This window comes from Flavobacterium sp. (genome assembly GCF_004211145.1).
In the GTDB taxonomy this organism is placed as follows: domain Bacteria; phylum Bacteroidota; class Bacteroidia; order Flavobacteriales; family Flavobacteriaceae; genus Flavobacterium.
In genome coordinates this window covers 1-56768 of the sequence record NZ_SEBS01000007.1, presented here as the reverse complement: position 1 = coordinate 56768, position 56768 = coordinate 1, and the positions used below count along the sequence as shown (strand labels likewise).

The 56768-nt window shown below is 46.5% G+C and carries 59 protein-coding genes and 2 pseudogenes (1 of these 61 running past the window's edge); 33 read left to right on the top strand and 28 right to left on the bottom strand.

Annotated features, from left to right (window positions below):
- From EOO50_RS04815 to EOO50_RS04800, 4 genes are all read left to right on the top strand, one after another.
- Window positions 1-1792: the 3' portion of a glycoside hydrolase family 97 protein gene (locus EOO50_RS04815; RefSeq protein WP_290838351.1), read on the top strand. It extends 299 nt beyond the left edge of the window; 1792 of the gene's 2091 nt are visible here — the last part of the coding sequence; its start codon lies off the left edge, out of view; the stop codon is at window positions 1790-1792.
- Window positions 1793-1841: 49 nt separating this feature from the next.
- Window positions 1842-2969: a cysteine desulfurase family protein gene (locus EOO50_RS04810; protein ID WP_290838349.1), complete on the top strand. Its 1128-nt coding sequence runs from the start codon at window positions 1842-1844 to the stop codon at window positions 2967-2969.
- A gap of 3 nt (window positions 2970-2972) precedes the next feature.
- Window positions 2973-3770 carry a hypothetical protein gene (locus tag EOO50_RS04805; RefSeq protein WP_290838348.1) on the top strand — a complete coding sequence of 266 codons (798 nt, stop codon included), beginning with the start codon at window positions 2973-2975 and terminating at the stop codon, window positions 3768-3770.
- A 303-nt stretch (window positions 3771-4073) separates the two neighbouring features.
- Entirely contained in the window at window positions 4074-4385 is a 312-nt protein-coding gene (locus EOO50_RS04800; protein WP_290838347.1) for a hypothetical protein, read from the top strand.
- A gap of 184 nt (window positions 4386-4569) precedes the next feature.
- Here the strand turns inward: EOO50_RS04800 and EOO50_RS04795 are convergent, their stop codons facing one another.
- Window positions 4570-5961 (bottom strand): alpha-amylase family glycosyl hydrolase, encoded by a 1392-nt coding sequence (locus EOO50_RS04795; protein WP_290838345.1) that lies wholly within the window; start codon window positions 5959-5961, stop codon window positions 4570-4572.
- A 123-nt stretch (window positions 5962-6084) separates the two neighbouring features.
- Here EOO50_RS04795 and EOO50_RS04790 point away from each other — a divergent pair, with 123 nt between their 5' ends.
- The 4 genes from EOO50_RS04790 (at window position 6085) to EOO50_RS04775 (ending at window position 8778) form a co-directional block, all read left to right on the top strand.
- Window positions 6085-6495, top strand: a complete 411-nt coding sequence (locus EOO50_RS04790) for a DoxX family protein (protein ID WP_290838344.1) — start codon at window positions 6085-6087, stop codon at window positions 6493-6495.
- A gap of 323 nt (window positions 6496-6818) precedes the next feature.
- Complete coding sequence (locus tag EOO50_RS04785; RefSeq protein WP_290838343.1) at window positions 6819-7814, top strand: aldo/keto reductase; 996 nt, start codon at window positions 6819-6821, stop codon at window positions 7812-7814.
- 21 nt (window positions 7815-7835) lie between these two features.
- A complete protein-coding gene (locus EOO50_RS04780; protein ID WP_290838341.1) occupies window positions 7836-8300 on the top strand; it encodes a GyrI-like domain-containing protein in 465 nt (154 codons plus the stop codon).
- A 58-nt stretch (window positions 8301-8358) separates the two neighbouring features.
- Window positions 8359-8778: a DUF1801 domain-containing protein gene (locus tag EOO50_RS04775; protein ID WP_290838340.1), complete on the top strand. Its 420-nt coding sequence runs from the start codon at window positions 8359-8361 to the stop codon at window positions 8776-8778.
- 142 nt (window positions 8779-8920) lie between these two features.
- Here the strand turns inward: EOO50_RS04775 and lpdA are convergent, their stop codons facing one another.
- Both lpdA and EOO50_RS04765 read right to left on the bottom strand, forming a co-directional pair.
- Entirely contained in the window at window positions 8921-10309 is a 1389-nt protein-coding gene (gene lpdA, locus EOO50_RS04770; RefSeq protein ID WP_290838339.1) for a dihydrolipoyl dehydrogenase, read from the bottom strand.
- 546 nt (window positions 10310-10855) lie between these two features.
- Window positions 10856-11323 (bottom strand): cupin domain-containing protein, encoded by a 468-nt coding sequence (locus EOO50_RS04765; RefSeq protein WP_290838338.1) that lies wholly within the window; start codon window positions 11321-11323, stop codon window positions 10856-10858.
- A 130-nt stretch (window positions 11324-11453) separates the two neighbouring features.
- On the opposite strand from EOO50_RS04765, the gene EOO50_RS04760 reads away from it, so the two are divergent.
- Window positions 11454-12095 (top strand): type II CAAX endopeptidase family protein, encoded by a 642-nt coding sequence (locus EOO50_RS04760; protein ID WP_290838336.1) that lies wholly within the window; start codon window positions 11454-11456, stop codon window positions 12093-12095.
- A gap of 92 nt (window positions 12096-12187) precedes the next feature.
- Here EOO50_RS04760 and EOO50_RS04755 read toward each other — a convergent pair whose 3' ends face one another.
- The 3 genes from EOO50_RS04755 to truA all read right to left on the bottom strand — a co-directional run bounded on the left by EOO50_RS04755 (window position 12188) and on the right by truA (window position 15664).
- Complete coding sequence (locus EOO50_RS04755) at window positions 12188-12838, bottom strand: DUF2238 domain-containing protein (RefSeq protein WP_290838335.1); 651 nt, start codon at window positions 12836-12838, stop codon at window positions 12188-12190.
- Window positions 12839-13064: 226 nt separating this feature from the next.
- Window positions 13065-14822, bottom strand: a complete 1758-nt coding sequence (locus EOO50_RS04750; protein ID WP_290838333.1) for an ABC transporter ATP-binding protein — start codon at window positions 14820-14822, stop codon at window positions 13065-13067.
- 104 nt (window positions 14823-14926) lie between these two features.
- Entirely contained in the window at window positions 14927-15664 is a 738-nt protein-coding gene (truA, locus tag EOO50_RS04745; protein ID WP_290838332.1) for a tRNA pseudouridine(38-40) synthase TruA, read from the bottom strand.
- A 300-nt stretch (window positions 15665-15964) separates the two neighbouring features.
- Between truA and EOO50_RS04740 the strand changes: the two genes are divergently transcribed.
- Complete coding sequence (locus EOO50_RS04740; protein ID WP_290838331.1) at window positions 15965-16462, top strand: metallophosphoesterase family protein; 498 nt, start codon at window positions 15965-15967, stop codon at window positions 16460-16462.
- Here the strand turns inward: EOO50_RS04740 and EOO50_RS04735 are convergent, their stop codons facing one another.
- The 4 genes from EOO50_RS04735 to EOO50_RS04720 all read right to left on the bottom strand — a co-directional run bounded on the left by EOO50_RS04735 (window position 16463) and on the right by EOO50_RS04720 (window position 19758).
- A complete protein-coding gene (locus tag EOO50_RS04735) occupies window positions 16463-18223 on the bottom strand; it encodes a sensor histidine kinase (protein WP_290838329.1) in 1761 nt (586 codons plus the stop codon).
- A complete protein-coding gene (locus EOO50_RS04730; protein ID WP_290838328.1) occupies window positions 18216-18503 on the bottom strand; it encodes a hypothetical protein in 288 nt (95 codons plus the stop codon). Before EOO50_RS04730 ends, EOO50_RS04735 begins: the two co-directional genes overlap by 8 nt.
- Before the next feature lie 10 nt (window positions 18504-18513).
- Window positions 18514-19176 carry a response regulator transcription factor gene (locus EOO50_RS04725; RefSeq protein WP_290838327.1) on the bottom strand — a complete coding sequence of 221 codons (663 nt, stop codon included), beginning with the start codon at window positions 19174-19176 and terminating at the stop codon, window positions 18514-18516.
- 159 nt (window positions 19177-19335) lie between these two features.
- The gene (locus EOO50_RS04720; RefSeq protein ID WP_290838326.1) at window positions 19336-19758 is read right to left on the bottom strand and encodes a DUF4293 domain-containing protein; all 423 of its coding nucleotides are present in this window, start codon (window positions 19756-19758) and stop codon (window positions 19336-19338) included.
- 180 nt (window positions 19759-19938) lie between these two features.
- Here EOO50_RS04720 and rho point away from each other — a divergent pair, with 180 nt between their 5' ends.
- Window positions 19939-21693 (top strand): transcription termination factor Rho, encoded by a 1755-nt coding sequence (rho, locus tag EOO50_RS04715; protein WP_290838325.1) that lies wholly within the window; start codon window positions 19939-19941, stop codon window positions 21691-21693.
- 291 nt (window positions 21694-21984) lie between these two features.
- Here rho and EOO50_RS04710 read toward each other — a convergent pair whose 3' ends face one another.
- A complete protein-coding gene (locus EOO50_RS04710; RefSeq protein ID WP_290838323.1) occupies window positions 21985-23058 on the bottom strand; it encodes an endonuclease in 1074 nt (357 codons plus the stop codon).
- Between the two features lie 9 nt (window positions 23059-23067).
- Window positions 23068-24282 (bottom strand): methyltransferase domain-containing protein, encoded by a 1215-nt coding sequence (locus tag EOO50_RS04705; protein ID WP_290838322.1) that lies wholly within the window; start codon window positions 24280-24282, stop codon window positions 23068-23070.
- A gap of 135 nt (window positions 24283-24417) precedes the next feature.
- Here EOO50_RS04705 and EOO50_RS04700 point away from each other — a divergent pair, with 135 nt between their 5' ends.
- The gene (locus EOO50_RS04700) at window positions 24418-25569 is read left to right on the top strand and encodes a T9SS type A sorting domain-containing protein (protein ID WP_290838321.1); all 1152 of its coding nucleotides are present in this window, start codon (window positions 24418-24420) and stop codon (window positions 25567-25569) included.
- Here EOO50_RS04700 and EOO50_RS04695 read toward each other — a convergent pair whose 3' ends face one another.
- Both EOO50_RS04695 and EOO50_RS04690 read right to left on the bottom strand, forming a co-directional pair.
- Window positions 25570-27543 (bottom strand): KUP/HAK/KT family potassium transporter, encoded by a 1974-nt coding sequence (locus tag EOO50_RS04695; RefSeq protein WP_290838319.1) that lies wholly within the window; start codon window positions 27541-27543, stop codon window positions 25570-25572. It lies immediately after the preceding gene.
- Between the two features lie 150 nt (window positions 27544-27693).
- Window positions 27694-29067, bottom strand: coding sequence for a hypothetical protein (locus EOO50_RS04690; protein ID WP_290838318.1), 1374 nt, complete (start codon window positions 29065-29067; stop codon window positions 27694-27696).
- A gap of 128 nt (window positions 29068-29195) precedes the next feature.
- Here EOO50_RS04690 and EOO50_RS04685 point away from each other — a divergent pair, with 128 nt between their 5' ends.
- Window positions 29196-30245, top strand: a complete 1050-nt coding sequence (locus EOO50_RS04685) for an oxidoreductase (RefSeq protein WP_290838317.1) — start codon at window positions 29196-29198, stop codon at window positions 30243-30245.
- A 28-nt stretch (window positions 30246-30273) separates the two neighbouring features.
- Here the strand turns inward: EOO50_RS04685 and EOO50_RS04680 are convergent, their stop codons facing one another.
- The 5 genes from EOO50_RS04680 to EOO50_RS04660 form a co-directional block, all read right to left on the bottom strand.
- The gene (locus EOO50_RS04680; RefSeq protein ID WP_290838315.1) at window positions 30274-30717 is read right to left on the bottom strand and encodes a sensor of ECF-type sigma factor; all 444 of its coding nucleotides are present in this window, start codon (window positions 30715-30717) and stop codon (window positions 30274-30276) included.
- Between the two features lie 10 nt (window positions 30718-30727).
- Entirely contained in the window at window positions 30728-31135 is a 408-nt protein-coding gene (locus EOO50_RS04675; RefSeq protein ID WP_290838314.1) for a hypothetical protein, read from the bottom strand.
- A gap of 30 nt (window positions 31136-31165) precedes the next feature.
- Window positions 31166-31705 carry an RNA polymerase sigma factor gene (locus tag EOO50_RS04670; protein WP_290838313.1) on the bottom strand — a complete coding sequence of 180 codons (540 nt, stop codon included), beginning with the start codon at window positions 31703-31705 and terminating at the stop codon, window positions 31166-31168.
- Between the two features lie 55 nt (window positions 31706-31760).
- Entirely contained in the window at window positions 31761-32873 is a 1113-nt protein-coding gene (locus tag EOO50_RS04665; protein WP_290838312.1) for an SRPBCC family protein, read from the bottom strand.
- Between the two features lie 69 nt (window positions 32874-32942).
- A complete protein-coding gene (locus EOO50_RS04660) occupies window positions 32943-33131 on the bottom strand; it encodes a hypothetical protein (protein ID WP_290838310.1) in 189 nt (62 codons plus the stop codon).
- 77 nt (window positions 33132-33208) lie between these two features.
- Here EOO50_RS04660 and EOO50_RS04655 point away from each other — a divergent pair, with 77 nt between their 5' ends.
- Both EOO50_RS04655 and EOO50_RS04650 read left to right on the top strand, forming a co-directional pair.
- Window positions 33209-33604, top strand: a complete 396-nt coding sequence (locus EOO50_RS04655) for a nucleoside triphosphate pyrophosphohydrolase family protein (RefSeq protein ID WP_290838309.1) — start codon at window positions 33209-33211, stop codon at window positions 33602-33604.
- Between the two features lie 60 nt (window positions 33605-33664).
- Window positions 33665-35008: a DUF2130 domain-containing protein gene (locus EOO50_RS04650; protein WP_290838307.1), complete on the top strand. Its 1344-nt coding sequence runs from the start codon at window positions 33665-33667 to the stop codon at window positions 35006-35008.
- A 138-nt stretch (window positions 35009-35146) separates the two neighbouring features.
- On the opposite strand, the gene EOO50_RS04645 is transcribed toward EOO50_RS04650, so the two are convergent.
- Complete coding sequence (locus tag EOO50_RS04645; protein ID WP_290838306.1) at window positions 35147-36214, bottom strand: branched-chain amino acid aminotransferase; 1068 nt, start codon at window positions 36212-36214, stop codon at window positions 35147-35149.
- A gap of 272 nt (window positions 36215-36486) precedes the next feature.
- Between EOO50_RS04645 and EOO50_RS04640 the strand changes: the two genes are divergently transcribed.
- From EOO50_RS04640 to EOO50_RS04620, 5 genes and pseudogenes are all read left to right on the top strand, one after another.
- A complete protein-coding gene (locus EOO50_RS04640; RefSeq protein ID WP_290838305.1) occupies window positions 36487-37107 on the top strand; it encodes a DUF4920 domain-containing protein in 621 nt (206 codons plus the stop codon).
- Window positions 37107-37568: a hypothetical protein gene (locus EOO50_RS04635; protein WP_290838303.1), complete on the top strand. Its 462-nt coding sequence runs from the start codon at window positions 37107-37109 to the stop codon at window positions 37566-37568. The genes EOO50_RS04640 and EOO50_RS04635 overlap by 1 nt, the downstream gene beginning before the upstream one ends.
- Window positions 37568-37816 (top strand): annotated as a pseudogene (locus EOO50_RS04630) (SAM-dependent methyltransferase); the annotation flags it as partial. The gene EOO50_RS04635 and the pseudogene EOO50_RS04630, both read left to right, overlap by 1 nt.
- 235 nt (window positions 37817-38051) lie before the next feature.
- Window positions 38052-38249 carry a hypothetical protein gene (locus EOO50_RS04625; protein ID WP_290838302.1) on the top strand — a complete coding sequence of 66 codons (198 nt, stop codon included), beginning with the start codon at window positions 38052-38054 and terminating at the stop codon, window positions 38247-38249.
- 207 nt (window positions 38250-38456) lie between these two features.
- Entirely contained in the window at window positions 38457-38663 is a 207-nt protein-coding gene (locus tag EOO50_RS04620; protein ID WP_290838300.1) for a hypothetical protein, read from the top strand.
- A 10-nt stretch (window positions 38664-38673) separates the two neighbouring features.
- Here the strand turns inward: EOO50_RS04620 and EOO50_RS04615 are convergent, their stop codons facing one another.
- Together EOO50_RS04615 and EOO50_RS04610 are read right to left on the bottom strand one after the other, a co-directional pair.
- Window positions 38674-38808, bottom strand: a complete 135-nt coding sequence (locus EOO50_RS04615; RefSeq protein WP_290838299.1) for a hypothetical protein — start codon at window positions 38806-38808, stop codon at window positions 38674-38676.
- Between the two features lie 3 nt (window positions 38809-38811).
- Window positions 38812-39753 carry a LysR substrate-binding domain-containing protein gene (locus EOO50_RS04610; RefSeq protein ID WP_290838297.1) on the bottom strand — a complete coding sequence of 314 codons (942 nt, stop codon included), beginning with the start codon at window positions 39751-39753 and terminating at the stop codon, window positions 38812-38814.
- 105 nt (window positions 39754-39858) lie between these two features.
- Between EOO50_RS04610 and EOO50_RS04605 the strand changes: the two genes are divergently transcribed.
- From EOO50_RS04605 to EOO50_RS04590, 4 genes are all read left to right on the top strand, one after another.
- Window positions 39859-40338 (top strand): Dps family protein, encoded by a 480-nt coding sequence (locus EOO50_RS04605; RefSeq protein WP_290838295.1) that lies wholly within the window; start codon window positions 39859-39861, stop codon window positions 40336-40338.
- Window positions 40339-40517: 179 nt separating this feature from the next.
- Window positions 40518-40799, top strand: a complete 282-nt coding sequence (locus EOO50_RS04600) for a hypothetical protein (protein WP_290838294.1) — start codon at window positions 40518-40520, stop codon at window positions 40797-40799.
- Window positions 40800-40852: 53 nt separating this feature from the next.
- On the top strand, window positions 40853-42511 hold the full coding sequence (locus EOO50_RS04595) for a SulP family inorganic anion transporter (RefSeq protein WP_290838293.1): 1659 nt from the start codon (window positions 40853-40855) through the stop codon (window positions 42509-42511).
- Window positions 42512-42553: 42 nt separating this feature from the next.
- Complete coding sequence (locus EOO50_RS04590; protein WP_290838292.1) at window positions 42554-43201, top strand: carbonic anhydrase; 648 nt, start codon at window positions 42554-42556, stop codon at window positions 43199-43201.
- 35 nt (window positions 43202-43236) lie between these two features.
- On the opposite strand, the gene EOO50_RS04585 is transcribed toward EOO50_RS04590, so the two are convergent.
- Together EOO50_RS04585 and EOO50_RS04580 are read right to left on the bottom strand one after the other, a co-directional pair.
- Window positions 43237-44433, bottom strand: a complete 1197-nt coding sequence (locus EOO50_RS04585; protein ID WP_290838291.1) for an LETM1-related biofilm-associated protein — start codon at window positions 44431-44433, stop codon at window positions 43237-43239.
- A 109-nt stretch (window positions 44434-44542) separates the two neighbouring features.
- On the bottom strand, window positions 44543-45079 hold the full coding sequence (locus EOO50_RS04580) for a superoxide dismutase family protein (RefSeq protein WP_290838289.1): 537 nt from the start codon (window positions 45077-45079) through the stop codon (window positions 44543-44545).
- Between the two features lie 132 nt (window positions 45080-45211).
- Here EOO50_RS04580 and EOO50_RS04575 point away from each other — a divergent pair, with 132 nt between their 5' ends.
- Both EOO50_RS04575 and EOO50_RS04570 read left to right on the top strand, forming a co-directional pair.
- Window positions 45212-46414: an FAD-binding oxidoreductase gene (locus EOO50_RS04575; protein WP_290838288.1), complete on the top strand. Its 1203-nt coding sequence runs from the start codon at window positions 45212-45214 to the stop codon at window positions 46412-46414.
- Between the two features lie 76 nt (window positions 46415-46490).
- Window positions 46491-47339, top strand: a complete 849-nt coding sequence (locus EOO50_RS04570) for an SDR family oxidoreductase (RefSeq protein ID WP_290838287.1) — start codon at window positions 46491-46493, stop codon at window positions 47337-47339.
- Between the two features lie 193 nt (window positions 47340-47532).
- On the opposite strand, the gene EOO50_RS04565 is transcribed toward EOO50_RS04570, so the two are convergent.
- Window positions 47533-48237: a YetF domain-containing protein gene (locus EOO50_RS04565; protein WP_290838286.1), complete on the bottom strand. Its 705-nt coding sequence runs from the start codon at window positions 48235-48237 to the stop codon at window positions 47533-47535.
- Between the two features lie 105 nt (window positions 48238-48342).
- On the opposite strand from EOO50_RS04565, the gene EOO50_RS04560 reads away from it, so the two are divergent.
- The 6 genes from EOO50_RS04560 to EOO50_RS04535 all read left to right on the top strand — a co-directional run bounded on the left by EOO50_RS04560 (window position 48343) and on the right by EOO50_RS04535 (window position 52577).
- Entirely contained in the window at window positions 48343-48894 is a 552-nt protein-coding gene (locus EOO50_RS04560; protein WP_290838284.1) for an AraC family transcriptional regulator, read from the top strand.
- A 51-nt stretch (window positions 48895-48945) separates the two neighbouring features.
- Window positions 48946-49392: a response regulator gene (locus EOO50_RS04555; protein WP_290838283.1), complete on the top strand. Its 447-nt coding sequence runs from the start codon at window positions 48946-48948 to the stop codon at window positions 49390-49392.
- A gap of 82 nt (window positions 49393-49474) precedes the next feature.
- Window positions 49475-51259, top strand: a complete 1785-nt coding sequence (locus tag EOO50_RS04550) for a CHASE3 domain-containing protein (protein WP_290838281.1) — start codon at window positions 49475-49477, stop codon at window positions 51257-51259.
- A gap of 178 nt (window positions 51260-51437) precedes the next feature.
- The gene (locus EOO50_RS04545; RefSeq protein ID WP_290838279.1) at window positions 51438-52043 is read left to right on the top strand and encodes a DUF4142 domain-containing protein; all 606 of its coding nucleotides are present in this window, start codon (window positions 51438-51440) and stop codon (window positions 52041-52043) included.
- A gap of 57 nt (window positions 52044-52100) precedes the next feature.
- Window positions 52101-52259 carry a lmo0937 family membrane protein gene (locus EOO50_RS04540; protein ID WP_290838278.1) on the top strand — a complete coding sequence of 53 codons (159 nt, stop codon included), beginning with the start codon at window positions 52101-52103 and terminating at the stop codon, window positions 52257-52259.
- A gap of 42 nt (window positions 52260-52301) precedes the next feature.
- On the top strand, window positions 52302-52577 hold the full coding sequence (locus tag EOO50_RS04535; protein WP_290838277.1) for a YtxH domain-containing protein: 276 nt from the start codon (window positions 52302-52304) through the stop codon (window positions 52575-52577).
- 411 nt (window positions 52578-52988) lie between these two features.
- Here the strand turns inward: EOO50_RS04535 and EOO50_RS04530 are convergent, their stop codons facing one another.
- Window positions 52989-53513 (bottom strand): hypothetical protein, encoded by a 525-nt coding sequence (locus tag EOO50_RS04530; protein ID WP_290838276.1) that lies wholly within the window; start codon window positions 53511-53513, stop codon window positions 52989-52991.
- 118 nt (window positions 53514-53631) lie between these two features.
- Here EOO50_RS04530 and EOO50_RS04525 point away from each other — a divergent pair, with 118 nt between their 5' ends.
- A complete protein-coding gene (locus EOO50_RS04525) occupies window positions 53632-54039 on the top strand; it encodes an META domain-containing protein (RefSeq protein ID WP_290838275.1) in 408 nt (135 codons plus the stop codon).
- Window positions 54040-54124: 85 nt separating this feature from the next.
- Here the strand turns inward: EOO50_RS04525 and EOO50_RS04520 are convergent, their stop codons facing one another.
- Both EOO50_RS04520 and EOO50_RS04515 read right to left on the bottom strand, forming a co-directional pair.
- Window positions 54125-55930, bottom strand: coding sequence for an acyl-CoA dehydrogenase family protein (locus tag EOO50_RS04520; protein WP_290838273.1), 1806 nt, complete (start codon window positions 55928-55930; stop codon window positions 54125-54127).
- A 584-nt stretch (window positions 55931-56514) separates the two neighbouring features.
- Window positions 56515-56768, bottom strand: a pseudogene (locus EOO50_RS04515) (acetyl-CoA C-acyltransferase); the annotation flags it as partial.

The window sequence follows — 56768 nt, the reverse complement described above, 5'->3', positions numbered from 1 at the left end:
TAACCAATTGACGATCCAATTGCTGCAGACGACCACCGAGCGCAAGATGAATATCGTGTTCAGGCTGTACGACGAAGGTTTGGCGTTCCGATACGAATTTCCCGACCAATATCGATGGAAATATTTTACCGTAACCGGCGAATTTACCGAGTTCAATCTTACGGGCGACCACAAATCGTTTTGGATTCCGGGCGATTTCGACAGCCAGGAATACATTTACACCGAATCGGCCCTTTCGCAAATAAACGGCGACCAAAGTACGATCAGCAACGGAATCGGATTCAAAGGACCGATGGATGCCAACCGCGTCCAGTCGCCATTGATGATGAAAACCAAAGACAATCTGTACCTTAATATCTTCGAGGCGGCGGTGATCAACTATCCCGTGATGCATCTGACGCTCGATAAGAAAACGTTCACGTTCCGCGCCGACCTCGCTCCGAACGCAGGCGGAACTGACGTCGCTTTCCTGCAAACGCCTTGCAAATTGCCGTGGCGAACGGTTTTCGTGACGAACGACGCGCGCAAAATCCTATCGTCGAAGATGACGCTGAATCTAAACGAACCGTCGAAGATCGATGACACATCGTGGATCAAACCGATGAAATATGTCGGGATCTGGTGGGAAATGCACATCGATAAGAGCTCATGGAACTATGGAAAGGTCGACCAGCAAACAGGCGAACTCAAACCAAACGGAATTCACGGTGCAACGACCAAGAATGCCAAACGATATATTGATTTTGCCGCGAAGAACGGCTTTGACGGGGTTTTGATCGAAGGTTGGAACGTCGGTTGGGAAGATTGGTTCGGAAACTGGAAAGAAGAAGTTTTCGATTTCGTGACGCCTTATCCTGATTTCAATGTTCAGGAAGTCACCGATTACGCGAAGTCGAAAAACGTGCAGATCATCATGCACCACGAAACGTCGGGTTCGGTCGCCAACTACGAAAGACGACTCGATCGCGCCTACGATTTCATGGACAAATACGGTTACAAGGCCGTGAAAACGGGTTACGTCGGGCGCATTATCCCAAGGGGCGAATGGCACGACGGCCAAACCATGGTGAATCATTTCAATTGGGTCGTGCAGCGTGCGGCCGAGCGCAAGATCATGGTGAATTCGCACGAATCATCTCGTCCGACGGGCGTTCATCGCACCTGGCCGAATTACGTATCGGCCGAAGCCGCGAGAGGAAACGAGTTCAACGCCTGGAGTACGGGAAATCCACCCATGCACGAAACTATTTTGCCGTTCACGCGTTTGCTTGGCGGACCGATGGATTATACGCCCGGTATTTTCGAGATACAGCGCAGTTATTATGATCCGGCGCGCAAGGAACAGGTTCATACGACGTTAGCGAAACAGCTCGCGCTTTACGTGACGATGTATTCACCTTTGCAGATGGCCGCCGATTTGCCCGAAAATTACGAACGTTATCCCGACGCCTTCCAATTCATAAAAGACGTAGCGGCCGATTGGGACGACACGAGAATCCTTGAGGCCGAACCCGGAGATTACATCACGATTGCGCGCAAGGCGAAAGGCAAGGAAAGTTGGTTCGTTGGCGCAATCACCGACGAAAACGCCCGTAAATCGTCGATCACACTCGATTTTTTGACGCCCGGAAAAAAATACAGGGCGACCGTTTACGAAGACGCGCCTGACGCGACTTGGGACGGAAATCCAAAGGCCTATAAAATCCGCACGATCGATGTCGATTCGAAATCGAAGATCAACCTCTCGCTCGTGACCGGCGGTGGAACAGCTATCAGCATTTTACCTAGATAATTGCGCGATTGAAAAGATTTAGAGATTTAAAGATTCAAAAATTCAAAAATTGAAAACCGTTTACCTAGATAATGCCGCTACCACGCAATTGCGGCCTGAAGTTGTCGCTGAGATGGCCAAAGTGCTCAGCGAAGATTATGGAAATCCGTCGTCGACGCACAGTGTCGGGCGTCATGCGAAAAGCGTGATAGAGTTGTCGCGAAAGTCCATCGCTGCAAATTTGGGTTGTTCTGCCCAGGAAATCATTTTTACGTCGGGCGCGACCGAAGCGAATAATTGGATCATCAGAAGCGCGATCGTCGATTTCAAGGTCGAACGCATCATTACGACCAAGATAGAACATCACGCCGTTTTGGAAACCGTCGAACACTTGGCGCGCGAATTTTCGATTGACGTGCAGTTTTTGAACGTTGATAGTTCGGGCGAGGTAAACATCACGCAATTGGTCAATCTGCTGTCTGAAAATGTTCCGACGCTAGTTTCGTTGATGCACGTGAACAACGAAATCGGCACGATGCTGAATATTGAAAAAGTCGGAAATATCTGCAGGCAATACAATGCGTATTTTCATTCGGATACGGTACAGTCAATCGGCAAGACCGAATTCAATTTAAAGGAACTTCCCGTCGATTTCGCCGTGGCGAGCGCCCATAAATTCCACGGTCCGAAAGGGATCGGTTTCGCGTATATCCGCAAAGGCCTGATCGTGAATCCGATGTTCTTCGGAGGTGAACAGGAGAAAGGAATCCGTCCCGGAACAGAAAGCGTGCACAACATTTCCGGTATGGCGAAAGCGCTTGAACTTTCTTATAGTAATCTCGAAAGTGAAAGGTTGCAAATAACTGGTTTAAAGAATTATGCGGTCTCGTTATTGGAGAAAACTTTCGGTAAGATAAAGATAAACGGAAGCGTCGAAAACGGGTTTTACAACATCCTAAACGTCTGTCTCCCGATGGACGAACAAAAGACAATCATGATTCTTTTTCACCTCGACATGAAAGGAATTGCCTTGTCGAGAGGAAGCGCCTGCCAGTCGGGAAGTGCGAAACCGTCACACGTTTTGGCCGAGATGTTGACCGACGAGGACATTCGGAAACCATCGCTTAGGATTTCGTTCAGCCATTACAATTCGACCGATGACATAGATGCTTTGGTTGAGGCTTTGAAAACCGTTTAAGTTTTGAAATGGTTCGTCATTTTGCTGCTCGGTTTTTCGTCGGCGATTGCTGTTGCCCAAGAAAAACTATCAGTAGAAAAAGGAACGATTTTTTTTACGACAAACCAATCGTATGCGTTTACGAAACTTCGCTCGGCCGACGATCAGGTGACTTTTCTCAATACAGCGACACAATCCGAATTCACGTATTTCAAAAATTCCATTCGAAATATAAAGGACGCTGACGGAAATCTTATTTTCGGGAGTGAACCACCTAAAGTGAATGCCGTAAAACCCGTCGAATGGCTAAACCGAAATTACACGTCTACCGACTACGTCCGCGCTGAAATCGTAACGCGAAATAAAGATACACTAAGGGTGAAAGTCAAGGTTTCCACCAGCACTTTTATCGGCGAAGTGGTCGATGAACGAAGTTTCCACAACATTATCAAACTGACGGAAGATGGCAAAACCGTTCAAAAAATAGTTGCGCGCGACATCAATGTCATGCGTTTTTACGACTTTATGGGAAGCTTGCGCGAATTCATAAACAACGGCGATTATTTGGCGGAACTTTTATACGACGGAAAAATAAAATGGTTGCGGCATTACAGTACTAATCTCAGCATGAACAAGGAATTCGTCGATTCTATGACCAACGAAAAAGGTGAGCGGATCTCAGTCAATTATTTGTTGAACGTTCGAAAAAGCCTTAAAACAATTACGAACTCAAGACCAGAATTGACGAAAATGATCGACGAGATGAAAATTACCGATGACAATATTGGGAAATTGTTGCGCAAATATGATAAATTGAATTAACTATGTCGGCATTCACCTTAATCGATAAGAACAAGCCATGAAAATTCAGAGATGGAGATTTGTTTCCGCTATTTTGTCGGTCGAGTATGAAGCGCGGATGAAAACGGTAACCATCTGACCGAAACGAATTCCTGATTAAAATATAAGATGAGAAGAATTGATTTGTTTTTGATTTTTGTGCTATTCGCGAGTTGCCAGTACGACCCTTTCGCCCATTCGTATTTGACAAAAGAACCCAATGCCGAGGACGTCGTGGGTAGTTATGTCTTTGAGAAACAGACCATCGATCCAAAGTTAAAACTCGTGAGAAAATCGAAAATCACGCTGCTTGCAAATGGGACATACGTCGCGGAAAATTTTCCTACTTTCACAGCAGACAGCGCAGGGAACTATAAGTTTGCCGGCCAAGTTTCATTCGCTGGTAAATGGCGAATCCAAGCTGGCGGCTTTGTCGATTCGGGTTCCGGAAATACAGCTTTTTTTGGATTATTACTAGAAGGCGCACCTGAATCGTTGGCAAATCCAACGATCAAAGGCGACGAAATCCCGGACGGATTGATTTTCGGTTTCGGCGACCCCGATTCCGGCGAAGCGATTGTTTTCTCGAAACGTTGACGGTAATAAAATCCAGAGCGACTTTCGAGACGGTAAGTTTAGCCCGGATAGCAGCGGTTAGCCTTTACCGGAAAATCTCCATTTTTTGCCCGCTTTGACGGCGACCAACGGAAGCAGGATAAAGCGGTCGCAAAAACGGAGATTTTTTGTAAAGCTAGTAGCGTATAGCCGGAACAGCTCCAACTTATTTGACCAAAACCAAGTAATCCCAAGGTTTCATCTCGAAAACATCGTCGCCTTTCAATTCGATTTCCTTGCCACTGAATAGTTCCTTGTATTTTCCTTTTTGGTATTTTGAGTCGAGTTTCACTGAAACCATTTCCTTGCTGTAATTGACGATCGTAACTACGCGATCATCCTCCATGGTGCGAGAAAATGAAATTACTTTATCCATTTTGTCACTGTAAATTCGGATCATGTGACCACCATTGTCACCATTCCAGAGCGCGTGGTTCTTGTGCTTTAGTGCAAAAAGCGTTTTATACATGTCAGCGTACTGCATTTTTGACCAATCGATCGGGTCTTTGTCGAAGAATTTTATGGAGCGTGCAAGCCCGGCTTCCTGACCTCCATAGATCAATGGCATGCCGTTTACGGTAGAACACAAAACCATCGAAGCTTTGAGTGCCGGCCCGAAGTTCAATTCCTGGTTGCCTTCCCATGAATTTTTGTCGTGGTTTTCAGTAAACAACATGCGATAACCACCGTGCGGAAAAGTGCTTTCGTCGTGCGCCATATATTCGACGAGTTGCCCGATTCCTTTGCCGTCTTTGGTTACGGCCGTCATCGCACTCCAAAGCGACCATGAATACGTGGCGTCGAACGCATATTCGTGCAAGTCGCGTGATTCCCACTCACCGAGCATGAAAACCGGTTTTACGGCATCCATTTCAGCGCGCGCATTGTTCCAGAAATCGGTCGGAATGAAACCTGCCGTGTCGCAACGGTAACCGTCGATATTGAAGTCTTTGACCCAATAGACCAAAGCGCTTGTCATATATTTGCGGAGTTCAGGCTTGTCGTAGTCAAAATCTATCACGTCATCCCAGTCGTACCAAGGCGTGGGTTGGAAATTTCCCTCGGGCGTTTTGGAATACCAATCGGGATGATCTTTCGCGAGTGGATTATCCCAGGCCGAATGATTCGCGACCCAATCGATGATCACATACATTCCCATCTCGTGGATCTTGTCGACCAGATGTTTGAAATCTTCTTTGTTCCCGAATTCAGGATTCACGCCGAAATAGTCTTTGACCGAATATTCGCTGCCCAGCGTTCCTTTGCGTTTCTCGACACCGATCGGATGAATCGGCATGAGCCAAATAATGTCGACACCTAAATCCTTGAGCCTAGGCAAATGTGATTCGAATGCTTTGAATGTGCCTTCGGGCGTGAATTGGCGCACGTTTACTTCATAGATCGTGGCGTTTTTGCTCCAATCGGGATGCTTGACTTTCACATATTCGACAGGCTTGTATTTATCATCACCGGTTTTGATATTGTTTTTTACCGATGTTTCGCAACCCGTAAAACACACGATTGCCAGGACTGCCGAAAATTTCAGGAATGATTTCATAAATATGTATTCTAAAATAAATATAATGATTTGCTGATTTTTAACGACCAAACGAAACTAAACTTTTCATAAACACCAAAATCTTCTCGAACCTATTTGCTAACTTTAAGTAAACTCCGATATATGAGAACACACAACTACACTTTTTTCGCGGCAAGGCTTCCGATTGGTTTGTCTTTTTTCGGGCATGGATTGGTGCGTTTGCCCAAACTCGACCAGTTCAGCGAGTGGATGCTCAAGACCATGGAAAAATCGTTTCTTCCGCCTGAACTTGTTTCACCTTTCTGTTATGCTTTGCCCGTTTTGGAATTCCCGATCGGGCTGTTCATCATCATAGGACTCTTTACTAAACAATCGCTCTTCGCGGGTCTTTTCGTGATGTCGATTCTGATTTTCGGGTCGACGACGATAGAGAATTGGGACGCGATCACGGGACAACTCGTGCACGCGGCCTATTTGGGCGTACTCTTGTTTATGGTCGGGCACAATTCTTTTGCGGTCGACAATATGTTTAAGAAGAGCGAATATTCGTGATTTCTGGACGTGCATGTCTTTTGCTTTTTAAGTCGGCGTGATTTGATGGCGTTTAACATGACAAAGGTGAGGCGGATGGTTTCTGGCAGTCGTTGATTAAACGTTTACTTCCGTTTATATCCGATTGTAATCGTTTGTAAACGCTAGCTAACATTTGCGATCAGCGTTTCCATTGTTTATCGTAAATTTGATAAGCGCCAGTCAAAAACTTCGTGCCTTCGTGCCTTCGTGGCGAAAAGTGCAAAGTGCAAAGTGCAAAGTAACAGCAACAAACAATAAAGCGACTGAAAGCCTTCGCGTCTTCGAGTCAAAAATAATAACTCATGAAATACAGGAAACTCGGGCAAACCGACCTAAACCTATCCGTAATAACGTTCGGCGCCTGGGCTGCCGGCGGCTGGATGTGGGGCGGAAATGAAAACAACGACGCAATCAAAGCCATCGAAGCCGCGTTCGACGAAGGCGTGAACGCCATAGACACCGCTCCGATCTACGGACAAGGTTTCAGCGAGGAAATAGTAGGCGAGGCCGTCATGGGATTGCCGCGCGACCAAGTATTTTTGCTTACCAAATTCGGAATGCGCTGGGATTTGGCCAAAGGCGATTTCGCGATGAAGAGCCAAAACAACCAAGGCAAGGACATCGATGTCTACAAATACGCCGGAGCCGAAAGCGTCATTAAGGAATGCGAAGACAGTTTGCGCCGACTCAGGACCGATTATATCGACCTGTATCAAATACATTGGCCCGATTCGACGACTCCGATCGAGGAAACGTTCAAGGCTGTCGACACGTTGATCAAAGATGGGAAGATCCGATACGCGGGCGTTTGCAACTACAGCGCGTCCCAAATGGCCGAAGCCGAAAAGTATGTCAAGCTCGCGTCGAACCAAGTTCCATATTCGATGCTCAGACGCGAAATCGAAAAAGAAACGGTTCCATATTGCGTCGAACATCACAAAGGAATTCTTGCGTACAGCCCGATGGACCGCGGTCTGCTCACCGGGAAAATGAAACCCGGACAGGAATTCAACGAGGGCGACCATCGCAAGAATCTTTGGCAATTCAAAGACGAAAACATAAGACGCACGAATGAATTCCTACAGAAAATCAAACCAATCGCCGACGAAAAAGGCTTGTCGATCGGGCAGCTCGTTTTGCTTTGGACAATCGAACAACCCGGAATCACGATCGCTTTGGCCGGGGCGCGCAACGCCGAACAAGCCGTTCAAAATGCGCGTGCGACGCGAGTTAATTTGACGCAGGAAGAAATTGACAGTATCTCAACGCAGCTCGATACATTGCAGTTAGTTCGTTGATAACAAAAAACAGATATTTACATGGATGTGACAAAAGGATTTAAAATTATTGGGATCTCGACTCGCACGACAAATAAGGATAATCGGTCATCAGAGGACCTTGGCGGCCTTTGGGAAAAATTTTATGCTCGAAATGTTTTTGACAAGATTCCCAATAAAGTCTCTGACGATATTTTCTGTATATATACGGATTACAAAAGCGATTACACCGAAGATTACACAGCGATTCTCGGCGTTCCTGTTTCAACGATAAGCGAAATTCCGGACGGGTTCATCGGCCGCGAATTCGAACCCGAATATTTTACGAAATTCACAGCGAAAGGCGATTTGCCAAACTCGGTCGTAACAATTTGGAGCGAGATATGGAAGGCTGACGAAAGTCTCCAGCGCAAATACACTTATGATTTTGAAGTTTATGGGGAAAAGTCCCAAAAAGGGAAAAATTCTGAAGTGGAAATTTTTATAGCGACACCGCAACCGCATTGATACGCGTCTGTCTGGTGAACGAAATTCGGATTTTAAATTCGCCAACGTAAATCGTACCATGGACATACAAACACAAATTGCCGACTACATCGACGGTCAACCTGCACAAAAAAGTGCAGACTTACAGACGTTGCACGCCGGCATTGTCGAACTTAACCCCAAGGCGGAACTGTGGTTTCTCGACGGTAAAAACGCCGACGGCAAAATCGTTTCCAACCCAAACATCGGGTACGGGCGCTACACGATAACGTACGCCGACGGCACGACCAAAGATTTCTATCAAATCGGATTGAGCGCGAACACAACGGGAATTTCGGTATATATTCTCGGACTCGACGACAAGACGTATCTGTCCGAAACCTACGCCGGAAAACTCGGTAAGGCCAGCGTAACGGGCTATTGCATCAAGTTCAAAAAATTGAGCGACATTGACGTTGACGTTTTGAAGGACGCGATACGGTTTGGATTAAAGTGCTGAAGTGCTTGGTGCTGAAGTGCTGAATCCAGAACTTTAAAGACAAAAAATCCGTCAATTACGACGGATTTCTTTTATATAAAATCGTTCATCTAACGATTCAAGACATTAGCACTCAAGCACCAAGCATTTCAGCACTTCACCACTATAAGTGAATTACTTCACCATAAGCATCAGCCGCTGCTTCCATAACCGCTTCGCTCATCGTCGGATGCGGGTGAACCGACTTGATGATCTCATGGCCCGTAGTTTCAAGTTTGCGCGCCACGACTGCTTCGGCGATCATGTCGGTAACTCCGGCACCGATCATATGGCAACCAAGCCATTCGCCGTATTTCGCGTCGAAAATCACCTTCACGAAACCGTCGGGCGTTCCCGCGGCTTTCGCTTTTCCGGATGCCGTAAACGGGAATTTCCCGATTTTGAGTTCGTATCCTTTTTCCTTCGCTTGCTTTTCAGTCATACCGACCGAAGCGATCTCAGGCGACGCGTATGTACAACCCGGAATGTTTCCGTAATCAATCTTGTCGACATGCAAACCTTTGATTTTCTCGACACACGTAATTCCTTCGGCCGACGCGACGTGCGCCAAAGCCTGGCCCGGAACGACATCGCCGATCGCATAATAACCCGGAATGTTGGTTTGGTACCAGTCATTCACCAAAATTTTATCTCGGTCAGTCGCGATGCCGACTTCTTCCAATCCGATGTTTTCGATGTTGGTCTTGATTCCGACAGCCGAAAGCAACACATCGGCTTCCAAAACCTCTTCGCCTTTAGCCGTTTTTACGAACGCTTTCACACCGGTTCCGGTCGTGTCGATTCTCTCAACCGACGAATTCGTCATTACTTTAATACCGTTTTTCTTAAGCGAACGCTCGAATTGTTTCGAGATATCTTCGTCCTCGACGGGAACGACGTTCGGCATGAATTCCACGATCGTGACATCGGTTCCCATTGAATTGTAAAAGTGCGCGAACTCAACGCCGATCGCACCTGAACCGACTACGATCATCGATTTCGGCTGCTCGGGCAAGTTCATCGCCTGGCGGTAACCGATCACTTTTTTCCCGTCTTGCGGCAGGTTTGGAAGTTCTCTGGAACGCGCTCCGGTCGCGATAATGATATGGTCGGCTGAATATTCGGTAGAAGTTCCGTCTTCGGCCTTGACGTCGACTTTCTTGCCCGGTTTCAATTTCCCGTAGCCTTTAATCACGTCGATCTTATTTTTCTTCATGAGGAAATCAATCCCTTTGCTCATGCCTTCAGCCACGCCACGTGAGCGTTTTACGACCGCGCCGAAATCTTTGTCGAAAGCCGTGATGGTCAATCCGTAGTCAGAAGCGTGTTTCAAATAATCGAAAACCTGTGCCGATTTAAGCAAAGCTTTCGTCGGGATACAGCCCCAGTTCAAGCAAATTCCGCCAAGGTTTTCCTTTTCGATGATCGCGGTCTTGAAACCGAGTTGAGAAGCGCGAATCGCAGCAACGTAGCCGCCCGGGCCGCTTCCTAGAACTATAATGTCGTATTTCATGGTTGTCTTTAAATTTTCGGTTACGAAATTACGGAATTTAGTCGAAAGTCGAAAGTCAAAAAGTCGTAAAGGCGAGGAGTCGGTTAACGATGATATTCGGTTTTTTTGTGAAAGCGATTCCCATTTCTGTAATAGCTTTCGCGACAATTGCCGGATTTTTGTAATCGAGTTTATTTGCTTTGATCGGAACTGGATATTTCGTCTTACTCAAAGCGTCAGCCTCTAAGACTTTTCGACTTTCCACTTTCGACTTTCGACTATTTTTTATTAAGCTTATCCCGCCTTCCGCTCATAGCTTTCACAAAAAAATCAGGTTTTGTAAACGCCTAAAGGAGCTTCCGTCGGTCGCTCTTTATGCGCAACAAAACCTTTATTTTTTTCAGTGAAAGGCTATCCGCTGCAATCGGGGCTAGTCGTCCGATTTACCGCGAACGTTAGTCCTTCGTCATTCGTCTTACCCAAAACGCCTGTCCTTCGTCATTCGTCTTTCATCGTTCGTCTTACACAAAACACCAGTCCTTCGACTTTCGACATTCGACATTCCGACTAAACAAACCGAATCCCAAACTCGCCACAAATCCGCATCACATTCTCAAAATCCGGTGGCCCGACCGGAAGTTCGCTGAGCGACTTGAACATATCCTCAATTCCCGACGGCACGACCGTCACGACCGCTTTCGTTTTGTGGTTTCCGATGCATTTGAACGCGTGCGGCACCTTCCTCGGCAGGAAAATCATATCGCCTTTTTTAAGGATGCGCGTCTCATTCTCAAGCGTGAATTCCATTTCGCCTTCGATGATGTGGAAAATTTCGTCCTCGTTCTCGTGAACGTGCATCGGAATCCCGATTCCGGGTTCGTTGAAATTTTCGATCACGGTGAATTTTCCGTTGGTTTCCTTACCTGAGATTTTAATGGTTTGGGAATCGCCCAAAACGTTCAATTGGTTTCCGTGCCCTGCGCGCACGATCTTGATTGCGGCCACGCCGGCAGCCGCTTCGTCTTGTGAAGTCATGATTTTTGATTTAATGATTGAGTCGGTAAGACTTTGGTATTCTGATTTTGTTACAACATCAAAAATTTGAAGTTAGTTGTAACAAAGCGTTTTAAAAGAGGTCTTATGTCCAATCAATCAAATCATAATCATGTCATTCCTCTCCACGCGTATTGGCGCTTTGTTGTCGTTGGCGATAGCGTTCGCCTTTGTTTTCAATCCATATACGAAGTTTCCGTTTACGATGATTGTCGTGATCGCGGTGGTTTTTTTGATCACGTATTTACAGTACAACAACTTTCGAGTTTTGGGATTAAAAAAGTTTACGTTTAAAGACTTCGCGATCGTGTTGATTCTTTTTGCGTGTATCGAATTGACGATGGATTTTCTCGTGCAGCCCGAATTATCGATCTTGTTCAACGAACCCGCCGATTATTCCGCTTTTTCTTTCCTCGAAGGCAAATCGGCACAATACTTCAAATACTTGGGATTCATGTGGATTAGTGCCGCGATAGGCGAAGAATTGCTGTTTCGCGCTTTTTCGATCTTGCAACTTGAGAAGATTGTCGGGAAAAATCCGTGGATAAATGTTCCAATTTCGGCGTTGTTGTTCGCGCTTCCGCATTACAGCCAAGGCCCGACGGGAATCGCGGTGACGTTCATTTTCGGATTGGCTTTCGCTGCGATCTACGTGAAATGGCGCAACATCTGGATCAACATTCTGGTACACGGATTGGTTGACACGTTCTTTTTGACGTTGGCTTATTTTGGGATGCTTTCTTATTTTGGATAGGTTGGATGGTGCAAGGTTCAGAGTGCAAGATTCGTGTCTCCGGCAGAGAGCATCGACTCAAATGAACAAATGAACAAAAATCAATTGAGCAACTACTGCGGTTCATGGATCTTCCCGATTTTCTTCACCAAAGACACGATCGTAGTCGCAATGATGGCGCCCGAAAATGCCAACGCAATGTCTTTTTGCGCGTCCCAGACGTCGCCTTGCGTTCCTAAATACGCATCGCCTTGTGCTTTGAAGAATACGTCGGCGACTGCCCATTCGATGAGTTCATAGAATCCGCTGATCGACAACGTGATTTCGATGGGTAACATCCAGGCGACCCAAGATGGGAACTTGAACCATTTGAGGAACATTTCGCGCATCGGGTAGGCGAGCAGGAACCCGAAACTGAAGTGGACGATGCGGTCGTAGTGGTTTCTGGGTAAATCCAATGCATCTTTTAGCCAATACCCGAACGGATTTTCGGCATACGTATACTTCGATCCGTACACGTGAAGGCACAAATAAACGCAAACGAGTAAGTAACTCAGGTCGCTGAATTTGTATCGTCGGTACGAGAAAACGAGAAACAGAACGAAGATAAACGTGAGCGTGTTTTCAATAAACCAGTTCGCGACGTCAGTGTTCCCGATGTACGAATTGATCCAGCAGATCGTGAAAAACGTGATAAAGGCTTGAAGCCAGCGGTTTTGTTTGAAGTTGGTTCGGTGATGGGAAATCGCGATCGTAAACGCCATGGATGTTTGTTTATTTCATCAGTTCGGCCTTTTTGGCCTCGTGTGGTGCTAATATAAGAAATTGGTTAACCGTTTGATCGTTTAGCTGGTTAGTTGTATAAAATGTCTGCCGTTTACGATTGGGTTTCTATCTGTGTTAAGACCAACGAGTCTTAAAATGTAACGGATGCCACCAACCAATTAACCGATTAAAGATTAACCAGTTAAACAATTAACCACTTAAACCTCAATTCTTCTCAACCAAAAACTGCGAAAAGTACAAATTCCTGTAAAAACCTTCGCTGCGGTTCAGCAATTCCTGATGCGTGCCTTCCTCGACGATCAAACCCTTGTCCATCACGACAATCTTGCTTGCGTTTACGACGGTCGCCAATCGGTGTGCGATGACGATCGAAGTCCGGCCGCGCGTGATCGTATCGGTGGCGCGCTGGATGAGTTCTTCAGTATAGGTATCGACCGATGACGTCGCTTCGTCCAAGATCAAAATCGCGGGATTGCTTACGTAGGCGCGCAAGAACGCGATCAATTGTCGTTGTCCTGACGACAGCATCACGCCTCGTTCCTTCACGTTATAATCGTATCCGTGCGGCAAACTCATGATGAAATCGTGTACGCCGATTTGTTTGGCGGCATTGACCACGTCGTCGCGCGAAATGTCAGGATTCTGTAACGTGATGTTGTTCAGGATGGTGTCGGCGAAAAGAAAAACGTCCTGCAGCACGATCGCGATCTGCTTGCGCAGCGAATCGAGTTCGTATTCTTTGATGTCGCGTCCATCGACTGAAATACTGCCACTGTCGATTTCGTAGAAACGGTTGAGCAGGTTGATGATTGTCGATTTTCCGGCACCCGTCGAACCTACGATCGCAACCGTATCGCCGGGTTGCACGTTCAAATCGATGCCTTTTATGACTTCTTCTTTTTCAGTATAGCTGAAACGCACGTTCTTGAATTGGATGTCGCCCTTAAAATGGGGCGCTTTGAGATTTCCGGTTTGCTGGACGTCGGTCGTCGAATCCAAAATCTCGAACACGCGATTCGCTGAGATCATACCCATTTGCATCTCGTTGAATTTGTCGGCGATCTGTCGCAACGGGTTGAACAACATGCCGATAAACATCGTGTACGTGACCAGATCCCCGAAACTCGTTTCGCTGTCTCCGCCCAAAATCAGTCGGCTGCCGTACCAAACGACGACACCCAATGTGAATGACGAAATGATGTCGGCGATGGGGAAGAAGATGGAGTTGTACAGAATCGTCTTGATCCACGCGTGTCGGTGTTTGTCGTTGATGTCGCGGAATTTTTCGGCCTCGATATCTTCGCGATTGAAAAGTTGCACGATTTTCATGCCTGTGACGCGTTCCTGGACGAATGTGTTCATGTTCGCGACTTGCGTCCGTACTTCCTCGAACGCGAGTTGCATTTTACGTTGGAATACGCGCGTCACATACACCAAAATCGGCATGGCCAAAATCGGGATCCACGACAATTTCCAGTTCATCACGAACATGATGCCGAGCGCGGCGACCATTTTCATCAAGTCTGAAATGATCATGAACAATCCCTGGCTGAAGATTCTCGCGATTTGTTCGATGTCCGAAACGGAGCGCGTAACCAATTGTCCGACCGGTGCATTGTCGAAATACCGCATCCGGAAACTTAATAAGTGTTTGAACAATTTGTTTCGGATGTCCTTGATGATATCCTGACCGAGCCAATTCGCCCAATAGACGAAATAAAATTGCGACATGACTTCGAGAATGAGCACGATCGCCATCAATACGATATAGTACAAAAGTCCTCGCGGATCGTGTTTGCCGATGTAGTCGTCGACCGTGAATTTGAGTAGATACGGACGCAATGCCGAGAAAACCGAAAGGGAAACCGCGAACGCAATTACGCCGTAAAACCTGGGCTTGTACGGTTTGGTGTATTCTAAAATGCGCTTGAAGAGGCGCGTATCGAATGCTTTTGCTTTCATTCAGGTTTTATGTTTTTTTGTGGTTTTTGTGTAGTTGCTTTGTTTTGAACTTTTTTATTTTTGAACCCTTAAAGGGTTTCAAACCCTTTAAGGGTTGGCATCGGTCATTTTAAATAATCATATTTCACCTCAATGAGATACAAACCTCTCGCCGGCACCGAAAACCCCGCCCGCGAACGGTTCTTACTTTCAATTATCGCCTCGAAATCAGAAAGCGATGTTTTTCCCAAACCGACCTGTATCAACGTTCCGACGATCGCTCGCACCATATTGCGCAAAAAACGATCGGCCGAAATCGTGAAAATCAATCGGTCGCCAATTTGCGTCCATTCGGCGTGCGAGATTTTGCAAATGAACGTATTCACGTCGGTGTTCGTTTTCGAGAAACATTCAAAATCATCGTGCAACAACAATTGTCGCGCGGCCAGATTCATCATTTCGAGGTCGAGCTCGTTTTGATAATAACAACTCAGGTTTTCGAGAAAAACTTCTTTTTTTGTGTGGATGTGATATTCGTATGTGCGTTGCGTTGCGTCGAATCTGGCGTGGGCGTCGTCGGCTACGGGAATTATATCGTGTACCGCGATATCATTCGGTAAAAATGAATTCAGCCGATGAATCAATTTCGGGGTCTCAAAAAAAACATCGGAATCGAAATGCGCAAACATTTTTTTAGCATGAACTCCCGCGTCGGTTCGGCCCGCCCCAACGATTTCAAGATTTTCGCCCAACAATAACGACAAGGCTTTCTGCAAGGTTTCCTGAACGCTTTTGGCATCGGGTTGGGCTTGCCAGCCGTGGTAGTCGGTTCCGTTGTAGGCGAATTGTATGAAGTAACGCAAGGCTTGTAGTTTAAAAACGCCCCGCTTGGAAAACGCCGCGCTTGGGAAACGCCGCGTTGACACGGAGCGAATCGCTGTTGGTTGAAATCGATTTCAAAGATACGCAATTATGGGAAAGCGGAGATTTGGGTTTTGGCAAGGAAATGTTAATTCGGTTGGGTTGATAATTTAATTTTTGACTTGTCGCAGCGATTATCTTTCCGCTTTCGACTGTCCACTTTCAACTTTCGACTTTCAACTTTCGACTTTCGACTTTCGACTATGCCCAAGACGTCGTACTTTTACACCAACAGTTCAAAAATGAAGAAAATACTTTTATTGTCGGATACGCACGGGCATATCGATGACGTAATATTAAAATATGTTTCCCAGGCCGACGAGGTTTGGCATGCGGGCGACATCGGAAATCTAGCGGTGACTGACACGTTGAAAGAACTGAAACCGTTACGAGCGGTTTACGGCAACATCGACGGAGACAAAGCGCGCATGGAATTCCCGTTGCACAATCGGTTCATGTGTGAAAATGTCGACATCTGGATCACGCATATCGGCGGTTATCCCGACAAATACAATCCTGAACTTCGACAGGAACTTAAAGCGAATCCGCCCAAAGTTTTCATCTGCGGACATTCGCACATCTTGAAAGTGATGTTCGACAAGAAGCTCGGGTTGCTGCACCTGAATCCCGGAGCGGCCGGAAAAAGCGGCTTCCATCAGGTCAGGACGATGTTGCGTTTCGTGATCGACGGCGATAACATCCGCGATATGGAAATCGTCGAATTGGGAAAACGCGCCTGACTATTTGAAAATGATCGGCACGTTAAATTGTGCGGTCGTTCCTTGGTTTGGCTTTGATGTTACGGTGAATTTTCCGCCAAGGCCGTTTATTCGCGCCCTGATTTGTGTAAGCCCGAAACCTTCGTTCTCATTTGATTTTCCGGTTTCGAAACCTTTGCCGTTGTCTTCCACGGCAACCGACAACTCCGAGTTCGCGTTCAATGTTATCGTCGCCTTCGTAGCTTGGCTGTGTTTCATGACGTTGTTGAGCAATTCGCTCACGATAAAATAGATCTTCATCTCGAAATCTTCATCGTATCGCTTTATCGAACCGCTGATTTCACAATCGAACACAATGTTTTTATTCGAATTTTTCTCACACAAATCCTGTATCGCGTAGGCTAGTCCGAACTTCGCGAGCAACGTCGGAACGAGTTCATGTGAAAGGTCGCGGACTTTGTCGTGGGCTTCTTTTAGGATATTGCGTGTTTTGACGATTTCATCCGACTTGCTTTCCTGTCCCGATGCGAATGCCGTAAGCTGCAATCCCGCCGACGAAAGCAAGGCGCTGATGTTGTCGTGAAGCACCGAGGCTATTTTTTTGCGCTCAGCTTCCTGTGCGTCCAATGTCGCGGTAAGCAAGCTTTGCTGCATTTTGCTTTGTACGTTCTGCAGTTTGCTTTTTTGTTTGAGCGCAGTGTTTTGATAGAAGAAATAAAATACGATTATCGTAAGCAAGAAAACCGCGACCAGGATTATTTGGACTAACCGGTTTCGTGAATGGTTGCGGGCGAATTGCTCTCTTTCAAGATTTTGTGTTTTCACGAGGTTGGAAATGCGGTAACTGGCCGCGATATCGGCGACTTTTTTGGTGAGTCGTTCATTGTAGTTATAATCGAAGTTATTCGCCGCTTTGTCGGCGTACATGTACGCGTTTTTGTAATCGCCCAAACGAAATAAGATGTCGGCATATGTATAATACGCATATCCGACTTCGATGTTTAAAGTGTCGTTCTTATTTATGCGGAACATCTCATCGTACGTTTTCTTCGCCGACAAATAGTCATCGAGATCGTAGTAATAGCCGGCTTTATTCGTTAGCGTTGTTCGGATGAAATCAGTCGATTTAAGCAATTTTGCGTAATGTTCGCTTGAATCGATATATTTTTTTTCGAGATCGGTGTTTTTAAGCGTCTGGTAATAGACGAAATAATTGTTGTACGCTTTGTAAAGATTGACGGGTGATTCGGTCGTCTTTGCGAAAAGCATGGTTTTTTTTACAAAGAATTCAATACTGTCGCTTTCCATGTCAAAATGCACTTTGAAAAACGATTGGTTGAATGATTCGGCAAGGCTGTCGTGCTTTATTTCTCGGGCTTTCCTGAGAGCCGAACGGAAATATCGCAGCGCCCGATCATTATGCTGCATGCGGGAATATAAGTTTCCGATCTGCCTTAGAATGGTGATCTCATTGCGACTTTGTGCTTGCTTTTGCAGAATTTTGAGCGCGGTAAAAAGATAGTCCAAAGACTTTCCGTTATCACCCAAGCCATAATAAATTTCGGATATTTGAACAGTTCGTTCAGTGTAAAGCTTATATTTTTTCTCAGCCAGCAACGTTTGAACTTGGGGCTCGGCAAGTTTGAGCCCTTTCGCGAAAAGAAGTTCCTCTATATAATAGGCAACCGAATCCACGCCGCTATTCTTTTTCTGGGAGTAGCCGCTCAAAGAAATAACGAAGGCCGCCAGTAAAAGCGGCCATACGGGTTGTCGGTTATTCATTTACGCTGGCAACCGGTTTTTTCAATCGCCTCCCGCCCGTAGTTGGCTGGTCAAACGACACGGTAAGCGAATTGTTTACACACGCATAATTTTCCTGTTCCATTGCAAATACCGTCGAAGGTTGGGTTTCTCCTGGATTAAGGTTAATGGTAATCCAGTAGACGCCCGCGGAACCGCTGCTCGCATAGTTGCAATTCGACGGAATACTGAACGCCATCGTAAAAGTAATATTGTCGGTCGTAGTTAAACCATACGTTCCGAGATAAGGATAGCTTGACATATGTTTGGTGTTAAAGGTTTACTAGGTTGTGTTTGATCGCGTACTTCACGAGCCCGACGGTGGTCTTCGCATCGAGTTTCTTCATGAGGTTTTTGCGATGGCTCTCAACTGTATGCTGGCTTATGAAAAGTTCCTCGCTGATTTGTTTCCCACTGTATTCAAGCGAAATCAATCTAATGATGTCAAGCTCGCGATCGGTAAGGTTCGTAGAAAACGCCGACGTTTGCGTATTGACTTTTGGATTGTTCTTTGCGAATGTGCTGAAGATTTTTTCACTGACGGTCTTGCAGAAATATTCCTCGCCATCGTGTACGACTTTTATCGCCTCGACAATATTTTCACCGGCGCATTGTTTCGTAAGGTAACCCGAAGCGCCGAGTTTCATGACTTCGCGGACCAATTTCAGGTCGTCGTAACTCGAAAGGATTATTATTTTGAATGGAGGTTCTTTGCCCGACAACTCCCGCAACACTTCAAGACCGTCTTTTTCAGGCATGTTGATATCCATTACGAGAATATCGGCCGACTTTTCTAAAGCGTTTTCTATGAGATTCACGCCGTTCAACGAGAATCCGACGACCTCGAATGACGGATTGGTCTTAAGCACGGCAAGCATGCCATCGATGAGCAACTGGTGGTCATCGGCCAGGTAAATCTTGATCTTGGAGTTCATTTGCTTGGAATTGCCTTTCAAATCTAACGTATTTATTTATGCTTTCATATCCCTAAATATGGGGATATTTGGCTTCTCCCTAAATTCAGGGGTTTCATAAAAAAACCCGAACATGATTCGGGTTTTTCTTCGCACTAAAATAAACTAAGTTTCATCGGGTCATCGCAAACGGTCAACAGATTTTACGAGATCTTCATCCTTCTTTATGGCCTTGTTCGCGAGAACAAGAAAAACGATAGATAAGATAGGAAGAAACATCCCAATACCTTTCTCAGACACGGCTGGCGCGTCTCCAGATACAATTAGCGACCGGTATAGGAACAACCCTAACAAAATTAAATTTAATATCATATTCAGTCTGTTGATTACAAACTGCTGTTGTCTTTTTTTGTACGTAAGGATGGACAAAAGCGCAAGCGTTACCGACAACCCGAAAATAATCGTGTATGTCGGGACCTGCATAAAATAAACCGCTACCTCGGCCGTTTCGCTTTTCTCGGTCCATAAAGGGAAAAAGAAAGGCAAGGCACCGCTCACCACAAGTGCGAGTATCAGGTATACAGTCTGGATTCTTTGAAGCATCCTTGATTTTTTAGTGCCACAAAAATAATTTTTCTTTTTGATAATTACTATTGCAAGAAACATTTTTATTCGTAATATTGCATGACATAACCGTAAGTACTTCACACTACGGCACATCTAAAAAGTAACACCACCCATTTTTTACTGCAATCCATCCCAATTTAATCCCATCTTTCATTCATGTTAGATATTTCCCTATTAAAAGACATGAAGCTGCCCCAGCTTCAGGAACTTGCCAAAGAGCGAAAGCTTAAATTCAACGGGGTTAAGAAAGACGCACTTGTTTATCAGATCCTGGATCACGAGGCCGCAAACCCCAAAGAAGCCGCTTCGGAGCCGCAAGGCGAAAAGCAGAAAAGAGCCCGTATAAAAGGCGACAACAGGCCGGAACCCACCGCTGAGAAGCAAACCGAAATGGCTTTCGTACCCGAACCCGTACAGGAAATCGTGCGCGAAGAACAACCTCGCGACAACCAACAGGAAAAGAGAGGCCGCAAGCCGTTCAAGAAAAATTTCGAAAATAGTCCGGGAAAGGTCGCTGCCGACAACCAGCAAGCGCCTCAAGCCGAATACAAACCTCAGGCCGTTTCTGAAGAAGTCGCCACGGCAGCCGAACCGGTACAGGAAAAGCCGCAGCACAGGCAAAATCAGAATCCGAACCAGAATCCGAACCAAAACAACAGGAACCAGAACCAAAACCAAAATGGGAATGGCAATGGAAACCAAAACGGAAACCAAAACGGGAATCACAACCAAAACCAGAACTCAAATAAATTCAAGGACAAGAAAACCACGAATTTCCGTGACGCCGATTATGAATTTGACGGCATCATCGAAAGCGAAGGCGTTCTGGAAATGATGCCTGACGGTTATGGGTTTTTGCGTTCATCCGACTACAATTACCTTGCGTCGCCTGATGATATTTATCTCTCGACTTCGCAGATCCGACTTTTCGGACTCAAAACCGGAGATACCGTAAAAGGAGTCGTGCGTCCGCCAAAAGAAGGAGAGAAGTTCTTCCCGTTAGTGCGTGTTTTGAAAATCAACGGACACGACCCGCAAATCGTGCGTGACCGTATTTCGTTCGAACACCTGACCCCGGTTTTCCCGACCGAGAAATTCAAACTGGCTGAAAAGCAAAGTACCATATCGACACGAATCATCGACCTGTTTTCCCCGATCGGGAAAGGACAGCGCGGTATGATCGTCGCCCAGCCCAAAACGGGTAAGACGATGTTGTTGAAAGACGTAGCGAACGCGATCGCGGCGAATCACCCTGAAGCTTACTTATTGGTGCTGTTGATCGACGAACGTCCTGAAGAAGTTACCGACATGCAACGCAGCGTACGTGGTGAAGTCATCGCCTCTACGTTCGACCGCGAGCCTCAGGAACACGTGAAAATCGCGAACATCGTGCTTGAAAAAGCGAAACGTTTAGTGGAATGTGGTCACGACGTCGTCATCCTTTTGGATTCGATCACGCGTTTGGCGAGAGCTTACAATACCGTTCAGCCTGCATCGGGAAAGGTCCTTTCAGGTGGTGTCGACGCGAACGCTTTGCAGAAACCGAAGCGTTTCTTCGGGGCTGCGCGTAACGTCGAGAATGGCGGATCGCTTAGTATCATCGCAACTGCGCTTACCGAAACAGGTTCGAAAATGGACGAAGTCATCTTCGAGGAATTCAAAGGAACCGGTAACATGGAATTGCAGCTCGACCGCAAGATCGCAAACAAGCGTATTTTCCCTGCGATCGATTTGATGTCCTCGAGCACCCGACGCGACGATTTGCTTCTCGACGAGGCGACGCTCCAAAGAATGTGGATCATGCGCAAATATCTGAGCGACATGAATCCTGTCGAAGCGATGGATTTCATCAACGACCGTTTTAAAAAGACGCGTAATAATGATGAGTTTTTGATTTCGATGAATAATTGATAATTGACAATTGACAATTGTTGTATAGATTAAAAAAAATCCCGGTTCGATTAGGCCGGGATTTTTTTGTGGGTATTCTCTTTATCATTTTAGTGCTGACAATGTATAAAGATTTCCGCAGCCAACTGTTATTGGTTATTTTACCCAAACTTTTAGGAAAACCGAATTGTCGATTATATAAAAATAAAAATCCCAGCAAAACGCCGGGATTTCTTATATATCGAACAATTATCCATTGTCAATTATCCATTGTCAATTATCAATTATCAATTGTCAATTATCCATTGTCAATTAATTCACAATCACTTTCTTAACAATCGATTGCTCGCCCGTAGAAAGCTTAATCAAATAAAATCCGTTCGGAAGGTTCTCTATCGTGAATTCCTGGTTTGAGAATGTCGGATGGTCGATGTGTCGGACAACCTGACCATTTACCGAAATCACCTCGATATCTTGCAGATCGCGGTCGCTGCTGATATTGATGCGATCGTGAGCCGGATTCGGATACACGGTTACCGTAGAAACCCAAGCAAAATCGGCCGTGCCAAGTGATGGCCAACGATTCTGTGCCACAGGCCCGCCCCAGATCAACGTCGCCAAATATGGGTTGTCGATAAACGGGTTGCGATTTCCCTGTCGGTAGGTGTTCGTCGTACTTCCCAAATAGGTATTTCGGTTGTCCTCATAAGGCGAAACCGGATCATCGGCGTTCCATTGCAGGAACAAATCGATCATGTCCTGGTCGCTTTGCACTGAATTTCCGATACCGATTACAGTCGGCAAACATTGGTCGCCATATCGCAAATACATATACATCATCATACGCGCTACGTCGCCTTTCCATTCATCGCCGGGATACCAGCCGCCATTCGACGCGCCCGATGCGACTCCTGAACCTGCGGCATATTTCAAGTTACCGCGTGTGTTGTTTCTCTGTACGTCCGAGGCACGCAAATGGTGAGCGTCGGCACCCGGTCCCGTTTGTCCAAGGTCAGGATTTCCCAATGCTTGGGCATAGGTGTGCTCGCGATTCCATTCGCCGTTGTTTCCTCCGTTGCTGTTCTTGTTGCGCGAGCGGTCGTTCGTCAAATTCGAGTCGGAACCGTTTTCCCACCCGTAGACGAGCAATACGTTATTCGAATTCGATGGATCGAGATCGGTGTTTTTAAGTGCGTCCCAGACCTGCGAATAAGTCAAGTTATTTGTGTGTTTGTTCGTCACAAGCGTCGCCAACGCGTTCTTTAACGTCATTCCCGATTGGGAAGTAAAGTTGAAACTTCCGTAATAAGGCTGAGCGGGCGCTCCATCCTGTGCGAAGGCAAAAAAGTGCAATGCCAACGCTGCCATAGCGTAAATCTTCTTCATTGGGGTAATTTATTGTTTGCGTTCAAGTAATGCCATGTAGAAACCGTCGAAACCCGATTCGGAGGCGAGTATCTTGGAATCCTGCACAAAGGTAAATTTTTTGCCGGTTTCCGATGTTAAGAATTTCTGTATTTGTTCCTGATTTTCAGATGGTAACACCGAACACGTCGCGTACACGAGCTTTCCGCCAGGTTTTACCATTTTTGAATAATTCTCGAGCACTTCGCCTTGTACCTTGCGGATGTTATCGATGAATTCCGGTTGCAATTTCCACTTCGCATCGGGATTGCGTTTCAATACGCCCAATCCGCTGCAAGGCGCGTCGATCAAGACACGGTCGGCTTTTTCATGCAATTTTTTGATGACCTTCGTCGAGTCGATGATGCGGTATTCGATGTTGAACGCGCTGTTTCGTTTTGCGCGCAACTTCAATTGTTTGAGTTTGCTTTCGTACAAGTCCATCGCGATCAATTGCCCTTTGTTTTCCATGAGCGACGCCATGTGAAGCGTTTTTCCTCCGGCTCCGGCGCACGCATCGACGACGCGCATTCCGGGTTGAACGTCGAGGAAAGGCGCGACGAGCTGAGAACTCGCGTCCTGGACTTCGAAAAATCCGTCCTTGAACGCGTCGGTCAGGAATACATTGGCGCGTTCTTTCAATACCAAGGCATCGGGTTGATCTTTAAGGAATTCGGTCTCGATGTTGAGATCCATCAGGATGGCGCGCAATTTTTCACGCGTCGTCTTCAAGGTGTTGACGCGCAATATAACCTTTGCCGGTTCGTTCTGCGCGTGGATTTCCTTGGCCCATTTCTCTTCTCCAAGTTCTTTGACGCCGAGTTCGTCCATCCAATCGGGAATGGATTCCTTGTATTTCCTGATTTTCGAAAGTTCATCGAAACGGCCTTTGATCTTGCGTTCGGGCGTTCCGTCGAGTTGTCGCCAATCGGGGATCGGATAACCGCGCAACACGGCCCAAACTCCGAACATGCGCCAGATGGAGTCGCGGTCGAACGGTTCTTTCACCTGCGCGATTTCGGCGTAAAGCCTTTTCCAGCGTACGATTTCATAAATTGTTTCGGCTACGAACTTGCGGTCGGAACTTCCCCAACGTTTGTCTTTTTTAAGTGCGCGTGCTACGACTTTGTCAGCGTATTCACCCTCGTTAAAAATGGCGTTAAGCGAGTCGATGGTTGTGTAAACCAGGTTTCTGTGTAATCTCATTTATGGAAATTGAGCGGCAAAGGTAGTACAAAAATAATGATTGCTATTGAGCTTAAACAAATGTTTTGCAGATGTTAACACGTGTCGAACGTAACGTAATTGACTGTAACTTAGATGGTGACAAATACAAACACCATGAAAACAAAATTACTCTTGCTGATATCGTTATTTCTGTCGATTAGCACCTTCGCCCAAAACTATCCGGTCGGGCATCTTTCATCGACTTTTACGGACGCTTCGCGCAATAACCGCAGTATTCCCGTTGAAATTTACTACCCGGCGACAACTGCCGGCAACAACGTTCCCGTGGCAACCGATGCGCAATTCGCGACCATCGCTTTCGGCCATGGATTCGTGATGGGTTGGGACGCGTATGAAAACATTTGGCAGACGTTGGTTCCCAATGGTTTCGTGATGGTTTTCCCGAAGACCGAGGGCGGAATAGCTCCATCTCACGCGGAATTCGGAAAAGATCTCGCGTTCTGCATCGCGCGGATGCAATCGCTGAACCAGGACGCTTCGTCAATTTTCTTCAATCGACTTTCCTCGACAAGCGCGTTGATGGGCCACAGTATGGGCGGAGGCGCGGCTTTTATCGGCATGCAGCAAAATACGTCGATCACCGCGCTCGCTGTTTTGGCTCCGGCCGAAACGAATCCGTCGGCGATTACTGCCGCCGCGACTTTGAATGTTCCGGCACTCGTGATCGCGGGTTCGAACGATTGCGTGACACCGCCGTCGACGAATCAATTGCCGATGTATACTTCGCTTGCGAGCGGTTGCAAGACGTACGTGAATATTACGGGCGCGAGCCATTGCCAAATGTCGGATTTCAATTTGCTGTGCCAGATCGGGGAAGCTACGTGTTCGCCGGGTCCAGATATTTCGCGCGATGAGCAACATCAGGTTATCGCGGATTACATCGTGCCGTGGTTGCGTGCGAATTTGAACAACGATTGTCAATCGGGTAGTGCGTTCAATGATCTCATAGAATCCGACGATGCCGTTTCCTTCCTCAGGACGTGTGAACAATGCGAGGAATTGTCGGTCGCCGCAATCGGGGAAAGGAAAATTAAACTGTCGCCGAATCCGGTTTCGGACATGCTCACGGTTGAAATGCAAGGTTCGGGAAACCTGGAGTTGTTCGATTTATTCGGACGCAAGTTGCTATCGGTGCGCATCGAAACGTCGCAACGCCTAAATCTTGACTTTTTGCCGCAGGGAGTTTATGTGTATCGAGTGACTTCAACCTCGGGAAATCAATCGGGAAAAATCGTCAAGAAATAGTTATTCCTTGTTTTTGTAAACTCGTGTAAGAGCAATTTTTTCGGGCGCATGGAGCACGAGCGGGAATTTCTCGACCTTGACAGAACTTGAATCCAAACCGAACGCTTTCTCTTCAGACAAACTGAATTTCTTGAGCGCGAAGTACGTGTTCATGATGACCTTTTCGTCGAATCTCAAATCAGAATCGTTTGAAAGGAACTTCTCTGAAAGTACGAATTTAAAGTCGCCGATGATGCTGTTCCGATTCAAAGATTCATAACGGCTCGTTACGTCGACCTCGCCTTTTTGCACCATGTCGCGGAGCACTTCGCGGAACATCAGGTTGATTTTGGTCGGTTCGCGGAAGCCAAGATTGAAGTCGATCCGGAACAGGTCGTCCTTGATGATTTCAGTTACGCGATATTCGGCGCGATAGGGTTCATTTACGATGTTTACGTGTACGAGCCAGTACAAGTCGGCGCGTTTCGGACGTTTTTGTAGAATCGAAATCATCACTTTTTCTTCGATTTCGTCGGTGCGGCCCGCGTTTGTCATATACACCAGATGCGTCGCGTACTTAGGTATCGACAGATCGACGCTGAGTTCGGCCAATACTTTTTTGTAATCCTCGATCTTGACGAATTTCGTGTAGTTCTTGCTGATTTTCTTGGCCTTGTTCCATGTTGCCATGACGCCGATGAGCAAACAAGTAATCAACACCGAAACGTAACCTCCGTGCGGAAATTTGTCGAGGTTCGCCCAAAGGAAACTGCCTTCTATCAATAGATAAACGGTGATGATAGGCGAAAAAATATACCAGGGAACGCGTTTCAAAATCATGTAGTAATTGAGCAGGATCGTGGTCATGATCATACACAAAACGATGGCCAGACCGTATGCGGCTTCCATGTTTTTCGATTCCTTGAAATGCAATACGATCCCGATGCAACCCCAAAGTAGCAACCAGTTTATCGATGGAATGTAAAGCTGTCCTTTCAATTCCGTAGGATATTTGATTTTTACTTTCGGCCAGAAGCTTAAACGCATCGCTTCATTTATCAATGTGAACGACCCGCTGATAAGCGCCTGTGACGCGATTACGGCCGCCATTGTGGCGATCATGATACCGAAAGGTTTGAACCAGTCGGCCATTATAAGATAAAACGGGTTACCGAATTCGCCGCCGAGCGCTTGAAGCGTCTGTCCTTCGTGTTGGATCAGATATGCGGCTTGTCCGAAATAGTTCAGTACCAGTGCGGTTTTAACGAATATCCAACTGATCCTGATGTTTTTGCGCCCGCAATGTCCCATGTCCGAATATAAAGCCTCGGCACCTGTCGTACAAAGGAATACGAAACCAAGCACGTAGAATCCTTCGGGATGGATTGTCAGTAAATGATAGGCGTAATATGGGTTCAACGCCTTGAATACTTCTATGTTCGAACCGATTTGCAGAACGCCTAAAATGCCGAGCATGCCAAACCAGATCAACATCATCGGAGCAAAAAATTTCCCTACGAGTTTTGTTCCGAACTGCTGTATGGTAAACAGGACGATCAATATCGCGATTACGATGGGAACGGTATTGATTTCAGGATAGAACGTACTCAGACCTTCAACTGCCGATGAGACCGAGATCGGAGGCGTGATGATACCGTCGGCAAGCAATGCGCTACCTCCGATTATGGCGGGAACGATCAGCCATTTGACTTTGGTCCGCCTTACCAGCGCATACAACGCGAAAATTCCACCTTCTCCGTGGTTGTCGGCGCTTAGCGTGATGATGACGTATTTGATCGTGGTTTGTAGTGTGAGCGTCCAGAAGATGCACGAAATCCCACCGAGAACGACATCCCTGTTGATGGCGTGTTCACCGATTATGGCTTTCATTACATAAAGCGGGGAAGTCCCAATGTCGCCGTAAATTATCCCTAAGGTAATCAACAAGCCCGCGAACGTAAGCTTATTGTGAAGGCCGTGATGCTGTGAACTCATGATATCATCAAAACATAAAGCAGCAAAGTTATGACTATTAACGACATTACGCGTTGTAGATGCTTTTTTTTTAATGGGGCGCAAAAAAAGAAGCATCGCTTTGTGTGCGATGCTTCAAGGGAAATATATATGGGGAAATTTGATTTGTGATTAGCGACGTCCGCCACCATCGCCACCACCGCGTTGTCCGCCTCCTTGCGGCGCACTTTGACGTGGTGCTTGAGGCGCGCTTTGACGCTGCATTTGAGGAGCACTCTGTCTTTGCATCTGAGGCTGGCTTTGACGCTGCATCTGCGGAGCGCTTTGTCTTTGCATTTGAGGCGCGCTTTGGCGTTGAACCTGCGGCGTGCTCTGACGTTGTACTTGCGGAGCCGACTGACGCTCGGCGCGTTGTTGCGTCGCCGGACGTGGTGATTCTACGCGACTCGGTGTGTTTCGTTGCGAATTCATCTCACGGTTCGGCGTGGCTGAACGTTGTGCTCCTGTCGAACGGTTCGCATCGCTGCGTGTCGTCGGGTTGTTACGCGTCGGATAATCGCGTGTTCCGGTTTTAGTCGCATCGCTTCTCGTCGCGTTTGTTCTAGGCGATGTCGCCCGAGTCGATCCATTGCGTGTTCCAGTCGATTTTACGTTGTCTCTCGTGGTGCCTGTTCTTGGATTCGATCTCGTCGGATACTCTTTCGAACGAGTTCCACTTTTTGTGGTTTCACGGCTTCCGGTGTTGGCGCCGCGAGTGGTTCCCGCATTACGCGCTCCTCTCGTACCTTCGTTACGGGCAAGCGTTCCGCGGCTGCGGTCGAGTTCGTATCGGTTGGAAACATTCTTGTTTCGTTGTTCGAATGAACGTCCTTGATAACGTTGTGCGTATCCGTTTTCACGTCGTGAGCTGTAAAGTGCTGCTGCGGTGCGGCTTCGTCTCACGTTTACATAGTTGTATTGGTTGTATACGTTTACGTGGACATGGACGTGATTGCGGTAGCGATACACCGGCATCGGGCGCCAAACGTGCCAGTAGCTCGGATAATATCCCCAGTACCAGTTAGATGCGTACGGATGGTAACCGACGCCCCACCAGATCGAAAAGAAAGCAGGTCGCGTCACATAAACAGGTTCGTAGATATAATTCGGACCGTACATAAACGTATCACCGACGACTTGAACCTGGATGTCGTTTCCGCTGCGTTCCACTTCAATCGTGGCTACGTCTTGGTAAACGTCGCGGTCAAGAACGGCTTGGACGACTACGAGGCGCGTATTGCCTTCGGTCGATTCGATTACCCGGAGATAATCGACTTCGTTGTCGCCATTTAAATCTAAGTTGGAGATTTGAAGATCGGGGTCGTTTAGTCGACGCTCGAAATCTTCAAGGTCACGGGAATCACCGAATATCGATGCTACCGCTTTAAGGTCGAGGTTGTCACTTACGTCGTAGTTTGTTGCCGTAACCGTTGTCCGGTCCTGGGCAAATAAACCTGTGGTAAACAAAATACCACATAAGAGCGAGGATATAATTCTAGGTTTCATAATCGTGGTTTTTTACGTTTTTCTAATTTCTTGGAGCCGGAATCCAATTACTGTGCCACGAATTTCTGAAGCGTTTTTGGGATACCGAATTTATTGACTACTTTTAAGTAAAGTTAACCTCGAAACCCATGAAATACCTTACATCATTACTGGTATTATTATATGCGCTGATCCCGAATCCAAGCTACAAATCCAACAAACAATTCTCAAAGGTCGAAGTCGATACGTTGCTTACGGGCGACTTCAGCTGCCGTGCGATTTGGGTCGAAGGCGATCGAATTTATTACGGAGCCGACAAATCGCGTTACGGCTTTTACGACCTCAGTTCCAAAAAACATACTGAAAAGCAATTTTCTCCCGATTCGCTTGAATTCCGAAGCATCGCATTGACGTCAAAAGGTTTCTTCGCGCTCAACGCAGGAAGTCCCGCTTTCTTACTTCGAACCGACAAGCAACTCGAAAACGCAAAGACCGTCCATACCGACGATCACAAGAAAGCATTTTACGACAGCATGCAGTTTTGGAACGCGTCCGAGGGAATCGCCATCGGTGATCCGATCGACGACTGCTTCTCAGTGCTGATCACCCGAAACGGCGGAACATCCTGGAACAAAGTGCTATGCAAAAACCTGCCGAAAATCGAAATGGGCGAGGCGGCATTCGCGGCCAGCAATACGAATGTAACCGTAAAAGGAAACAACGCCTGGATTGTTTCGGGCGGAAAAAAGGCGCGCGTATTCCATTCACCCGACAAAGGAAAAAGCTGGAAGGTTTACGATACGCCGATCATCAGCGGCAAATCCATGACGGGAATCTTCACGGCCGACTTCTACGATTCCAAGATAGGCTTCGTCGCGGGAGGCGATTACGAACGCCAGAACCGAAACCAGGAAAACAAAGCCATTACGTTCGACGGCGGAAAAACCTGGAAACTCATTGCTGAAAACGAGGCGTTCGGATACACGTCGTGCGTGCAGTTCGTTCCCGGCGGAAAAGGCGAGAAGATCGCAAGCGTCGGAGGTTCGGGATTGTATTATTCGTCGGACACAGGAAAAACATGGAAGCAATTGCTCAATGATTATTCGCTCTACACGATCCGATTCCAAAACGACAGCACGGCTTTCGCGGCCGGAAAGGGGAAAATCGTCAGGATTCGGTTCAAGAAAGACGACAAATAAAAAAAAGGAGCTCAATTGGCTCCTTTTTTTATTCCCGTTTTCGGTCGCGATACTGCTTGAGTAATTTCGATTTGAAATCTTCTTCGGCCTTGTTGAGTTTGATTATCTTGACCGGACCGATCACGCCGCGCAGATCGGCGACTAATTTCTTGCGCAGTTGGTGCAGTTCGTCCTCGGTACTTTCCATTTGTGTGAGCAAGGTCGAGGCTTCCTTATCGGTCAGCGATTCGTTCATGCGTTTGCGGTAGGCATCGAGTTTGTCTTTGCGAAGTTCGAATTGTTTGTCCTCGAACGTGTTGTAGATCGGCCAGAATTTTTGGGCTTCGTCTGACGTAAGTTCGAGCGCCTCGGTGATAAACGCGACCTTTACTGATTTAAGTTGTTCCTTTTTCTCTTTCAAACGTCCGCCTTGAGCGAAAATAGCGCAGGAAGCAAACGTGAGCAAAATCGTGAGGATTTGTTTCGTTTTCATATTAGTGAATTTAATCTATGATTATGTTTTCGATGTCCGATGTGGAAAGATAGTCTTCGATCGCTTCGTCGGCGACCGGAATTTCCGTTTTGAGTTCCTCGATGTCTTGGGGTTCGAGCACAGTAAGCAGATCGAATTGATTGATGCCCGATTGATACGCGAGGTAATTTTCTATCGTTGCATCGTCGAGTTCGGTGGGCTGCGATACGCTGTTGAACAACGGGATCAGGAGCGCAAGCAACAAAACGGCGGCTGCGGCGTAAACGGCGACTCTGTATTTTTTGAAAAGGGGAACGACTTTTACTTCCCGCGTTTCAAGTTTCTCGAACATTCGGTCCTCAAAATCGTCGAAATAATTTTCGGGCGCTTTGAATCCCGGCTCGATGCGCGGATGATTTTCTAAATCGAATGGTTTCATGGCTCTAAGATGTTTTTAATGCGCGAGGGTTTAATCGTGCTTTATTGATTCTTCTATTTTTTTGACGGCATGGTGATACGAAGCCTTTAAAGCCCCGACCGACGTGCCGAGTATTTCGGAAATTTCCTCGTATTTAAGTTCCTGGAAATATTTCATCTTGAACACGAGTTGTTGTTTTTCGGGCAAGATCGCCACGGCCTTTTGCAGCTTCAGTGCGATTTCATCTCCGTCGTAATTGACGTCGGCCTGTAAATTGTCGACCATCTTGCTTTGCAACGCTTCGTTTGAAATGCCGCTTTTGCGCGCGCGCTGTTTCAAAAATGTGATCGCTTCGTTCGTCGCGATCCGATAGATCCAAGTGAATAGTTTGCTTTCTCCTTTGAACTTATCGAGATATTGAAAAACTTTGATGAAGGTGTTTTGGAGTACGTCATTCGCGTCGTCGTGATCGATGACGATGCTTCGGACATGATTGTACAAAGGCCGTTTGTAACGCGACATGAGTTCCCGGAACGCCTCGTTTTGCGTCTTTCTATCGAGCAATCTTGCTATGAACTTCTGTTCTTCCAAATTGACAATTTGCGGCTAAGAATCGACCGAGGCGAAAAGGTTTAACGCGAAACGATCATTGAATCGAAAATTCGTCGACGTTTTGGGTTTGCGGCTTTGGCGTCGGAGCGACAGGTCGTCGGATCGGAGCGGGTTTCGGGACTACCGCAGCAGCCGATCGCAACGGAACGTAAACGTGCGTCACCCATTTTGAAGGCTTCTTGATTTCCTCGATTCCCTTGGTAAACACCTCGATGACTTTAATGTTAGGATCGCGTTCGAGTTTGTTCGCGGTCAAATAATCGGTGGCTTTTTTCCAGGCTTCGGCTCGATGCGAATAATCGCCGTTGAGCGTGATCTTTACCGATTTCTTCGCTTCGAAACTTCCGTAAAGTATGTCGCTTTCAGGTGTTGTCCTGATTTCGTTTTTTATAGGGATGCAAACGGAGAATTTCGTGATCCCATTCGTCGTATCGTATGTTTTATAAATAACGAACGGTTTTCCGGCCGTCGCGATATTGTTTTTCTTTACGAAGTGCACGAGTTTCGACAACATGATGCGCATGTTCGACGGAGCGTTCGGAATCGTGCTGTTGATCGTCTGGCTCAAGTATTTCGCGCCGGTCTTTATGACGATTCCGTTTTCGGCGACGCTATACGTGTTAATTTCGTAGTCAAGCGTCCGGTCGAGATTCACGAGACTTTGTTCGTACAAGCTTCCGATCATCTTCGCGATGCCGCCTTTCGTAACCGACTGGATCTTGTACAAAAAGCTCATGCGACCTTTGCTGCGCCACGTGACTTTCGTGCCGCCGACCGTATCCTTGAATTTCCACGAAACATCGGAAGGCGAGCCGTTGAACTCCATTTTTTGCAGGATGCTGTCGTTTTCCTTTACGTAAACGGTTTTGATGTTTCCTTCCCCGTCGGGCGATTTCCATGAAAAAGCACCGCCTTTGCCTGAGGTGATCGCGGGATATTCGAATTTCGATGAAGCGCTGTCACCCGCCCAGGCGCTGAAGTTTTCCCAATTCCTGTAGTCGTTCACGTAATTGAACACTACGGAACGCGGCGATTTTATGACGCGGCTTCTCTCAACCGAATAATTGCCTTTCTGCGTCGCGACGAACACGACCACGGCAACAAACGCCAGGATGATGAGCAGGAAAATATATTTGAGGATCCTCATGGATGGGGCAATCGTTTTAGTTTACGTAAAGTTATGAAATCAAGGTAAGAATCCGGTGACTATAAACGATTAATGCTTAAGGTATATTTTTATGATGAACAAGGCCGCGACGAACAACAAAAATGCGATCAGCACGCGGTAACTTCCTTTGTAGACTTGCTTGTGCAGGCCCGAATCGCGTCGGTACACGAAAATGGCGGCGATGATGAATGCGACCAAAAAAAGCCCCGCGAAAATCCATTGTCCTTGTGAAAACATTGTGTATAAATTTCGTGCAAAGGTAGGCAAACAAGCTTGTATGTTGGGTATTTTGCAATATCAAAAAATCACAAGTCATGCAAAAACAACTCAACGCGGTCAAGGAATTCCACACCGCTTTCGGAATCGGTTTCAGTGAAAGCCAACGAGGCGATCTCGGTGAGAACAAAAACATGTTGCGCTTCAACCTCATGAAGGAAGAAAACGAGGAATATCTCGAAGCCGTGCAAAACGACGATGTCGTGGAGATTGCCGATGCGTTGGGCGACATGCTTTACATCCTGTGCGGAACGATCATCGAACACGGCTTACAGCACAAGATCGAGGAAGTTTTCGACGAGATCCAGCGCAGCAACATGAGTAAACTCGGCGCCGACGGAAAACCGATCTACCGCGAGGACGGAAAAGTCATGAAAGGCCCGAATTATTTCAAGCCCGATTTTTCGAAAATTCTGGGAGCGGAAATGGTTTGATCGGACTAAAAGGGATGAAAATAAACCGCTGTCTGAAACTTTCTCAAAACCGAACAAATCATGAACGAAATTATTTGCCCGCATTGCAACAAGGCTTTTAAAGTCGACGAGGCGGGATTCGCCGATATCTTAAAACAAGTCCGTGACCACCAATTCGAAGAAGAACTTTCGAATCGATTGCAGTTGGCCGAAAATGAAAAAGAAAGTGCGTTGAAACTGGCCGAAGCGACACTCAAGAACGCGTTTCAGGAAAATCTCGCCCGAAAAGAAAATGAAATCGTCGAATTGAAGGCGAGAAACGAAAGCGAAGTCGCGCGAAAAGTTGCCGACAAGGAAATCGAGATCGCCGAACTAAAAGCGAGAACCGAAAGGGAAAACGCCTCACTGCTCGCGCGCAAAGAGCAGGAAATTTCGGAAATGAAGGCGAAGATCGAACACGCTGAAATCGAAAAGAAATTATCGGTCACTGAAGCGATAAAAAGCATCGAAAAGGAGCGCGATAGCCTCGAAAATACGCTCAAGCTCAAAGAAACACAGGCACAGCTTCTCGAGAAGTCGCTGACCGAAAAATTTACCGCCGAACTCAGGACGAAGGACGACATCATAAAATTCAAGGATGAGGAGATTTCACTTCGCAAGGAAATGAAGATGAAACTCTCGACGAAAATGATCGGGGAGACGCTCGAGCAGCATTGCGAATCCGAATTCAACAAACTGCGGTCGACGGGATTCCAAAACGCTTACTTCGAGAAAGACAACGATGCCAGAATGGGCAGCAAAGGCGATTTCATCTACAAGGAAACTGACGGATCCGGAAACGAAATCATCTCGATCATGTTCGAAATGAAGAACGAAGGAGATGAAACCGCGATGAAAAAACGCAACGAGGATTTTCTAAAGGAACTCGACCGCGACCGCAACGAAAAGAAATGCGAATACGCCGTTCTCGTGTCTTTGCTGGAATCGGAGAGCGAATTGTACAATACCGGAATCATCGACATGTCGCACAAATTCCCAAAAATGTATGTCGTGCGGCCGCAATTTTTTATACCGATCATCACGCTGTTACGCAATGCCGCGATGAATTCGATGCAATACAAGGCCGAACTCAACCTGATGAAAAACCAGAACATCGACATCACGAATTTCGAGGAAAAAATCACGAAGTTCAAGGAAGGATTCGCGAAAAATTACCTGTCGGCATCGAGTCATTTCCAGAAGGCGATCGAGGAAATCGACAAATCGATCGCGCGCATGCAGAAAGTTAAGGAAGAACTTACGACGAGTGAGAACCAATTGCGTCTTGCGAATCAAAAAGCCGAAGACCTGACGATCAAAAAACTCACGCATGGTAATCCGACGATGAAGGAGAAATTTGATGGTTTAGGTAGATTGAAAGATTGAAAGATTGAAAGATTGAAAGATTGAAAGATTGAAAAATTGGCAAAATAAAAGTCCCGATTGAGAACCGGGACTTTTATTTATTTATTCTTACTGTTAACCAATTAACTAATTAACTAATTAACTAATTAACCAATTCAACTAAACGCGAACCATCCAGCCAAACGTATCGTCGGCCAAACCGTATTGGATATCAGTCAATTTTTCCTTCAATAAAGAGGCGTAGGATTTGTCGAGTTTCGGTAATTCGTAATAGACGTCGTCATAACTGAAGCCTACGATCGGGTTTACGACGGCTGCGGTTCCGGCTCCGAAAATTTCCTTGAGGCTGCCGTCTTTGGCCGCGTTTACCAATTCATCGACCAACACCGAACGCACTTCAACGTCCAATCCTTCGCGTTTGGCAATGTCGATGAGGCTTTTGCGCGTTACACCGTCGAGGATCCTTTCGCTCGTCGGGGCTGTAAACAATGTATCGTTGATGCGGAAGAACACGTTCATCGTACCTGCTTCTTCCAGTTTGGTATGGGTTGCGTCGTCGGTCCAGATGATTTGCTGGAAACCTTTTTCGTTCGCGAGTTTCGTCGGATAAAATTGGGCCGAATAGTTACCGGCGGCTTTCGCGGCACCGATTCCACCATTTGCGGCACGGCTGAAATGTTGTGCGATGATCACCTTTACTTCGCCCGAATAATACGATTTTGCAGGTGACAGGATCACCATGAAACGGTACTGTGTCGAAGGCGCGGCGACGACTCCGGAACCGATCGCAATCATGAACGGCCTTATGTATAACGTGTTTCCTTTTCCTTTTTTTACCCAGTCGCGCTCGAGGTCAATGAGTTGCTTCAGCCCGTCGATGAAGATGTTTTCAGGAACTTCAGGCATCGCCAAACGCATGGCCGATTTGTTGAAACGGTCGTAATTCTCATCGGGCCTGAACAACCAAACGCTGTCGTCCTCGTGTTTATAGGATTTCATTCCTTCGAAAATCGCCTGGCCGTAGTGGAATACTTTCGCCGACGGATCGATCATAAACGGCTCATAAGGCTTGATGGTTGGCTTTTCCCAGGCGCCGTTGCGGAAATCGCAAATCAGCATGTGGTCCGAAAAAATGTTCCCGAAAACGAGGTTTTCAAAATCTACCGAACTGATTTTAGAAGCGGAAGCCTTAACTACATCGATTTCGTGAGTGGTATTCAAACTCATTTCGCTTTGTTTTAGGCGGATTTAAAGTTTTAGATGCTTGATAATTAACAAGTTGTAAACTCACGTCCGAAGTTGTGCCGACATTATTGTCACCGTCGCTAAATTACTAAAATTCACAACGTACGAAAGCCGACACAAAAATATTTATCAGCGTTTATAAACAAGCATGGGCCGCGAATCGCGCCCGGGAATTTTAACTACCTAAATTGTAGCGCCTTGTTGAAAAATCTGCTTATTTTTGCCACACAAGAAAAAACAATAACAATCATATCATGAAAAAAGTACTATTTCTTTCAGCGGTTCTGGTAGCGTTCGCGGCCTGCAAACAAGAAAGCAAACCGGCGCCTGACCAGCCAACGGAAACCCAAACCGACACGACGAAAGTCGATACTGTCGCGCTTGTAAGCAATCACAACGACAAATTACTCGCTGACAACTACTCGAACGTGGAATCGCGTTTCGAGGTGTTGAGCACGGAATCTCAGGAGCCGAAATATGCATCTTTCGGGAAAAAAATCACCGCCGACAAAGCGCTTACGAACGTGCAGATGCTTAAAAAATACGAATCGTTAAAAACAGGGGATACGATCCAAGTGAAATTCAAATCGACAGTTACGTCCGTTTGCAAGAAAAAAGGTTGCTGGATGAAAATGACGTTGCCCGAGAAAAAAGAAGCGTTCGTGCGTTTCAAGGATTACGAATTTTTCGTGCCTTTGAATGCCGATAATTCACAGGGAATCGTGAGCGGAAAAGCGTTCATCGACGTGGTCACGGTCGCCGAATTGAAACACTACGCGAAAGACGGAGGGAAATCTCAGGCCGAAATCGACAAGATCAAAGAACCTCAGGTCACGTATGCTTTTACTGCTGACGGCGTTTTATTGCAACAATAATGAAGAATCTTTTTTTTGCGTTTGCATGCGCGATGCTGTTAACTGCCTGTAACAAGGAGAAAACGATAGACGGGAACGCATCGGTAGATTCCACGGCGGTCGACTCGTCGGCGTCGGGCAAAAAGTTCGAGATGTACGAAATGTCAGAGATGGCGATGCTCATGGAGCAGATGTATGTCGACAATAACCGGCTCAAGGAACGCATCAAAAGCGGCGATACGATAGGTAAGTTCCCGAATCATTTCCTTAAAATCCACAGCGCCGTGATGACCGATCCCGAGGAAAACGACGCATTTTTCAAGGAGCAGGCCCAAAACTATATCAAGGCCCAAGAACTGATCTACAGCGACCCGAAAAACGCGCAAAAGCATTTCAACGATGGCGTCGACGCCTGCATTTTGTGCCACGAGGTGAAATGCGCCGGGCCGATCGCACGCATCAAGAAGTTATACATCAAATAGTGAAACGCGAGATCATCCGCACGCTCGACGGTTCGACGACGATCCATTTACCCGAATGGGGCGAATCCTATCACTCGAAGCATGGCGCGATCCAGGAAGCGTACCACGTATTCATAAAGAACGGGCTTTCTCTTTTTGAGGGAAAGCCTGTTTCTATTTTGGAAATCGGCTTCGGAACCGGGCTCAATGCATTCATCACGTTTCTGGAGTCCGAAAAACACGATCAGGAAATCGATTATGTCGGGGTCGGTCGAGAAATTAGCGGGTCCGCCCGGAAAACGCGAGATGTTCCGCGCAAATAAAAATTAAGAAAATTTTCACATTTTCTGTCGTTTCGGTAAATTCTTTTCAAGTGTTTCCGCGCATTGTTGAAAATCCCACTGTTAATTAACAAACGTTGCGATAACTGTCAATTGATTTTTTCTTTACATTTGGAAAGAACCAATCAAACCACATTTCCAATCATTAACGTTCAAACACAGTATGAAGAGAACCATGTTTGCTTACACCAAGGAGATTCTTGAGAGAGTCAGTTTTGATCCTTCACTGTTCCGCAAAGAACTGGAAAAAGCATTTAGGATGTTGCTGCCTTACGAGGTAGAGCAATTAAAAGAATGGCTGTTGAATTTCACTCTCGGTAAACCCGAACTAAGGCAATGCCTGATTTATGTAAACAAATAAAACTGAAGGAGCTTAAACGGCTCCTTTTTTTGTGACTAATTACATAATATTTGTAGGATTTAGACTTCAGTTAATCTTAAAAAGTGCATTTTATCGATAAAAAATACACTTTATCGTGTTTTTATAGAGATTTCGTTTGGCTACATCGTTTGAGTTTTTTAGTTTTACCCCAACGTTCTGATATTAAGAAACCCTAAATCTTAAGATATGCCGCGAATGATCTATGATTACACCAAATCTGTTCTTGAAAGGGTAAGTTTTGACCCTTTGTTGTTCGTAAAGGAACTGAGGAAAGCAGTCAAAGTGCTGTTGCCTTACGAACTCGAGATGCTGACGAAATGGCTGGACTACTTCACGAATTCGAAACCCGAACTCAAGCCGTGTCTGGCAATCCTTCAAAAAGAAGCCGCGTAGGCTTCTTTTTTTATTCCTGTTTTTTATTTTGGTTTTTCTTCCGCTCGAATTTTTCGACGTCGCGTTTGGCCCGACGCCCGTAAAATACAGAGAATAGAAATCCTATCGCCAATGCGGTAAGCAACATGAATCCGTTGAGGCTCATCGTCTATTTTTTTGGCAATGGACTGATTATCTCGACGTTCTGGAATACGATCGCACCTTTCACAACTCCGGCTATCGTGGCGCGCAAGGCTTCGATGATGTGGATTTTGAGTTCGGTTTTCGGGAAAATCAAACTGACTTCGCGCGACGGCTTCGGATCCTTGAAGTGATGCAGTTTCGATTTGTCTTTTTCCTTAAGATCGAGCGTGTGCAAATAGGGCAGAAGCGTCGTGCCCAAACCTTCGTCGGCTAGTTTGATCAACGTTTCGAAACTCCCGCTCGCGATCTGGAAATGGCTGCTTTCATTGATGTCCGACCGTTTGCACAAGTTCAATATCCCGTCTCGGAAACAATGCCCGTCCTGCAAAAGCAAGATCTCATCAACATTTAGGTCGGCGACTTCGAGTTCGGTCTTTTCGGCTCCCGCGTGGCTTTCGGGAATATACGCGACGAACGGTTCGTAATACAATACGATTTCTTTGAGCTTTTCTTCTTCGAGCGGCGTCGCGGCTATTGCAGCATCGAGGTGGCCGTTTTTGAGACGCGTGATGATTTCCTCGGTGTTGAGTTCTTCGATGATGAGTTTGATCTTCGGATATTTCTTGATGAAGTTGTTCAGGAACATCGGGAGCAAGGTCGGCATGATCGTCGGGATGATTCCAAGTCGGAATTCGCCTCCGATGAAACCTTTCTGCTGGTCGACGATGTCTTTGATGCGCGTCGATTCGTTTACGATGTTTTTGGCCTGGGTGACGATTTTCTGGCCGATGTCGGTGAGTTGGATCGGTTTCTTGCTTCGGTCGAAAATCAAGACGCCGAGTTCGTCCTCGACCTTTTGGATCTGCATGCTCAGCGTGGGTTGTGTTACGAAGCATTTTTCGGCCGCAAGCGTGAAATTCTTGTGTTCGGCCACGGCTAGGACGTATGTGAGTTGTGTAATTGTCATCAATTGAAATTTGTGATAAAAATAAGAAAACTATAATTTTTAATTATCGATTCCGACAAAAATTCGCAGTAAATTTATTCGAAATAAACACAAAAAAACAGAACTATGAAAACCAATATGTTAGGATTGCCTGTCAAGGAATCTGAGGAAATCGTCGCGCAACTCAACGTGCTGCTCTCGAACTTCCAAGTCTATTACCAAAACCTTCGCGGCGTGCATTGGAATATCCGCGGCAAGCGTTTCTTTGACCTTCACGTGAAATTCGAGGAATTGTACAACGACGCCCAACTCAAGATCGACCTGATCGCCGAGCGCGTCCTGACTATCGGAGGAACGCCTTTGCATACGTTCGACGATTATCTCAAGAACAACAAACTCACCGTCGGGAAAAACATTTCGAATGATGAGAAAGCCGTGCAACTCATCGTGACATCGATTGCCGATTTGCTTAAGATCGAACGTGGAATCCTCGTGAAGTCAGGCGACATCGGCGATGAAGGAACGAACTCGATGATGAGCGACTTCATTTCGGAACAGGAAAAGACGGTTTGGATGATGAACGCTTGGTTGGAGGAAACGCTTTGAGTAGTTGATTTGTTTATGCGTTGTTCGTTGATTCGAAGGATCCGAGACACGGTCGTCTGCGGAAGACAATGATTCAAATTAACACATAACCAAATCAACAAATCGAGCTCTAGTTAAATTTATTCTAAATAAACCCAAATTTCGTTTGCAAAACCAGCCCTGACTGCTATTTTTGCGATATGAGAGCTTTAGTCAGACTGGTACTTCTGGTATTCGTGTTTTTCCTGTCGACGCCCACGATCGTGAGCGTAATCAAGAAATCATGTCCCACGGCCAGCTTTTACAACATGAGCGAGGAAGAACTGGCGCACAAAGAGGTCAAGGCTGAACTCAATTGCCATTTCGCCTACGAATTCCCGATGATCGAGCAAGTCTTGAAACAAGATTCGCCTTTGCATCCCGAACTCAACTACGATCCGCTCGCGGCACGCATCTTCGTTCCGCCACCTGAACAGGTTTAATACTCCGGGAACGGCATCGCGCCGATTTCATATCGTATTAAATCTATAAGGTCATGACAAAAAAAACAAACATTTTTGGCTACCTCAAGTCTGATTTTCCGTCAGGTTTGGTGGTATTTCTAGTGGCGCTTCCCTTATGTCTTGGGATTGCGCTCGCATCAGGCGCACCGCCGCTTTCAGGAATAATTGCGGGAATCGTCGGCGGTATCGTCGTTGGTTTCATGAGTAAATCGCATTTGAGCGTTTCGGGTCCGGCGGCCGGTTTAACGGCGATCGTCGTAACCGCGATCACTGACTTCGGAGCATTCGACATATTTCTCTTAGCGGTGATTACGGCCGGCGTCATCCAACTTATCCTGGGTTTTCTCAAAGCCGGAATGATTTCCAATTACCTACCGAACAACGTGATTGAGGGCATGCTTGCCGGTATCGGATTGATCATTATTTCAAAACAGATTCCGCACGCCTTGGGTTTCGATTCCGATTTTGAAGGAGACGAAGCGTTCAAGGAAATCGGCGGAGCGAATACGTTTTCAACGATCGCCGACGCATTCGGTCACATTCAGCTTGGCGCGGTGATCATTACGCTGGTGTCGCTTGGAATTTTGATCGCCTGGGAAAAAATCGGCGTGCTCAAACGTCTTAAATTATTTCCGGGCGCTTTGGCTGCGGTCTGCGCGGGTATCTTGCTCAACTTGATTTTCATTTCGATGAACAACGGAATGGCGGTCTCAGGCGAGCATTTGGTGACGCTTCCTGTTCCGCAATCATTCTCGGATCTCGCGAACTTCATCGTGATGCCGAATTTCACGGCTTTCAGTACCGAAGTCTTCACGACGGGCGCCATAATTGCGGCAGTAGCTTCAGTGGAAACACTTTTATGTATCGAGGCGGCTGACCGAATGGACGTGCAAAAACGTTACACCGACACGAACCACGAATTGAAAGCACAGGGAATCGGGAACATCATAAGCGGTTTCCTTGGCGGATTGCCGATGACGTCGGTCGTGGTGCGGACTTCGGCCAATGCGAACTCGGGTGCGCGGACAAAGATGTCGACAATAATACATGGTATTCTATTGTTGATCTGCGTATTGTCGATCCCGATGCTGCTCAACAAAATCCCATACGCGACACTCGCCGCCGTTTTGCTCATGGTCGGATATAAATTGGCGAAACCCGCGACTGTCATGCATTTCTGGCATCAGGGAAAATACCAGTTTATCCCGTTCATCGCGACAATGGTCTGCGTGTATTTCACCGATTTGCTCAAAGGAGTCGCCATCGGTCTTGCGATCGCGATCATCTTCATCCTTCGCGGGAATTTGAAGCGCGCCTACAACTTCCGTAAGGAACAATATGCTGACGGGGACGTGATCCACATCGATCTCGCGCAGGAAGTTTCTTTCCTAAACAAAGCCGCGATCAAACAGACGTTGAGCGACATTCCCGAGAAGTCAAAAGTGATCATCGATGCGTCCGATACGGTTTACATCGCGCACGACATTCTTGACATGATCAACGAATTCACGACCACGCGCGCTGTCGACGACAATATCCGCGTGCGATTGAAAGGATTCAAGAAAGCCTATAATTTAGAAAATTCTGAAACCGCGCTCAACAAAGTCAGCCTGCATCACCGCGAAGAAGCGATGAAACGCCAAGCCGACAGGGAGTTGCGTAAAAGCGAGTTTGCCGAGTCGAACGACTGATTTCTCGCGACTTATTTTTAATTTTAAAACAAATATTTTCAAATGGACGATTTTTATAAAAAACTACTGGACAACAACAAGAAATTCGTAGAAGAAACATTGAAGCTGGATCCTGAATATTTTACAGGTTTGGCGAAGGAGCAACATCCGCCGCTTTTGTGGATCGGTTGTTCTGATAGTCGCGTGCCGGCGAATCAGATCACGGGCACGAAACCGGGTGAAGTCTTCGTACACCGCAACATCGCGAACATGGTCCTGCATACCGACATGAACATGTTGAGCGTGCTCGATTACGCGGTGAATGTTCTCAAGGTGAAACACGTGATCGTGTGCGGACATTACGGCTGCGGTGGTATCAAAGCGGCGATGGGCAACCAATCGATCGGAATCATCGACAACTGGATCAGCCATATCAAGGATGTATATCGTTTGAATCGCGAGCGTCTCGATTCTATCGAAAACGAGGAAGAGCGTTTCAATGAATTCGTGGAAACCAACGTGAAGCACCAGGTAATAGACTTGGCCAGGACTTCGATCGTCCAAAATGCTTGGAACAACGGTCAGCAATTGACGTTGCACGGTTGGGTTTACGGATTGAATTCAGGATACGTGACCGACTTGGAGGTTTCCTTGAACTCGGATAAGGATCTCGATGACGTCCACAGATTCCACTTTAAAGTTGGAATATGACATAAAAAAGAAGCCGCTATTTTTTAGCGGCTTTTTTATTCTTCACTGTTTTCGTTGAACGCCGACGGCAGCATCTGCGGAATGAACTTTATAAGTATCGGCAGCAACAAACTTCCGCCCGGCAAAAGGAAAATCGTGAGCGACGGAATCGTCTTGCACACGTCGAGCAATTGCTTTCGGACTTTTTTCTTTTCCTTTTCGTCGAGATCGCGCGTTGTCGATGTGGCGAGCAATTTCATGAGCTCGCCGCTTTGCATGATTTCGCGCACCAAGCGGTTTTTATTGCGTCGGATCAAGATGATCACACTTTCAGTCATGTGATCGTAAAAGTGCTTTACGGGATTCGAATAATTGAAATACGCGATTTCCTTTTTGTAGCTCACTATGAAGTCGTTGACCTGAAAGATGCTTTCATCGACGATTTTCTCAGGAATCGACAGGAAACCCGCGATCGTGTGTATGAAATACGCTTCTTCGTTTTCCATCACGCCGTCGCTCCACATCGCCATTCCGGCCAAGTCAAGCAAATAATACTTTTCAAGCGCGTCCGTGAAATAACCAAGTTGCAGCGATTCCGGATTTTGGACCGTGACGTCGGCGAATTTGCCGTAGCGCAAGGACGTGTCGAACAGCTTGATGAGTAATTTGTCGTACTGGGATTTGCGCGATTTGGTCTGCAACGCGAGCGAGACGACACTTACGATGATTTCTTCGGCCCGCTTCAAATATTTATCGGGAATCGCACCTTGTTCGAGATATTTCTGGTACGCGATCACGTCGACGAAAAGCAACGCATTCGTAACGATGTGCGAGAAATTCTTGCTGATGATGTTGTCATTCGTCTGCACGCGCTCGTCGATGATCTTTTCGAGGTTGTACGACGGAACGTCTTCAGGCAACACTTTCTTGAACAGATTGAAACCTTTCGGATTCATCTCGTCATAGAACGCGATGGTTTCCGATATGAATTTCCGGATGTCGTCGTCCTCGCGGATTTCGACATATAATCGGTATAGGATGATGAGAAGCGCCAACTTGGAGCGTTCCTCGTCGAGCCAACCGTCGGTCTTGATTTTTTGGGAAGTGTAAAACGAAACGACGTGGCCGTATATGAAACCTGTCTTTCGGATCTCGCGGTAAAAAGCTTCCGAAGAACCGGTAGGAATATCTTTCCCGCTTTTTTGTCCCGAGAAAAATTTGTCGATCCAGCCGTGTGCCGAAGGATTGATCATCGAATTCGTTTAGGCTGCGAAATTAGTGTTATTTATTTTGAATTTTGGATTCTGAATGTCGAATTAAGATTTCGTCACAATTCGACATTCAAAACTCAAAATCCCGATACTATTTGATGATGCCGGCGCAAGCCACTCGTCCGCCTGCATTTCCTGTTGGTTGCGTCACGAAATCGTCGGCTTTTTCATGTACGATGAGCCCTTTTCCGATGATGTCTTTTTTCGGGTCGCCGCATCCGATGCACCATTCGGACGTCGTGACCGTAATGGTTCCGTTTCCGTTTTCATCGGCAGGAAAGTTTCCGATATCGCCTTTGTGGTAATCACCGACGCCCCATTTCCCGTGTTTTTTCGCGGTAGGATTCCAGTGTCCGCCCGCCGATTCGGCTTTGGGATCGGAACAATCGGCTTTTTCGTGGATGTGGATCGCGTGGATTCCGGGCGCCAATCCCGTAAGATTTGCAGTGAATCTCACTTCTCCGTTTTTCTCAGTGAACGTCGCTTCGCCTGAAACGCCGCTGTCACTCTTTTGGGCGAGCGCGACTTTTATTGTTTTTGACGGGGAAACCGCCGAATCTTTTTTACCTGAAGATTTACATCCGGCCAACGCGGCGATGCAAAAAATGGAATAGACTATCTTTCTCATGGGAAACGATTTTTAGTGTTTACTCAAATTTAGCGATTTGACCGAGGCTTCGAATTTTGGTTAACACGGCTTTAACGGTTGCCGTCACGCGCGAGCAAAGGTTAATCGTTAACTTTAGGATAAACAATACATATGATCTTGAAATCAGGTTACCCGTTTTGGCTTGTCAAGGATGGGCTTCCGTATAATTTTCCGAAACTCGACAAGGATATCGAAACCGATGTCGTCGTCCTGGGCGGCGGAATTTCGGGCGCTCTCGTGCGATATTATTTGGTCAATACTGGTGTCAAAACGGTTTTGATCGATGCGCGTACGATCGGGCTTGGAAGCACTTGCGCGAGTACGTCGCTGTTGCAATACGAAATCGACACGCCTTTGCACAAGCTGCGCGAAATGGTCGGAAAGGATTTCGCCGACCGTTCGTACCATTTGTGCAACAACGCGATCACGCAACTCGGCAAGATAGCGGCCACACACAAATGCGGCGATTTTGAATTCAAGGACAGCTTGTATTTCGCGGCTTACAAAAAAGACGTTTCCATGATTAAGAAGGAATTCGAAGCGCGAAAAAATGCGGGTTTCAACGTTGAATTTTTGGACGATAATAGGATCCGAAGCGAATTCGGGTTCGATTCGCCCGCGGGAATATTATCGCATCACGGTGCCCAACTCGACGTGTATTTATTTTCGCACGAACTTTTGCAACACAAGAAACAACAGCAGGCCGATATTTACGACCGAACCCGCGTCGTCAAAATAAAGCACCACAAAAATGGCGTCGACCTCGAAACCGAGAACGGCTGCAAGGTGAAGTGCACGAAATTGGTGTACGCGACAGGTTACGAGGTTGTCGACCAGATCGATGAAAATATAGTGGATTTGCTTTCGACGTATGCGATCGTCAGCGAGCAATTCAATGAGAAGACCGAATTCTGGAAACGCAACGCCTTGCTTTGGAACACGACCGATCCCTATTTGTATTTGCGAACGACGCCCGACCGCAGGATTTTGGTCGGAGGTCGCGATGAGGAATTCTCGACGCCCGCGAAACGCGAAAAGCTGCTCAAACGCAAGGCGAAACAGCTTACGAACGATTTCAAAAAATTGTTTCCCGACATCGCTTTTGAAATGGAATTCAGCTGGGCGGGAACGTTCGGCGCGACGAAAGACGGTTTGCCTTACATAGGCGAATATGAGAAACTGCCCAACAGTTATTTCGCGCTCGGATTCGGCGGAAACGGCATCACGTTCAGTTTGGTCGCCGCTGAAATCATCACCGATCTGATGCTTGGAAAGGAAAACAAGGATGCGGAAATCTTCAGGTTCGGGCGATAAAATCCGATAACGAAAACCGTGAAAACTGCAAGACGTTTGGATTGCCTGCGATTTAACTTTACGAAAAAGTCGAGTCATGGCAAAACCATCGGAATTTCCACAGCAAAAACAGAAAAGGCCGGGCAAGGAATCGAACATGGTTCCCGAGCCTGAAATCGTATATCCCGAATACAAGGGCAGCGAAAAACTAAAAGGTAAAATCGCTTTGATAACGGGCGGCGACAGTGGAATCGGGCGCAGCATCGCCGTTTATTTCGCCAAGGAAGGAGCCGATGTCGCGATCGTCTATTTGAACGAAGACGCCGACGCGAACCAAACCAAAGCGATAGTCGAAGCTGAAGGCCGCACGTGCCATCTCATAAAAGGCGACCTTAAAAAAGAGAGTTTCTGCAGATCGGTGATTGAAAAGACAATCTCGAAATTCGGGAAGCTCAATATCTTGGTCAATAATGCGGCCCGGCAATTTCCGCAGACCGAGCTGTCGGACATCACCAAGAAACAACTATCGGAAACTTTTGAAACCAATATTTATCCGTTCTTTTATCTGGTCAAGGAAGCCTTGCTGCATTTGAAATCAGGCGATTGTATCATAAATACGGCCTCGGTCACGGCATATCGTGGCAGTGAACACTTGCTCGATTATTCGAGCACGAAAGGTGCGATCGTCACGTTTACGCGTTCGCTTTCGACGATGCTTGCTGAGAAAGGAATTCGTGTAAATGCCGTCGCGCCGGGCCCGATTTGGACGCCTTTGATCGTTTCAACGTTTGATAAAGTAAGCGATTTTGGGCAGGACACGCCGATGAAAAGGGCAGGACAGCCGTCAGAAGTCGGACCGGCCTATGTGTTTTTGGCGAGTAAGGATGCGAGTTATATTACGGGCCAGGTGATTCATGTGAATGGCGGGGAAATGGTTGGGAGTTGATTTTGGATTTCGGATTTTCAGATTTCAGATTTTCAGATTTCGGATTTCAGATTTCAGATTTTAAGATTTTAAGATTTCAGATTTTCAGATTTCATATTTCATATTTTGAGATTTCAGATTGTCAGATTTTGGACTTTGGAGTTCTGTAAATCTGTAAATCTAACATCTGTAAATCCAACATCTGTCAATCTACCTAAGTTATCCGTCGTTTGTTGATTGATGTCACCCATTCGTCCTTGCGGCATTCGGGGCAGATGTGATGATCGGTCGCGGCGAGTTTTTCAGTGAATCCGCAGAAACTGCACGAATACATTCCGGATGAGAGGATTTGTTTGTGTTTCTCGGCGTAGAGGCTCGGAAGAATCGGCAGACCGTATTTCACGTCTTTGTCTTCATAATAATATATGCTGATTTCACCCGTGACTTCGATGATCGCCTGTTCGATCTGGCCTAAATGGGAAACGCTCTTGGTGCGCATCTCTGAGAAAAATTCATCGTAACCCAACGGCTCTTTGTCGAAGTTCGAGATGGAGAATTTCCCGTCGTCGACGAGGCAAATAGGTTCACCTTCAATGAACTTTTCAATCGCCGAACTTTTGAAGACCAAGTGTGTCGTTATCTTGTAAAGCAACACGATGAGCAGTAAAACGGTTATGGCGTTCAGAATTCCGACATCCTTGTAAAACATCGGGTCGCCCGCCGCCGATCCAAAACCTATGATGATAACCAATTCGAACACCGATAGCTGTTTCACGCCTCGTTTGCCCAAGATGCTCAACGCGAACAAAATGACGAGATACATTAAAAAAGTACGGATGATGATCTCGCCGTGAAAGCCCCAATCTTCACTGCCTTTAAGCATGGTTTCCCAATCGAAACCTTCAGGTTGTTGCTGCATGTTTTTTATGTTTGGATTCCAATCAAATTACGGAAATTATATGACAAATCATCTTGCATCATTATCACATTTTACTATATATTTACGAAAAATACGACCAGACAAATGAAGCTTTACATCAAATATGATATCAACCTGGCCTGCAAGGTCATTCTTCAGGAACAACTCGAGCATTACGGCATCGACTATGAACTCAAGGAATTGGGCGAGGTCGAGATCAAGGGCACGATGACGCCCGATGTGCAGAAGCAACTTGAGGCTTCATTGGAGCGTTACGGTATCCGAATCGTGAGCAACCACAAGAACACGCTCATTGAGAAGACCAAGGATATCATCATTGAAATGATCTACGAAAAAGAGAAGCTTCCGAACACGAACATCTCGACGTATCTGGCCGACCGATTGAACCACAGTTACGGTTATATTTCGAATTTGTTTTCAGAAGTCACATATTCGTCGATCGAAAACTTCATTATCATCCAAAAGATCGAGCGCGCCAAGCAGCTTATCATTGAAGGCGAACTGACACTTACAGAAATTTCGTACCAATTGAACTACAGTAGCGTCGCACACCTTTCGAACCAATTCAAGAAAACCACGGGACTTACCCCGACAGCCTTCCAACGCATCATTAAAAAGAGGGCCGGCGCGCGTTAGCCGATTTAAATTTGACGTACATTTAAGCCACCACACAAACAGAATGACGTTATGAAACCCGGGAAAACCATGATCCTGCTCGCAGACGACGATGAGGACGATCGTCTGTTCTTCAAGGATGCCATCGATTCGCTGAAACTCGATACGGAACTCAAGGTCGCGCACGACGGCGAAAAGCTCATGCACTATCTTGAAGACGAATCGAACGAATTGCCGCACATCCTTTTCTTAGATTTGAATATGCCGTGTAAAAACGGTTTCGAATGCCTTGAATCGATCCGCGGCAGCGAACGGTTGAAACATTTGACCATCGCCATTTATTCGACTTCGGGGTCTGAGGAAGACATCGAGGCCGCTTTCGTGAAAGGCGCGAACGTCTACATCCGCAAGCCGAGTGATTTCAATGCGCTCAAACGCGTGATTTCTGAAGTGCTGAACGTGAATTGGCAGTTTCATACGGGCGGATTGAATAAGGATACGTTTCTTTTTAGTATTTAGTATTGAGTATTGAGTTTTTCGGAATGCGAGAACGTCCGAGATAAAAATGGCATCGTCCCAAATCGAATTTAAAAGCCATCTAATGAAAATAAAAAAGTACGTTTCGCCTTCGTTCGTGTTGACGGTTGTCTTCGTGCTTTCGATATTCACGCTGTTTTTCATCGGCAGCATTTCGTTCAAGCAGATCAGGACGATGTCCGAGACGCAAAAGGCGATCACGCATTCGTTAGACGTTCGCGTGGAACTCGAACGCTTGTTCTCGGAACTCAAGGACGCCGAATCGGCTCATCGGGGTTATCTGCTCACGCACGACGAGCGCTATCTCGAGCCGTATAATTACAGTCACGTCCACATCAATAAATCGTTGCTTTCGATCAAGAAACTCACGCAAAGTAATCAGAAGCGCAAAGCCGAATTCGATACGTTGTACGTGATGATCAACGAACGTTTCCGCGTGTTTCGCGACAACATCAACCAAAGCAAGCGCTTCAGGAACGATTCGCCCGAGTTCAAGGAACAGATCTGGAAGGGAAAACTCGTCATGGATCGCATCCGCCTTCAAATCAACCAAATCGTCGAAAGCGAAAACAAGATTCTCGAAGCCCAGCAAAAAGCGCATGAGGACGAGATTACGTTCACGCCGTTCACCTCGTCGTTCCTCGTCATTTTTTCGATCATCGTTTTCCTGCTCACGTTTCTGAAACTCAAGAACAACGTGAAGCGTATGCGGTTGCTCAACCAATCGCTCAAGCACGTGAACGAGACGTTTGCGTATGCTGAGAACATAGGCGAGATCTGTCATTGGGAATACGATCTGAAGTCAAAGAAACTCACGTTCTCAGACAATCGATTCAAATTGTTGGCCTGCGAAATCGATTCGTTCGAGCCGACAGTAAAGAACTTCCTCAAATTCGTGCATCCGCAAGACCGCAGGCGCGTGAACGATTGTTTCGTGAAGTCGCTGAACCAGACGCCGTTCATCATCCAATACAAAGTAATCCGCGCCGACAGGAAAGGCCGCGTTTTCAGGACGATCAGCAAATTGGTGACTGACAGTTCGGGGCGCGAGACGATAATCGGGATCGATTGCGATATCACGAGCCAACATCGGAACACCGTAAAACTCGAACAGAAGAACAAGGAACTGGCGAGTACGAATTCGGAACTGTCGTCGTTCAACCACATCGTAAGCCACGATCTGCAGGAACCGATGCGCAAGATACAGATGTTCATTTCCCGCATCGACGAAAATGACCTGAAGTTGATTTCCGACAATTCGCGGTCGTATCTGCTGCGTATACAATCGTCGGCGAACCGAGCGCAGAAACTCATCGACGATCTTTTGGTCTATTCGCGCCTGAACCGAAACGAGAAACAGCCTGAGAACACCAATCTCAACGAGCTTCTCGAAAACGCGAAAACCGATCTTGCGCAGGTGATAGAGGAGAAGCACGCGACTTTTTTGTCGGACAAACTCCCGACGATCCGCGTCACGCCTTACCAGATTCAGCAACTCTTCGTGAACCTGATCAGCAATTCAATCAAGTACGCGCGCGAGGATGTGAAACCCGAAATCAACATCACATACCAAATCGTCGACGCGAAGGATGTGGCGAAACTCAAGAAGCAATCGGGTAGGAAATACCATGAGATCGCTTTTTCAGACAACGGCATCGGCTTCGAACCTGAATACGAATCGAAGATTTTCGTGTTGTTTCACCGACTCCATGATAAGGAAAAATATTCGGGAACGGGAATCGGGTTGGCGATCTGTAAGAAAATGGCCGAAAGCCACGACGGTTTTATTTTCGCCGAGGGAAATCCTGGAAGCGGAGCCACGTTTCGATTGTATCTGCCTGTTCTTTAAATCTAAATTTTTCGTTCACTTTTAGGGGCGGATTTTAAGAATCGGCACAAATTATCGGCGCTCCATGTCGTAAAATCTGCAATTCGGGAAATATTATAAGAATTGCAAAATATCCTGTAACGCATATCGGTTTAGGAAATGGCAACTTTGTGAAATACAAACACAAAATCCATTAGTTATGAAAAATTCCTATTTCTTCAGATTATGCGCAGCCTCGATGCTATTGCTTTTAGCTTTTACTCTTTCATTCCAATCTTGCGATAAAAAAGAGAAATCAACCGATACTGAAGAAGTCGCCGAAGAACAAAACGAAGCGAAATTCGACAATGACTCGACAGGTGTTGAGAACGACGCAAAAGAAGACGATTCTGAATTCCTTATGGCAGTTGCCGAAGTCGACATGAAAGAAATCGAACTCGGAAAACTCGCCCAAAAAAGTGCGAACGCCGACGTCAAGGCTTTAGGGACGATGATGGTTACGGCTCACACGGCCACATCTACTGAAGTTGAGTTGCTTGCTACCGCCAAAAATATCAGCCTTCCAAAAGGGTTGACTGAGGACGGAAAAGAAGCCTATAATAAACTCAACGAGAAAAAGGCTGCCGATTTTGACAAAGCCTACGCCGACAAAATGGTCGAAGGTCACGAGAAAACTATCAAGAAGTTCGAGGAATACGTGAAAGAAGGAACCGATGCTGAAATCAAGGCTTGGGCCCAGAAAACGCTTCCCGTCCTGAACACGCATCTTCAACATTCGAAAGAAGTTCAGGCAAAATTGAAATAAATAAACCGAGTACCTAAATAACAAATAGAACTATAAACTAAAAACAACACAGAAACCATGGGAAATTTATTGTACACAATAGCAGTGATCCTGGTGATCATTTGGGCGATCAGCTTTTTAGGAGGCTTTTACTCAGGAGGAATTATCCACATCTTATTGGTAATCGCGGTGATCGTCGTATTGCTTCGCGTTATCCAGGGCAGAAAACCGCTATAACGGAATAACAAACTGAATTTTTAATCATTAAAACCAAATGTCATGAGCAATAAAAATGTATTGATAGGACTTTTCGCAGGTGTGGCCGTTGGCGCTGCGCTAGGAATACTTTTCGCACCTGATAAAGGAAGCGAGACACGCAAGAAAATCAAAGATAAAGGTGCAGACCTTAAAGGTCAGGCAGTCGATAAGTACGGACAGATCGTAGATGCTGCTTCCGAAAAAATCGAAAGCGTGAAATCCAAATTTAACGAACTCACCGGAAAGGCCGAGAAAGCCGTAAACGGTGTCGCAGAACAAACCAATGCCACAGTATAGATAATTGAGTTAATCTGTAGGAAAGAATCGCACATCGCGGTTCTTTTTTTTGTTTAAGGTTTAGGAATTTGCATTCGGTGTAAACTCTAAATTCCAAATTTCAAACAAAAATAACGTCAAAATGAAATAATGTAACAAACCACAAAAATCCTGTAACAAAACGATTGCGAGATTGCCGCATCTTTGTCATGTAGAGCAATCACAACGATTCAAGGGACTACAATAAATGTTTGTTTGGTTTTTGCAGGATGCATATCGTTACTCTCTAAACAATATGCTCATGCAAGTAAAAGCGGCCGCTTCCTCAATGGCCGCTTTTTTAATTTTATAAAGTGCATAGTGCAAAGTACAAAGTGCAAAGTTTGGTCAAGAAGACCCGGCTTTGTACTTTGCACTTTGAACTTTTTACACTCATTTACTCTTCTCCCCAACAAAATAATCACTCTGCAACTTAAACAACACATTAAAAGTCGTCAGTGATCCGTAAATGCGCGTGATATATTGTTGGAGTTCGACCTTCTCGGCATTGTCGAGATTGCTCGCATTGATTTTTTGCTCCATGACGCGAAGGCGGTCGCGCACCATCACGATTTTATTGAAGAACGTGTCGATCGGAACATCTTTGCCCTGGACGCCGTTTTGTCCCGGCTCGAGTTTGAGGTTGCCGCCTTTCCATTTGTCGGCGATGGGAACGGCTTCGGTCGTATCGCTCCAACGTTGCAGGATTTTCTTGAGGGATTTCTCGACATCGACGAAACTTACCGTATCGACTTCGTTTTCGGCTGCGTCGATGACCGTGAATTCATCGTTGAGCGCGATCGTTTCCAAACCGCCTTCGATGAACGTCACCCAATAATCTTTAGAAGAAACATTCGTCACGACACCTTTTCCGTATTCGGGATGATCGATGCGCGAACCAATTCCAAGTAATTTCATAATCAGTTGTTTTTAAAAAGTCCTTAAAAATAAGGAACTCGCGTGGAAATCGTCCGATAATTTCAAACGCTACTTCAAATAATTTGTAAATTTGGATCGACCAACGAAACAAAAAACCATGAGAAAACTGCTTTTTTTCCTTCCGATATTGTTCGTCGTTTCCTGCAAATGCAAACAAAAAGTCCCGACGATCAACGGCAGTTGGACACTCGAATACCTCTCGGCTCCGGGCGCCGACTTCACAAAACTTTATCCGAACGAAAAACCGACTCTCAACGTCGATGTCGTACAGAACCAGGCGTCTGGTAAAAACGGCTGCAATAATTTCTCAGGTGGCGTGAAGGTCGTCGGAAACCTCGTCACATTCGACCAAAACATGATCACGACCAAAATGTTTTGCCCCGGCGATGGCGAACGCATTTTCATGGGCGCATTATTTAAAGCGAACGCCTACACATTCGATTCCGAGGGCAAACTCACATTGCTCAACGACGACATCGCGATCATGCGATTTGCCAAAAAATAAAAACGCCCCGGTTTCCCGAGACGTCTTTGGCCTTAACTTAACTAATTGCTTTAAGCCGAAGCTCTATGCTTTACGCTTTTCTATTTTAAAAATGATATCCGTTCGCTGACACGACATTCTCGGCGATCGTCTCGCGCAACGCGACTACGTTCGGCATATTCGCATATTTCGTGAATCGGCGCAATCCCATCATCATCACGCGCTGTTCGTCTCCTTCGCTGAATGACGCGACGCCTTCTTTTCCTTTCGATCCGACGATGTCAACGGCTTTGTACAAGTATAATTTTGCCATGGCGATCTGGGCTTTCGCGGCTTCTTCTCCGATGGATTTCGCGAGTTTTTCGGTGCGCAAAATCGTCGATTCGGCCACATAGATCTCAATCAACATGTCGGCCGCCGCCATCAAGAGCTGTTGGTGCGAATCCAAATCCGGACCGTACTTCTGGACAGCCGAACCTGCGACCATCAAAAATGCGTTCTTCAGTTTCTTGATGATGTCTTTTTCTTCGCTGAACAATTCCGAATAATCGGGCGTGTTGAAATCGGGAATTCCCATGAGTTCTTCCTGGACTTTCATCGCCGGTCCGAGCAAATCCACGTGGCCTTTCATCGCTTTCTTGATCAACATTCCCACCGAAAGCATTCGGTTGATCTCGTTCGTTCCTTCGTAAATACGTGAAATACGTGCATCTCTCCAAGCCGATTCCATCGGAGTATCTTCAGAAAATCCCATTCCACCGAAGATTTGTATGCCTTCGTCGGCGCAATTCTGAACGTCTTCAGAAACCGCGACTTTAATGATCGAACATTCGATCGCGTATTCCTCGACGCCTTTCAATTCAGCTTCCTGGTGAGACGCTCCGGCGGCTTCGCGAGCGGCGATGCGTGTTTGTATGTCATAAGCGGCGCGATAGGTTGCGCTTTCTCCCGCGTAGCACGAAGTCGCCATTTCGGCCAATTTCGCGCGGATTGCTCCGAACGATGCGATCGGCGTATTGAATTGCACGCGATCGCTTGCATATTTCGCGGCTTCGGTCGTGATTCGGCGTTGTGCGTCGAGACAGGCGGCTCCGAGTTTGATTCGTCCGACGTTCAGCGCATTCATTGCGATCTTAAAGCCGTTTCCGCGTTCCGACAACATATTCTCGACCGGAACTTTCGTTTCATTAAAGAAAACCTGTCGCGTCGAGCTTGCGCGGATGCCAAGTTTGTGTTCTTCTTCCCCGAGCGTGATTCCGTTCGACGGATCATTTTCGATAATGAATCCCGTGATGTTCTTATCGTCGCCGATTCTCGCGAACACGATGAATACCGAACAGAATCCGGCGTTCGAGATCCACATTTTTTGTCCCGTGATCGAATAGTATTTTCCATCGTCGGATAAAACGGCTTTGGTTTTTCCCGAATTCGCATCCGATCCTGCGCCCGGTTCGGTAAGGCAATATGCTCCGAACCATTCGCCTGAAGCGAGTTTCGGTACGTATTTTTGTTTTTGTTCCTCAGTTCCGTATAACGTGATCGGCATGGTCCCGATTCCCGTGTGCGCTCCGAAAGCCGTCGAAAACGAACCCGTCGCGCCTGAGATGTAGTCGCACACCAAAACCGTATCGACGAATCCCATTCCCATTCCGCCGTAGGCCTCGGGAACGGATACGCTTAGGAAGCCCATTTCGCCAGCCTTTCGCATCGTGGCTTCCGTGTAGGCGTAGTCTTTCTTTTCGAATTTTTCTTTGTGCGCCCAAAGTTCCTTGTCGGTGAATTCCTTGACCGAATCGCGCATCATGCGTTGCTCTTCGGAGAAATCTTCGGGTGTGAAGATGTCTTGGGATTGGGTTTCTTTGACGAGGAATTGGCCTCCGCGGGTTACGTCTTTTTCGATTGCTGTTTCCATATTTTTGGTTCGTTTTGGCTTCGCTTCGCTCGGCCTTGGTTAATTTTTTTGCCACGGAGACACGAAGTCACGAAGGCGCAAAGTTTTTTTGGTTTCGTTTGGTGGCTTCGCTTCGCTCGGCCTTGGTTAATTTTTTTTGCCACGAAGACATGAAGTCACGAAGGCGCAAAGTTTTTTTGGTTTCGTTCGGCGGCCTCGCTGCGCTCGGCCTTTTGGTTAATTCTTTTTGCCACGAAGACAGGAAGTCACGAAGGCGCAAAGTTTTTTTTTCTCGTTTGGCGGCCTTGCTTCGCTCGGCCTCGATTAATTTTTTTGCCACGAAGACACGAAGACACGAAGACTCGAAGGCGCAAAGTTCTTTTGTTTCGTTTGGCGGCCTCGCTACGCTCGGCCTTATTTTTTAGGCCACAGATTCACAGATTTCTACTCACTTGCTGCTAAATGATTTAAGCATTTGTATTAATTTTTAAGACTTTTGCTTTTTGAATCGCAAAAGTCGAAAGCGCAGCTTTGAAAAATCCAAATAAAATCTGTGAATCTGTGGCTAACTTTTTTCAGATTTAATTATAACAGAGATAGCTAAATCAAATAATTTCATAAACTCCCGCTGCGCCCTGTCCGGTTCCCACGCACATCGTCACAATTCCGTATTTGTTGCCGCGTTTTTTCATCTCGTCAAACAATTGCACCGACAATTTCGCGCCCGTACAGCCCAGCGGATGCCCGAGTGCGATCGCGCCTCCGTTCACGTTCACGATGTCGGGATTGATGCCGAGTTCGCGAATGACCGCGAGAGATTGTGATGCGAATGCCTCGTTCAACTCGAATAATTCGATGT

What these genes read in the sequence shown, in the direction of transcription:
- EOO50_RS04795 (WP_290838345.1), bottom strand. Translation starts at nt 5,961, where the DNA reads ATGAAATCATTCCTGAAATTTTCGGCAGTCCTGGCAATCGTGTGTTTT.
- EOO50_RS04790 (WP_290838344.1), top strand. Translation starts at nt 6,085, where the DNA reads ATGAGAACACACAACTACACTTTTTTCGCGGCAAGGCTTCCGATTGGT.
- EOO50_RS04785 (WP_290838343.1), top strand. Translation starts at nt 6,819, where the DNA reads ATGAAATACAGGAAACTCGGGCAAACCGACCTAAACCTATCCGTAATA.
- EOO50_RS04780 (WP_290838341.1), top strand. Translation starts at nt 7,836, where the DNA reads ATGGATGTGACAAAAGGATTTAAAATTATTGGGATCTCGACTCGCACG.
- EOO50_RS04775 (WP_290838340.1), top strand. Translation starts at nt 8,359, where the DNA reads ATGGACATACAAACACAAATTGCCGACTACATCGACGGTCAACCTGCA.
- lpdA (WP_290838339.1), bottom strand. Translation starts at nt 10,309, where the DNA reads ATGAAATACGACATTATAGTTCTAGGAAGCGGCCCGGGCGGCTACGTT.
- EOO50_RS04765 (WP_290838338.1), bottom strand. Translation starts at nt 11,323, where the DNA reads ATGACTTCACAAGACGAAGCGGCTGCCGGCGTGGCCGCAATCAAGATC.
- EOO50_RS04760 (WP_290838336.1), top strand. Translation starts at nt 11,454, where the DNA reads ATGTCATTCCTCTCCACGCGTATTGGCGCTTTGTTGTCGTTGGCGATA.
- EOO50_RS04755 (WP_290838335.1), bottom strand. Translation starts at nt 12,838, where the DNA reads ATGGCGTTTACGATCGCGATTTCCCATCACCGAACCAACTTCAAACAA.
- EOO50_RS04750 (WP_290838333.1), bottom strand. Translation starts at nt 14,822, where the DNA reads ATGAAAGCAAAAGCATTCGATACGCGCCTCTTCAAGCGCATTTTAGAA.
- EOO50_RS04740 (WP_290838331.1), top strand. Translation starts at nt 15,965, where the DNA reads ATGAAGAAAATACTTTTATTGTCGGATACGCACGGGCATATCGATGAC.
- EOO50_RS04735 (WP_290838329.1), bottom strand. Translation starts at nt 18,223, where the DNA reads ATGAATAACCGACAACCCGTATGGCCGCTTTTACTGGCGGCCTTCGTT.
- EOO50_RS04730 (WP_290838328.1), bottom strand. Translation starts at nt 18,503, where the DNA reads ATGTCAAGCTATCCTTATCTCGGAACGTATGGTTTAACTACGACCGAC.
- EOO50_RS04725 (WP_290838327.1), bottom strand. Translation starts at nt 19,176, where the DNA reads ATGAACTCCAAGATCAAGATTTACCTGGCCGATGACCACCAGTTGCTC.
- EOO50_RS04720 (WP_290838326.1), bottom strand. Translation starts at nt 19,758, where the DNA reads ATGCTTCAAAGAATCCAGACTGTATACCTGATACTCGCACTTGTGGTG.
- rho (WP_290838325.1), top strand. Translation starts at nt 19,939, where the DNA reads ATGTTAGATATTTCCCTATTAAAAGACATGAAGCTGCCCCAGCTTCAG.
- EOO50_RS04710 (WP_290838323.1), bottom strand. Translation starts at nt 23,058, where the DNA reads ATGAAGAAGATTTACGCTATGGCAGCGTTGGCATTGCACTTTTTTGCC.
- EOO50_RS04705 (WP_290838322.1), bottom strand. Translation starts at nt 24,282, where the DNA reads ATGAGATTACACAGAAACCTGGTTTACACAACCATCGACTCGCTTAAC.
- EOO50_RS04700 (WP_290838321.1), top strand. Translation starts at nt 24,418, where the DNA reads ATGAAAACAAAATTACTCTTGCTGATATCGTTATTTCTGTCGATTAGC.
- EOO50_RS04695 (WP_290838319.1), bottom strand. Translation starts at nt 27,543, where the DNA reads ATGAGTTCACAGCATCACGGCCTTCACAATAAGCTTACGTTCGCGGGC.
- EOO50_RS04690 (WP_290838318.1), bottom strand. Translation starts at nt 29,067, where the DNA reads ATGAAACCTAGAATTATATCCTCGCTCTTATGTGGTATTTTGTTTACC.
- EOO50_RS04685 (WP_290838317.1), top strand. Translation starts at nt 29,196, where the DNA reads ATGAAATACCTTACATCATTACTGGTATTATTATATGCGCTGATCCCG.
- EOO50_RS04680 (WP_290838315.1), bottom strand. Translation starts at nt 30,717, where the DNA reads ATGAAAACGAAACAAATCCTCACGATTTTGCTCACGTTTGCTTCCTGC.
- EOO50_RS04675 (WP_290838314.1), bottom strand. Translation starts at nt 31,135, where the DNA reads ATGAAACCATTCGATTTAGAAAATCATCCGCGCATCGAGCCGGGATTC.
- EOO50_RS04665 (WP_290838312.1), bottom strand. Translation starts at nt 32,873, where the DNA reads ATGAGGATCCTCAAATATATTTTCCTGCTCATCATCCTGGCGTTTGTT.
- EOO50_RS04660 (WP_290838310.1), bottom strand. Translation starts at nt 33,131, where the DNA reads ATGTTTTCACAAGGACAATGGATTTTCGCGGGGCTTTTTTTGGTCGCA.
- EOO50_RS04655 (WP_290838309.1), top strand. Translation starts at nt 33,209, where the DNA reads ATGCAAAAACAACTCAACGCGGTCAAGGAATTCCACACCGCTTTCGGA.
- EOO50_RS04650 (WP_290838307.1), top strand. Translation starts at nt 33,665, where the DNA reads ATGAACGAAATTATTTGCCCGCATTGCAACAAGGCTTTTAAAGTCGAC.
- EOO50_RS04645 (WP_290838306.1), bottom strand. Translation starts at nt 36,214, where the DNA reads ATGAGTTTGAATACCACTCACGAAATCGATGTAGTTAAGGCTTCCGCT.
- EOO50_RS04640 (WP_290838305.1), top strand. Translation starts at nt 36,487, where the DNA reads ATGAAAAAAGTACTATTTCTTTCAGCGGTTCTGGTAGCGTTCGCGGCC.
- EOO50_RS04635 (WP_290838303.1), top strand. Translation starts at nt 37,107, where the DNA reads ATGAAGAATCTTTTTTTTGCGTTTGCATGCGCGATGCTGTTAACTGCC.
- EOO50_RS04625 (WP_290838302.1), top strand. Translation starts at nt 38,052, where the DNA reads ATGAAGAGAACCATGTTTGCTTACACCAAGGAGATTCTTGAGAGAGTC.
- EOO50_RS04620 (WP_290838300.1), top strand. Translation starts at nt 38,457, where the DNA reads ATGCCGCGAATGATCTATGATTACACCAAATCTGTTCTTGAAAGGGTA.
- EOO50_RS04615 (WP_290838299.1), bottom strand. Translation starts at nt 38,808, where the DNA reads ATGAGCCTCAACGGATTCATGTTGCTTACCGCATTGGCGATAGGATTT.
- EOO50_RS04610 (WP_290838297.1), bottom strand. Translation starts at nt 39,753, where the DNA reads ATGACAATTACACAACTCACATACGTCCTAGCCGTGGCCGAACACAAG.
- EOO50_RS04605 (WP_290838295.1), top strand. Translation starts at nt 39,859, where the DNA reads ATGAAAACCAATATGTTAGGATTGCCTGTCAAGGAATCTGAGGAAATC.
- EOO50_RS04600 (WP_290838294.1), top strand. Translation starts at nt 40,518, where the DNA reads ATGAGAGCTTTAGTCAGACTGGTACTTCTGGTATTCGTGTTTTTCCTG.
- EOO50_RS04595 (WP_290838293.1), top strand. Translation starts at nt 40,853, where the DNA reads ATGACAAAAAAAACAAACATTTTTGGCTACCTCAAGTCTGATTTTCCG.
- EOO50_RS04590 (WP_290838292.1), top strand. Translation starts at nt 42,554, where the DNA reads ATGGACGATTTTTATAAAAAACTACTGGACAACAACAAGAAATTCGTA.
- EOO50_RS04585 (WP_290838291.1), bottom strand. Translation starts at nt 44,433, where the DNA reads ATGATCAATCCTTCGGCACACGGCTGGATCGACAAATTTTTCTCGGGA.
- EOO50_RS04580 (WP_290838289.1), bottom strand. Translation starts at nt 45,079, where the DNA reads ATGAGAAAGATAGTCTATTCCATTTTTTGCATCGCCGCGTTGGCCGGA.
- EOO50_RS04575 (WP_290838288.1), top strand. Translation starts at nt 45,212, where the DNA reads ATGATCTTGAAATCAGGTTACCCGTTTTGGCTTGTCAAGGATGGGCTT.
- EOO50_RS04570 (WP_290838287.1), top strand. Translation starts at nt 46,491, where the DNA reads ATGGCAAAACCATCGGAATTTCCACAGCAAAAACAGAAAAGGCCGGGC.
- EOO50_RS04565 (WP_290838286.1), bottom strand. Translation starts at nt 48,237, where the DNA reads ATGCAGCAACAACCTGAAGGTTTCGATTGGGAAACCATGCTTAAAGGC.
- EOO50_RS04560 (WP_290838284.1), top strand. Translation starts at nt 48,343, where the DNA reads ATGAAGCTTTACATCAAATATGATATCAACCTGGCCTGCAAGGTCATT.
- EOO50_RS04555 (WP_290838283.1), top strand. Translation starts at nt 48,946, where the DNA reads ATGAAACCCGGGAAAACCATGATCCTGCTCGCAGACGACGATGAGGAC.
- EOO50_RS04550 (WP_290838281.1), top strand. Translation starts at nt 49,475, where the DNA reads ATGAAAATAAAAAAGTACGTTTCGCCTTCGTTCGTGTTGACGGTTGTC.
- EOO50_RS04545 (WP_290838279.1), top strand. Translation starts at nt 51,438, where the DNA reads ATGAAAAATTCCTATTTCTTCAGATTATGCGCAGCCTCGATGCTATTG.
- EOO50_RS04540 (WP_290838278.1), top strand. Translation starts at nt 52,101, where the DNA reads ATGGGAAATTTATTGTACACAATAGCAGTGATCCTGGTGATCATTTGG.
- EOO50_RS04535 (WP_290838277.1), top strand. Translation starts at nt 52,302, where the DNA reads ATGAGCAATAAAAATGTATTGATAGGACTTTTCGCAGGTGTGGCCGTT.
- EOO50_RS04530 (WP_290838276.1), bottom strand. Translation starts at nt 53,513, where the DNA reads ATGAAATTACTTGGAATTGGTTCGCGCATCGATCATCCCGAATACGGA.
- EOO50_RS04525 (WP_290838275.1), top strand. Translation starts at nt 53,632, where the DNA reads ATGAGAAAACTGCTTTTTTTCCTTCCGATATTGTTCGTCGTTTCCTGC.
- EOO50_RS04520 (WP_290838273.1), bottom strand. Translation starts at nt 55,930, where the DNA reads ATGGAAACAGCAATCGAAAAAGACGTAACCCGCGGAGGCCAATTCCTC.